Here is a 55,406-nt window from a genome sequence, read left to right as displayed (position 1 = left end):
TCCGCGTCCGGCCCGGGTCCGTCCGCGCCAGGAGCGCCCGGTACCGCGCGAGCGCCTCCTCGGACCGGCCCCGGCCGCGGTCCGCCTCCGCCAGGCCGAGCTCGGAGAGCATCTCGGCGTCCCGGACGTCGGTCGCGGACCGGGCGACCCTCCGGAAGACGCGCTCCGCGCCGTCCCAGTCCCCCGTCGTGAGCAGCGTCAGCCCGTGCACCTGCTCGAGGTTGTCCGCGAAGGCCGCGGTGACGGGGTTGTCCCCGAGCCCGGCCGTCTGCTCCACGAGCGCCTCGCGCGCGACGGCGACCCAGTGCAGGGCGTCGCGCGGGCTCAGGGCCTGGCTGTAGCCGCCGGCGAGCGAGACCGCCGCGAGCACGCGCGTCCAGGTGTCGCCGCTCGCCACGCCCAGGTCGTAGGACTCCCGCGCGAGGGAGATCGCCGCGGCGACGTCCCCGCCGTTGTCCGCGAGCGACCAGCCGGCCAGCAGGGCCAGGCGCCGGCTGGGGAGGTCGGAGGACGCGCGGGCCGCGGCGAGGATCTCCTCCAGCGCCCCGGCGTCCGCGTACCGCTCGACGACCTCCACGAGCATCCGCGTGACCGGCCGCAGCGACCCCGCGGCCGCCGCGCGCCGCAGCACCAGACGGGCCCGCGCGCCGGACCGGAGGTCCCCGAGCAGCAGCTCCGTCCCCGCCAGCAGCACGAGCGCGACGACCGCCGGCTCGACGTCGCCCTCGGGACGCCAGCCGTTGGTCGCCTCGAGCACGCCGCGCTGCACGTCCTCGAGCTCCGCGTGCGCGCCCTGCGTCAGCCACCGCAGGGCGACCACCGCGTACACCGCGAGCACCGCGTCGGGCCGTCGCGTCCCCCCGGCGAGCTCGGCGCGCAGCACCGCGACCAGGTTGTCGTTCTCCACGTCGCCGAGCGGCTCCATCAGCACGCGCTCCGGGCTCTCCGCAGCGGCGAGCACGGTGGCCGCCACGTCCCGGGCCCAGCCGAGCGCGGCGTCCCGCACCAGGTCGTCCTCCCCGGCGGCGTGCGCCTCCCGGCGGCCGAACTCCCGGACGGTCTCGAGCATCCGGTAGCGGACGGCGCCGGTCCGGTCCTCCTCGACCCGCAGCAGCGACTGCGTCACGAGCGCGTCGAGGTCGTCCAACAGCGCGTCCTCGGTCGCCTGCCCCGCGAGCACCGCGAGCGCCGCCGGCAGCCCGAACCCGTCGGGGAACACCGCCGCCCGCCGGCACAGCGCGCGCTGCCGCTCGGTCAGCAGGTCCCAGCTCCACGCGATCACCGCCCGCAGGGTCCGGTGCCGCTCCGGCGCGCCGGCCGCGCCCTGGACGAGCAGCGCGAACCGGTCCGACAGCCGGCGCTCGATCTCGGCGACCGTCAGCGACCGCGTCCGCGCCGCGGCCAGCTCGATGGCCAGGGGCAGGCCGTCCAGCCGCGCGCACAGCCGCTCCACCACGTCGCCCGGCAGCGCGGCACCCGGCCGGACCGCCGTCGCGCGCTCCGTGAACAGCCGTACCGCCGCACCGGGCGCGCCGTCGGCGTCCCGGACCGGCAGCGGCTCCAGCGGGTGCACGCGCTCGCCCTGCACCCCGAGCGGCGCACGGCTCGTGGTCAGCACCTGGACCGAGGGCAGCGCCCCCACGACCTCGGCCACCCACGACGAGACGCCGTCGAGCACGTGCTCGCAGTTGTCGAGCACCAGGAGCGTCGGCTGTTCCCCGAGCCGGTCCTGCACCCGCTCGGGCAGGCTGCGAAGCCGCGCGTCCGTCACCCCCCGGCGCGTGGCCGGCTCGGGGATGCGCAGGGCGACGGCCAGCGCCGGCAGGACGTCCGGGTCGTCGCGGACCGACGCCAGCTCGGCGACGTACACCGCGGGGTACCGGTCCGCCGCGCGGCGCGCGACCTCCTGCACGAGGCGCGTCTTGCCGAGCCCGCCGGTGCCCAGCACCGTGACCGCCCGCGCGGTGCCGAGCAGCTCCTCGACCGTCACCACGTCGGCGTCGCGGCCGATGAGCACGTCCGGGGCGGCGCGCAGACCCGGCACCGGGGCCCTGCGGCGATCCGCGCGGCGGGTCGCCGGCGGGCCGGACGCCGACAGCAGCTCGACGTGGAACGCCGCCACCTCGGGCGACGGGTCCGCGCCGAGGTCGTCGCGCAGCCGCTGCCGGTACGCGGCGAACGCGACGACCGCCTCGGTCGTCCGGCCCGCCGCGTTCAGGGCCCGCATCCGCAGCAGGTGCGCCCCGTCGTCGAGGGGCGCCAGCGTCACCAGGTGCTCGGCGGCGGGCACGGCCTCGTCGTCGCCGAGCTCCAGGAGGGCCGTCGCCCGCACCCGCGAGAGGTCGCGCCGCACCGCGTCCGAGCGGGCACGGAGGGCGTCCGCGAGGTCCTCCGACGACGCGCCGGTGCCCGGTTCGCCCGCCCACAGACCGAGCGCGACCCCGCCCTCCCGCGCCGCCGCCCCGTGGTCCCCGGCGACCAGCGCGTCGTGCGCGCGCACGGCGGAGTCGGCGGCCCGGAACAGGTCAACGGTGCTGCGGTCCAGGCCCAGGGCGTAGCCGGCGGGCGTCGACACGACGAGCCCCGGGTGCGCCGCGCGCAGCCGCGACACCAGGGTCTGCAGCGCGGCGCGCCCAGACGCCGGGGCACCGTCCGGCCACGTCTCGTCGATCGCGCGCGCCGCGCTCACCCCGCGGGGCTCCAGCACCAGCGCGAGCAGGAGGTTCGCGCCGAGCCCGGTCACGGGCGCGAGCCCTTGGCCGTCCGGCGTGCGCGCGCGGACCTGACCGAGGACGGCCAGCCGCAGCGGCTCGGGCGCAGGACCAGGCACCGCGGCAGTCTAGGTCGCGCAGGGGCCGGGGCGGGGGGACGTGCGCCCGGCGGTCACCGCCCCGCGCACCCCACGCACGTCCGGGCGGTCGGGAGCGCCTCGAGGCGGTCGGCCGGGATCGGCCGGCGGCACCGCGTGCAGGTGCCGTACGTGCCGCGCTCCAGCCGGTCGAGTGCGGCGTCGACGTCGGCGATCCGCTCGCGCATGTCGTGAGCGAGCGCGTCGAGGATGCGGCGCTCGTAGGCGATGGTCGAGCCCTCGGGGTCGTGCTCGTCGTCGGTGACGGACTCGCGCGCCGCGGAGACGACGGCCTCGCGCTCGGCGCCGGTGCCGGCGAGGCGGGCCAGGGCCTCGCGCCGGCGCTCGTGCAGCACCGCCGCGACCCGCTCCCTGTCGATCGTCTGCCCCATCGAGCCAGTATCCGCCGCGGGGACCCGCGCGTCATCCGGCCGTCACACGGCGGGGCTAGCCTGCCCGGGTGCCCGAGATCGCCGCCCACGCCCGCACCGTCCCGGCCTCCGGCATCCGCCGCATCACCGAGCTCGCGTGGTCCCTGCCGGGTGCCGTGGTGCTCAGCGTGGGTGAGCCGGACCTGCCGACCGCCCCGCACGTGCTGGACGCCGCGCGCGACGCGCTGGCCCGGGACGACACGCGGTACACGCCGAACGGCGGGATCGCCCCGCTGCGCGACGCCGTCGCCGCGTGGCTGGACCCGGAGCACGCGCTGCCGGTGCGCCGGGACAACGTCTGGATCACCGCGGGGGGCGCGCAGGCGCTGCACCTCGGCCTGAGCCTGACGGTCGGTGCGGGCGACGGCGTGCTCGTCCCCGACCCGGGGTACCCGCCGTTCACGATGGCGACGCACCTGCTGCAGGCGCAGGCCCAGCCGTACGCGCTCCGCCCGGAGGACGGGTTCCTGCCGGACCCGGCGGTCGTCGAGGCGGCGATCACCGACCGCACGCGCGTGCTGCTGCTGAACTCCCCGTCCAACCCGCTGGGCACGAGCCTGCCGGAGGACCTGGTCGCGGCGCTGCTGGACGTCGCCCGCCGGCACGACCTGTGGGTGCTGTCCGACGAGTGCTACGCCGCCTTCACCTACGACGTCCCGCACGTGCCGGCCGCGCGGTTCGACACCGACGGCCGCGTGCTGACGCTGCACACGTTCTCGAAGACCCACGCGATGACCGGGTTCCGCGTGGGCGTGCTGGTGGTGCCGGACCGGATGGCGCCGCTGATGCCGACGCTGCAGGAGTCGGTGGTGTCCTGCGTGAACACCCCCGCCCAGTACGCGGCGCTGGCGGCGCTCACCGGCCCGCAGGACGCGGTGGCGGCGGCCCGGCGGACGTACCGGGAGCACCGGGACCTCGCGACCGGCATCCTCGACGCGCGCGGCATCCCGTGGCTGCCCGCGACCGGGGGCATCTACCTGTGGGCGGACGTGTCGCACGCCTCCGGCGGGGACGTCGCGGCGTGGGTGGAGGACCTGGTCCGGACGGAGGGCGTCGCGCTGGCGCCCGGGTCCGCGTTCGGGCCGGCCGGCGAGGGCTGGGTGCGCATCTCCCTGACGGCGAGCGCCGCGGACCTGCGGGCCGGGTTGTCCCGGCTGCCGGCCAGGACGGCCGCCGCGGCCGGCTGACCGGCTCCCGCGCTGCTCAGTGCCGCGCGAGGGCCGCCTCGAACTCCGCCAGCACCGCGGGCGAGAACAGCACGAACCGCACGAGGTCGACGGGGTCGGTGTCCGCGTGCGCGGCCGCCCAGCCCCGCACGGCGTCCGTCGCGACCCGCGCCACCTCCCGCGCCGGCCAGCCGTAGACGCCGGCGCTCACCGCCGGGAAGGCGACGCTGCGGGCGCCGAGCTCCGCGGCGACGTCGAGCGACCGCGTGAAGCAGGACCGCAGCAGCGCGGGGTCGGTCTGCCCGGCGCGCGCGTCCGGCCCCACGGTGTGGATCACCCAGCGCGCGGGGAGCCGGCCCGCGGCGGTGGCGACGGCCTCCCCGGTGGGCAGGCCGTCCGGGAGCGTCGTGCGCCGCAGCTCCCGGCACGCGGCGAGCAGGTCCGGCCCCGCCGCGGCGTGCAGGGCGCCGTCGACGCCCCCGCCGCCCAGGAGCGAGGAGTTCGCGGCGTTCACGACGGCGTCGACCCGCTCGGTGGTGATGTCTGCGTGCACGGCCTCGATCTGCATGGGGCCATCGTCGCGCGGACGAGCCCGGGCCGCCCTACCGTGAGCAGCGACGACGACCCACCCGGGAGGACACCGTGACCGAGCCCATCCCCTCCGACGCGCCCGTGCACGACGGCCGCGAGGACGTCCCCGAGCTCGAGTACGACGAGACCGTGCCGCCGCGCCCGGAGGAGGAGGTCGCCGACGTCGCGCGCGCGGTCCCCGACCCGGCCGGCCACGGCGAGCCGGAGCTCGGCGGCGGGGACGAGGCGCGCCTGCACCCCTGAGCGCCGGCGGCCGGTGGTTCACCCCCACGGCACGCCGCGCCGCCGCAGCGCCGCGCGCGCCGGGGTGGGGCATGCTGTCGGCGTGCAGATCCGGCGGGTGCAGGAGGACGACTGGGAGGTCGTCCGGGACGTCCGCCTGCGTGCGCTCCGCGAGGATCCCGGCGTGTTCGGCTCGTCGCTCGCGCGCGAGGAGATGTTCGGCGAGCCGCACTGGCGGATGCGCGTCCGGGGCGCCGCGACGTGGGTCGTCGACGACGAGGGCACCCCCCGCGGGCTGGTCGGGATGATCCAGGAGCCGGGCTCCCCGACCTCCGACCGGCACGTCGTGCAGCTCTGGGTCGCCCCGGAGGTGCGCCGGCGCGGCCTCGGCTGGGCGCTCCTCGACGCCGTGAAGGCGGCGGCCCGCGCGGAGGGCGCCGCGACGGTGTCGCTGTGGGTCGTGGACGGCAACCACGCGGCGGGCGACCTCGTCGTCCGGGCCGGCTTCGAGCGGACCACCGAGCGGCACGCGCTGACCCGGGACCCGTCCCAGGTGGAGGAGCGGCTGGTCCTGCGGCTCGGCTGACCGCGCGGCAGGCACCCGCTCTCGCGGCTCAGGCCGGCTCGGGCGCCGACTCCAGCAGCAGCGTCACGGGCCCGTCGTTCACCAGCTCGACGGCCATGTCGGCCCCGAACACCCCGGTCGCCACGGTCAGCCCCCGGGCTCGCAGGTCGGCGACCACCGCGTCGACCAGCGGCTCGGCGACGGGGCCCGGCGCCGCGGCGTTCCACGTGGGGCGACGGCCCTTGCGCGTGTCGCCGTAGAGCGTGAACTGGCTGACCACGAGGACCGGCGCGCCGGCGTCGACGGCCGACCGCTCGTCGCGCAGGATGCGCAGCTCGGCGATCTTCCGGGCGAGGTGCTGGACCTGCGCCGGGCCGTCACCCGGCGTGACCCCGACGAGGACCACGAGGCCCTGGCCGTCGAACGACCCGACGACCTGGCCGTCCACCGTCACCGACGCGCGGGTGGCCCGCTGGACCACCGCCCTCATGCCGAGGGCCCGCCGGGTCCGAACGCCGGCACGACGGCACCGACCGGCTCGCCGTGCCCGAGCACCGGCGTCGTCCCCAGCGCGTCGAGCGCCGCGAGGTCCACGCCCGGGACGTCCGCCGCGCCGGCGACCCGCAGCGCCGCGGCGAGGACGGCGGGCCGCGGCCGGCCACCGCCGTCCGTGACCTTGAACGCCACGGCGGACCCGTCCCGGAGCGCGGCGGCGTAGACGCCGTCCGCGCCGTCCTTCGCGACCAGGCCGGGGACCGCGCGCATCGCCCGCGTGACGTCGCGCGCCGCGCCGCCCACGAGCTCCGGGTGGCCGGACATGGCCGCGGCGACCAGGGCCGGCGGCGTCCCCGGGTCCTCGACGGGCGCCGACGCGATCCGAGCGAACGCCCGGGCGAGCCCGATCAGCGTGGTCGAGAACAGGGGGGCGCCGCAGCCGTCGACGGTGGTGTGCCAGGCCTGCTGCCCGGTGAGCTCCTCGATCGCCGCGCGGCAGGCGACCTGCACCGGGTGCTCGGCGTCCAGGTAGCCGTCGGTGCCCCAGCCCGGCTCGTCGGCGTGCGCGACGCAGGTCGCCAGCATCGCCGCGTGCTTGCCGGAGCAGTTCTGGGCGACCGGCTCGGGGCCGTGGCCGTCCTGCCGCCACGCGAACGCGGCGTCCGGGTCGAGCGGCAGGTCCGGGGTGTTGTCGAGCGCCGACTCGTCCAGGCCCGCGGCCAGCAGCGTCTCCCGGACCACCCGCAGGTGCTCGGGCGTGCCGTCGTGGCTCGCGCAGGCGAGCGCCAGGTGCGGCCCGTCGAGCTCGACGCCGGCCCGCAGCATCCCCACGGCCTGGAGCGGCTTGAGCGACGACCGCGCGAGCACGGTGACCTCCGGGTCGCCGAGGGCCAGCCGCACGTCGCCCTCCGGGCCCAGGACCACGAGGTGGCCGAGGTGGACCGACTCCACGAGCTCGCCGCGGACCACGCGCGCCAGCGGCACGGCGGCGGACGCGACGTCACCGGACCGGGCGGCCGCTGCCGCGACGACGGCCGCCGCACCGGGCGTGCCGTGCAGGCGCTCGGCCAGGTCCGGGCCGCCGGGACGGATGCCGGGCACGCTCACCACCCGCCGCGGGACGGGCCCGTGCCGCGGCCGCGGCGGCGCGAGTGCGGGCCGATCGCGGGGCGCACGTCCACCAGGTAGACGATCGCCGCGACCGCGCTGAGCAGGTCGAGGAACATCGGCACCCCGCCGATCCCCAGCGGCGGCGGGACGGCGAGGAACGCCACGACCACCGCGATGACGAGGATGATCGTCCAGATCTGCTTGGTCTGCTTGCCCGCCGCCGAGAACGCGGTCGCGGGCCGGCGCAGGGCGTCGACGAGCGCCCACACACCCAGGCCGAGGATGACGAGGCTGAAGGCCAGCAGCAGGAGCTGCTGCGCGGAGGCGAAGATCACGCGCCGAGCCTACGGGGCGCCGGAGCTCAGATCTCGGGGAGCGCCTCGCGCGCCGTGCGGCCGTCGACGCCGCTGGCCTCCAGCAGGTCGACCACGAGCGACCGCAGCAGCAGCACGAGGCTCTGCGCCTGCCAGTCGTCGCGCGTGAGCGTGAACGGGTCGAGCTCCGCGGCGAGCGCCAGCAGCTCCTCCCGCGACCGCAGGGGCTCGGTGCCGCTGCCGAGGGCCCCCGCGAGGGCGTCCGCGGCGAGGGCCACGCGGTCGACGGCGTCCGCCACCGGCCCGAGGTCGTGGGGCTGCTCGGCCTCGACCGTGGCCAGCGACCGGCGGGCCAGCACCCGGGCGTTGCGGACGGCCCGGTCCACCCGGACGGCGGCCTGCCCGACCCACGCGAGCTCGGTGCGGTGCCGGCGCGCGCGGGGCGACACCCGGCCGAGGTCCCGCGCGGCCGAGGCAGCGTCCCGCCACTCGTCGAGCGCCGGCTGCGAGGCGCGCCCGCGGATCAGCGCGTCCTGGACGTCGTGCGACGAGCCCGACCGCAGTCCCCGCGCCAGCAGCCGCAGCATCCCGGCCAGCTCCTCCACGGCGGCCCGGCCCTGGGCGCGCGGGCGCCGGCGCGGGTCGCTGGGGGTCAGCGCGGCGACGGCGATCGCGACCAGGCCGCCGACGAGCGCGTCCGTCCAGCGCCCGACGGGCCCGCCCGAGGCGCTGACCGCGGGCAGCCCGACGATGACGATGGCCTGCACGCCCGCCTGGGTGGTGAGCATCGGGCCCCGGTCGAGGAACCGGGCGATCAGCGCGGAGACCCCCAGCACCAGGCCGACCTGCCACGGCCCCGTGCCGATGCCGTGCACGACGAGGTCGCCGAGCGCGACGCCCAGCGCCACGCCCACCGCGAGCTCGGCCACCCGGCGCAGGTCCCGGTCCGCGGTGAACCCGAGGGCGATCCAGGCGCTGACCGGGGCGAAGAACGGCGCGCTGTGCCCGAGCACGTAGTACCCGATGGCGTACGCGACCCCGGCCGCGATGACGGCCTGCAGGACCGGCACGAACGCGGTGCGCACCCGGGACCAGCCCTGGCGCGCGCGGGCGCCGACCTGCACGCGCACCGACGACGGCCCGCGCGTGGTCGGCGAGGTGGCCGCTCCCGTCACAGCATCGGGTGGCCGCCGAGGCCGCGCGTCAGCGGCCCGTGCGCGGCGGGGCGGTCGGCGGAGACGCCGTCCCCCGGGACCACGGTCTCCTGCCCGGCGGTGATCGCACCGCCGTCGCAGTCCACGACCACGTCGACGTCCACCGGCGCGGAGCGCTTGACCACCGCGAGCGCGACCGGCCCCAGCTCGTGGTGCCGGACGAGGCTCGTGACCCGGCCGATCTCGCGGCCCGGCTCCCCGGTCGTCAGCAGGTCGCCGAGGTCGCGCACCGCGGCGCCCGGCTCGGGCAGCAGGTGCCCGGAGCCGTCGAGGTGCAGCAGGACCAGGCGGCGCGGCGGCCGGCCCAGGTTGTGCACCCGGGCGACCGTCTCCTGGCCGCGGTAGCAGCCCTTGTTGAGGTGCACGGCCGTCCGCAGCCAGTCCAGCTCGTGCGGGATGGTCCGGTGGTCGACCTCGCGGCCGAACCGCGGGCGCCACGCCTCGACGCGGACGGCCTCGCTCGCCCAGGTGCCGACCAGGGGCCAGCCCGCGGCCTCGCGCGCCCGCACCGCGTCCACCAGGCCCGCGCGGGGCACCAGCACGAGCCGCCAGACGCGGTCCGCGCCGGGGTGCTCCTCGTCGGGCACGCCGTACCGGGTGCCGCCGGGCAGCGTCCGGGGCCACGGGTCGCGCCAGGTCACCGGCTCGTCGGCCGTGCCCTCGGCGCCGACCGGCTCGCCGATCGCGGCCCAGTCGTCCGTGACGTCCGCGACCTCGACGCGCAGCATGAACCGCATCCGGTCCAGCCACGCCGCGAGCGCCGGCGCGGTCTCCGTGATCAGCCAGGTCGCCTCGCCGTCGTCCACCACGGCCGCGGCGTGCTCGACGTGCCCCTGCGGGCTGAGCACCAGCGTCTCGGTGGACGTCCGCGGCGGCAGGTCCGTCAGCTGCTGCGACGTGATCGAGTGCAGCCACGACAGCCGGTCCGGGCCGGTGACGCGCACGACGCCGAGGTGCGACTGGTCGACGACGCCGCCGCCGCGGGTCAGCGCGCGCTGCTCCGCGGTGGGGTCGCCGTAGTGCCAGGCGACGCCGGCGTCCGGACCGGACGCCGCGACCGCGCCGTGCCGGGAGAGCAGGGGGCTGCGGTGCCGGGGCTCGACGGGGCCCGGGGCCTCGGGCTCCGTGCTCGGGGTGGCGGCCTCGGCGGTCACGTCACTCCGCCACGCGGCTGAGGCGCGCCGAGGCGTAGGACTGCAGCTCGTGGCCGAACGCGGCGAGGTCGTGCGCCCACATGAGCTCGCCCTGCACCAGGCCGTACAGGCGCTTGCCGGCCGTGACCTCCGCGCCGGTGGCCGTGCGGGCGATCAGGTCGCTGACGAGGTCGATGCGGCCGTTGCCCGTCGCCCCGACGTACACGGCGACGTGCCCGGAGGGGTCGGCGAGCAGCAGCTCGACGGGGTGCAGCTCCGAGCCGAGGCCCTCGGGCCGGTCCGGCGGCACGCGCCAGTAGCCCTGCTCGGTGGCCCACACGGCGCCGTCGTCGCCCGCGTCCGGCACCGGCTCCTGCGCCGGGGTGCCGTCCGCGTCGGCGAGCGCGGAGGCGTCGTCCGGCGCCTCGACGAGCCGGATGGTCGACGTGTAGGAGAGGTAGGGCCCGCCGTCGTGGTCGATCACCACGTCCTGCGTGAACGCCGTCTCCTCGATGCCCGGGTACCCGACGACGCCCTCGCCGTGCCACCGGCCGACGAGCCAGGCCAGCGGGTACATCTCGGGCGCGAGGCCCTCAGGGAGGGTGAACGCCATTCGATGCCCTTCTTCCTCAGCGCTGTCCCTTGAACAGCCGGTAGACCACGAAGAATGCGAACCAGCCGATCGTGATCGTCGCAGCGACGAGCAGACCGATGAACACGATCTCGAGTGCCTGCATGCACCGATCCTAACGACGGAAACCCCGTGCGCCTTCCCGGCCCGCCCGGACCGGCCCGGGCCCGGGGCCCGGCGCGGGCCCGGACGGTCACGGACTGCGCCCCGCGCACGGGACTGCGCCCGCTGCAGGGGGCGCAGTCCCGGCGGGCGGGCGCAGTCTCTGCGGGCGGCCGGCGGGACGCCGCCGTCAGGCGGCGGGGTCAGGCCGGGCGGTGGAGGCGAGCGCCCAGGAGGTACAGCTCGCAGCCGAGGCACAGGCCGAACACGGCGTTCAGCACCGCCGCGACCAGCGCGAGGGCCGCCGCGACCGGGACCGCCGCACCGACGCCGAGGAGCGCCAGCAGCACGCCCGCCCCGGTGATGACGAGCCCGACGAGCTGGGCGAACCGCGGCGGGCGCGGGTCCTCGAGCTCGGTCGGCGGGGCCAGGCGGGGCCGCACGAGCGCTCGGAACAGCAGGCCCTGCACCGTCCCCTGGGCGCCGCGGACCGCCCCGAGCGCGAACAGCGCGGCGACGACCGCGAGCGCCACCGTCCCCGCGGCGCCGGGCAGCAGCAGCACGACGACCAGCAGGACGGCGGTGACGGCGGCGCCGAACCGCGGCCCGCGCGGGTCGATGCCCGCCGGGGCGCCGGCGGGGCTGAGCGGGGCGGGGCCCGGCGGGGGTCGTGCGGGGCGGGGTGCTCATGGCGGTCTTCCACGGGACGCGGGCGGGTGGGGCGGGGACGGGCGATGGCGGGGGCCGGGCCCGGCGGGCGGGGGCCGGGCGAGGCCGGGCGACGGCGGGGCCGGCGGGCGGGGCCCGGGACGACGGCGGGTGCCGGACGAGGACGGCCGCCGGCGGCGGGGCGGTCAGCGCGCGGCGACCGCGCCGGGACACCGCTCCAGCGCGTCGAGCGCCTGCGCCCGGGTCGTCCCGCCCGACAGCCGGCCCCGGACGGTCCCCGCGGCGTCCAGCACGAGGACCGTCGGGGTGCGGAGCACGTCGAACCGCCGCACGAGGTCCATCCGCTGCTCGACGGGCAGCTCGACGTGCACGAGGTCCGGCCGCTCCCGCGCGAGGGCGCCGAGCGCCGCGGCGGTGCGCCGGCAGGGGGCGCAGACCTCGGCGGAGAGCTGCACGAGGGTGGCGGTGCGGCCGAGCGTCACGCCCACGTCCTGCGCGGTGAGCCGCTCGGCGTCGGCGACGGGGACGTACCGGCCGTCGCGGGCGCGCCAGGCGAGACCGGCGGCCACGGCGACCGCCAGCACGGCGAGGACGAGCAGCACGCGCAGCTCCATGTCCCCCACCCTGGTCGGTCCGGCGGGACGCGCGGGCCTCAGCCCACCAGCACGCGTCCGACGACGTAGACGAGGATGCCGGTCACGGCCACGGGCAGGACAGCCACCGCCCAGCCCGCGAGACGACGTTCCAGGACGGGCATCCGGTCGAACAGGACGTCGCCCGCCGCGACGAGGATGCCGACGGCCGCGCCGAGCAGCACGCCGGACACGACGCCGACGGCCGGCAGGGCGGCGCCCGCGACGAGCCCGCCGGCGACGGCGGCGCCGACGGTGGCACCCGCAGCCGCCCAGCTCCGCAGGGGCAGCGCGGTGACGGCGGACCCGACCGCGAGCGCCACGGCGCCCGTGACGACGACCGCGTCGCCGGCCGCCGTGCGCTCGGCGGCCAGCCAGCCGGCCGCGCAGACCGGCACCAGCGCACCGGAGACGGTGCCGGCGACGGACTCGACGAGGCGCTCGCGCCCGTCCCGCCGGGCGAGCTCCGCGACGAACGAGGCGAGGACCGCCCCGGCGAAGACCGCGGGCACGTCGCCGAGCAGCGGCTCCGCCGTGGTGACGTGCACGACCGCGACCGCCGCGATCCCGGCCAGCCCGACGACGGCGGCACTGTGCACCCGCGCGGGAAGCCCGGCGACCAGGGGCCAGCCGAGGGCGAAGACCAGGGAGAGGACGACGAGCAGCGCGGCCAGGACGACCCCGTCCCGGCCCGCGACGGACACGCCGCCCAGCACGCCGGCGACGGCGACGAGCGTCGCCAGGACCGCCGTGGTCACGGCTCTATTCGACGCAGGCACGGGCGCCATCCTCTCAGACCCGGGGGGCCGCCCCGCATCGTCGCCGACCCGTCCCGCGGCCGGCCGCGGTGGCGCGCGACTCCCCCCGTCACATCCACGCGGTACCGTGTCCCCCAATTCGGACGGGGAGGAGGGTCGCTGCGTGGCCGATCTGCTGCTGCTCACACCCGCGTCCGGCGGGTCGTCCCAGGTGCTGCCTGCGCTCGGGCTGCTGTCGCACCGCGTGCGCGTGCTCCCGGTCGAGCCGTCGGCCCTCGTCGACGCCCCGGACGCCGACATCGTGGTGCTCGACGCGCGCCGCGACCTGGTGACCGCGCGGACCACCTGCCGGCTGCTGCGCGCGACGGGGCTGACGGTCCCGCTGGTGCTCGTGCTCACCGAGGGCGGCCTGACGGTCGTCACCGCGGAGTGGGGCGCCGACGACATCGTGCTGGAGAACGCGACGCCGGCCGAGGTCGAGACCCGCTTCCGCCTCGTGATCGAGCGGGCGGCCTCCTCGCAGTACGACGACGCGCCGCAGGAGATCTCCTCCGGCGAGCTGATGATCGACGCCGGCGGGTACACCGCCCGCCTGCGGGGCCGTCCGCTCGACCTCACGTACAAGGAGTTCGAGCTCCTCAAGTACCTGGTTCAGCACCCGGGCCGCGTGTTCACCCGCGCCCAGCTGCTCCAGGAGGTCTGGGGCTACGACTACTACGGGGGCACCCGGACGGTCGACGTCCACGTCCGCCGCCTGCGCGCCAAGCTCGGCCCCGAGCACGAGCAGCTCATCGGCACCGTGCGGAACGTCGGCTACCGCTTCGACCCGCCGAAGGACCGGCGCTCCGGCGACGCCCCGGGCTCCGGCGCGTCGTCCCCGACCGAGGTCGCAGCCGACGTCTGAGGCGGTGCTCGCCTAAGATCGTCAGCGGTGTGCCGGGAAGTCTGGTCGGCGTCCTCGTCGTCGACCCCGGGAGCAGCCCCGTGACCAGCACCACCCCCACGCCCCCCGGCGCACCGCGCCGCCTGTTCGCCGCCCTGACCCCGGGCGGCGAGCGGAACCTCCTCGACACCCTCCGCGGCGAGCGCACCGGCGGGATCCTGCTGCTCATCGGCGCGGTCGTCGCGCTGGTCTGGGCCAACTCGCCCTGGGCGGCGTCCTACACCGCCGTGTCGGAGACGGTGATCGGCCCGGCGGCGCTGCACCTCGACCTCAGCGTCGCCGGCTGGGCGACCGACGGCCTGCTGGCCATCTTCTTCTTCGTCGTCGGCGTCGAGCTCAAGCGGGAGATCGTCACCGGCGAGCTCCGGGAGATCGGCACGGCCGTCGTCCCGGTGGTGGCGGCGGTCGGCGGCATGGCCGTGCCCGCGCTGCTGTACGTGCTGGTCAACGTCGTCGCCGCGGAGGGAGCGCCCGCGGGCTGGGCGGTCCCGACCGCGACGGACATCGCGTTCGCGGTGGCGGTCCTGTCCGTCGTCGGCCGCAGCCTGCCGTCGTCGCTGCGGGCGTTCCTGCTCACGCTCGCCGTGGTGGACGACCTGCTCGGCATCATCGTGATCGCGGTGTTCTACACCGACGGCCTGCACCTGGTCTGGCTCGGGGCGTCCCTGGTCGCCGTCGCGCTGTTCGCGGTCCTCGTGCGCGCGCCCCGGCCGGGGGTCGCGGGGCACGCGGCCCTGCTGGTGCTCGCCGCCGGCGCCTGGGCGCTGATGCACGCCTCCGGGGTGCACGCCACGATCGCCGGGGTGCTGCTCGGCCTCACGGCGCCGGCGGTCGCCCGCGCCGGCGAGCGCGAGAGCGTCGCCGAGCGGCTGGAGCACCGGTGGCGTCCCGTGTCCGCGGGCTTCGCGGTGCCGGTGTTCGCGCTGTTCGCGGCGGGTGTCGTGCTGTCCGGGGAGGCCATCGCCGCGGCGGTCGGGGACCCGGTGGCGCAGGGCGTCGCGCTCGGGCTCGTCGTCGGCAAGCCGCTCGGCATCCTCGCCGCGACCTGGCTGGTCGCCCGGTTCACGCGCGCGTCGCTCGCGCCGGACCTGCACTGGCGGGACGTCGCGGCCGTCGGGCTGCTCGCGGGCATCGGGTTCACGGTCTCGCTGCTGATCGGGGAGCTCGCGTTCGGCGCGGGCAGCCCGCACGACGAGCACCTCAAGGTCGCGATCCTCCTCGCGTCCACGACCGCAGCGGTCCTGGGCGGCGTCGCGCTCGCGCTGCGGGACAGGCAGCACCGGGAGCGGGCCCTGACGCGGTAGGTTCGCCTCGATGACCGTCGACTCCTCCGCCCTGCTGCTCGACGGCCCGTGGCGGCACCACTTCGTCCCGGCGAACGGTGCACGGTTCCACGTCGCCGTCGCCGGACCCGACGACCGGGACGCGCCCCTCGTGGTGCTGCTGCACGGCCTGCCCGAGCTGTGGTGGGCGTGGCGGCACCAGCTGCCCGCCATCGCGGAGGACGGCTACCGCGTGGTGGCGATGGACCTGCGCGGCACCGGCGGCTCCGACAAGCCGCCCATCGGCTACGACGTGCCGACCCTCACGCGCGACGTCGCCGGCGTCGTCCGCTCGCTGGGCTGCGACCGGGCGGTCGTCGTCGGGCACGGCGTCGGGGGCGGAGACGTCGCCTGGGCGATGCCCGCCTACCACCCGGACCTGACCCGCGGCATCGCGGTGCTGTCCTCCCCGCACCCGCTGCTGCGGCGCGCCGACCCGCGGTCCGGGCTGCGGTCCCGCGCCGCCCGCCGGATCGCCGCGATCCAGATGCCGTACCTGCCGGAGCGGTCGATGACCCACGGCGACCTGGTCGCGCGGCTGCTGCGCGAGTGGGGCGGCGCACGCTGGCCGGACCCCGCAGCGCTGGCCCTGTACCGCCGCGCCGCGCTCGTCCCGTTCGCCGCGCACTCCGCCCTGGAGCAGGTCCGGTGGCTGTACCGCTCCGGCCCGCGCGCCGACGGGCGCCGCTACGCGCAGGCGCTGAAGGCCGCGACCGCCGTGCCGACCCTGCAGGTGCACGGCGGGTCGGACGGCTGCTACTCCGTCGGGCGGGCGATGGCGGACGGCCCGGTCGGCCGGCAGCTCGGCAACCAGTACCGGTTCGAGATGCTGTCGGGCGCGGGGCACTACCTCCCCGAGGAGGAGCCGGTACGCGTCACGGCCCTGCTGCGCGACTGGCTGCGGGAGCTCGGCTAGCCCTCGTCGGCAGGGGCCGCCGGGGCGGCCGGCACGGGCGGGACGCCGACGCGCACCAGCGCCGACGGGCAGTCCCGCGTGATCGGGCAGGTCGCGCAGTCCGGCTTGCGGGCGTGGCAGGTGCGCCGCCCGTGGAAGATCAGCCGGTGGCTCAGCAGCGTCCACTCCGCCCGCGGGATCAGCGCCGCGATGTCCTGCTCGACCTTGACCGGGTCCTCCTCGGTCGTCCAGCCCAGGCGCCGCGCCAGCCGCCCGACGTGCGTGTCCACCGTGATCCCGGGGACGCCGAACGCGTCGCCGAGCACGACGTTCGCGGTCTTGCGCCCGACCCCGGGCAGCGTCACCAGGTCCTCCAGCCGCGGCGGCACCTCGCCGTCGAACCGCTCGACCAGCGCGCGCCCGAGGCCCTGCAGCGACCGCGCCTTCGCGCGGAAGAACCCGGTCGGCCGGATCAGGTCCTCCAGCTCCTCGGGGTCGGCCGCGGCGTAGGCGGCGGCGTCCGGGTACCGGGCGAACAGCGCGGGGGTCACCTGGTTCACCCGCACGTCGGTGGTCTGCGCCGACAGCACCGTGGCGACCAGCAGCTCCAGCGGCGTGCGGAAGTCCAGCTCGCACCGCGCGTCCGGCCAGCGCAGCGCCAGGGCCCGGTTCACCCGGCGCGCGCGCCGCACCAGCGCCGTCTCCGGGCGGGGCCGGCCGGGGGGCTGCCGCGAGGTCATCGGCCCAGCGTAGGTCGCCCGGGCGAACCGGCGTCCTCCCGGAGGGTGACGCGGACTGGATCACATGACCAACTGCTCAAGTCGGCGCCGTCCGGCGTCGAACGACTACCAGGAAGCGCCCGCAGCCCAGCGGGCCGACGAGAGAAGCGGCGGACCGCATGACCCTGGCCGGCCCGGCTGCCGAGATCGTCGACCTGCGCCGCCAGCGCGGTGCCCTGCGGCTCGAGCACCAGCACGTCGTCCGCTGGCGGCGCCTCGTCCGCAACCGCCTGGAGCTCGCCGTCGCCGCCGCGGCACCGCCGCTGGCCCCGGGCGCCTGCCCCGACGTGCGCGACGTGCTGGGCCCCTCCGCGGGCGACGTCCCGCCCGCCGCGGAGCTCGCGGCCGCCGTCCGCGGGGCCCTGCCGATCGCCGAGGTGCACGAGCTGCCGCGCCTGCGGGACCTCGACACGCGGCTCGCCCGGTACGAGATGCGGCTGGAGAACGCGCTGCGCGACCTCACCGACCGCTACATCGTGCAGCTCGCGCGCGACGTGACCGAAGGCGGGGTCGAGGCGCTCCGCGGTCCTGCCCGCGCGTGATGAGGCAGACTGAGGACGTCACATCCCGGTCAGAAGGTGAGGTTCCTCCCGTGGAGGACGACGTCGTGCTCACGGCGCCCCTGTTCGCGAACATGGACCCCGAGGCGTCACGGACGCTGCTCGCGTCGATGACGCCGCTGCACGTGGCCCGCGGCGAGGTGCTGTTCCACGAGGGCGAGCCGGGCGACCGCCTGTACGTGATCCGCTCCGGCAAGATCAAGCTCGGCCGCCGGTCCACCGACGGGCGCGAGAACCTGCTCGCGGTGCTCGGCCCCGGCGAGATGTTCGGCGAGCTCTCCTTGTTCGACCCCGGCCCGCGCACCGCGACGGCCACGGGCCTCGCCGACGCCGTGGTGCTGGAGCTCGGCCACCACGACCTCATCCCGTGGCTGGAGCAGAACCCCACCGTCGCCAAGCACCTGCTCGGCGCGCTCGGCCGCCGGCTGCGGCGGACGAACGACGCCCTGGCGGACCTGGTGTTCTCGGACGTCCCCGGGCGCGTCGCCAAGGCGCTGCTCGACCTGTCACACCGGTTCGGCCAGCAGACCGACGAGGGCGTCCGCGTCGCGCACGACCTCACGCAGGAGGAGCTCGCGCAGCTCGTCGGCGCGAGCCGCGAGACCGTGAACAAGGCGCTCGCCGACTTCGCCGCCCGCGGGTGGGTCCGCCGCGAGGGCCGCGCGATCGTGCTGCTCGACCTCGAGCGCCTGGAGCGACGCGCGCGCTGATGCGCACAGGGCGACACGCGCGCTGATCTGCGCGACACCACCACCGACGACGACGGCCCGCCCGCTCCCCGAGGGGACGCGGACGGGCCGTCGCGCTGCGCGGGTCCTGCTCAGGCGTCCGGCGTCAGCTCCACGACGATCTCGACCTCGACCGGCGAGTCGAGCGGCAGCACCGCCACGCCGACCGCCGAGCGCGCGTGCACGCCGGCCTCGCCGAACACCTCGTGGAGCAGCGTGCTCGCGCCGTTGATGACGCCCGGCTGGCCCGTGAAGCCCGGGTCGCTCGCGACGAAGCCGACGACCTTGACGACGCGCGCGACCCGGTCGAGGTCCCCGATCAGGGACGCCACCGCGGCGACGGCGTTCAGCGCCGCGGTGCGCGCGAGCTCCGTGGCGGTCTCCGCGGAGACCTGCCCGGGCCCGGTGCCGACCTTGCCCGTCGCGGGCAGCTCCCCCGCGACGAACGGCAGCTGGCCGGACGTGTAGACGTAGCTGCCGGTCCGGACGGCCGGCACGTACGCGGCGACGGGCGCGGCGACCTGCGGCAGCTCGATGCCCAGCCCGGCCAGGCGGTCGACGACGCGGCCGCTCACCGCTCGCCCGTCGGGCGCTTGAGGTAGGCGACGAGCCCGGTCTCGGACTGCAGCACCTGGACGAGCTCCCAGCCGTCCTGACCCCACTGGTCGAGGATCGCCTTGGTCGCGTGGACGATGAGGGGGACGGTCGCGTACTCCCACGTGGTGGTGGCCATGGCGCCACCCTAGCCGGGGGCGCTCAGGTCGCGACGGCCTGCTCGGCCTCGGCGCTCACGAGCTCGTCGCGCCAGGACTCGACCTCGGGGCGCCGGCGGCGCAGGGCACGCCGCTCGCGCTCCGTCATCCCGCCCCAGACGCCGAAGTCCGTGCGGGAGTCGAGCGCGTCCGCGAGGCACTCCAGCCGCACGACGCACGACTGGCACACCGAGCGGGCGTCCCGCTGGGCGGCTCCCTCGACGAACAGCGCGTCCGGCGCGATCGTGCCGGCGCCGCACGCTGCGCGCGCCGTCCAGTGCCCGTCCAGGCCTGTCATCGTCATGCCACCACCTCGTGTCCCCCTGATCACGGGACAGCGACGTGAACCGGCGGCGCGCGTGCGACGTCGGACCGTTCGGCAGTCCCCCTGCCCGGCGACCGTACCGGGTCGTTTCGTCCCGGGGCATCCTCCGTTCGGGTTGTCTCGGGCAACAGCACCGCGCGCCGGGGCATGTGCAGGTACCGTGCAGGTCCCTGCGGGCCCTGTGGACGACCGGCGGGCCCCGCGGGCGCTCCCGTACCCTGCTGGTCATGGCTCCCACCCCCTCGCCGCGCGGGCGGCAGGTCACCGTCGTGCAGGCGCTGGCGCTGCTGCTCGCCTTCGTGCTGACCGCCGGCGTCGGCGGTCTCCTCACCGCCGGCCTGGTCATGCCCACGGTCGCCGCCGCGAACACCGCGACGGACCTCAGCATCGAGGCGTTCGAGGACCTGCCGAGCCAGCTCGACCGCAAGTCGCTGTCGGAGAAGTCCACGCTGCTCGCCGCCGACGGCACCGTGCTCGCGACCTTCTTCGAGGAGAACCGCGAGGTCGTGCCGCTGGAGCAGGTGTCGGTCCCGATGCAGAACGCCGTCGTCGCGACGGAGGACAAGCGGTTCTACCAGCACGGCGGCATCGACCCCATGGGCATGCTGCGCGCCGCGGTGCAGAACTTCGCGGGCGACCAGCAGGGCGCGTCCACGCTGACGCAGCAGTACGTGAAGAACGTGCTGATCGAGACGGCGATGCGGGAGAACGACCTCGCCGGGGTCCAGGCGGCGCGCGAGGCGGAGGGGGCCGAGGGGTACGCCCGCAAGCTCCGCGAGGCGAAGCTGGCCATCGCGCTCGAGAAGGAGCTGACGAAGGACCAGATCCTCGAGAACTACCTGAACATCGCGCAGTTCGGCGTGGCGACGTACGGCGTGCAGTCCGCCGCGCAGCGCTACTTCAGCAAGCCGGCGGCCGAGCTCACCTACCTCGAGGCCGCGACCATCGCCGGCATCACGCAGAGCCCCACGGCGTTCGACCCGGTCAAGAACCCGGAGGACTCCCAGGGCCGCCGCGACATCGTGCTCGGCCTCATGCGCGCCCAGGGCTTCATCACGCAGGAGGAGTACGACGCGGGCATCGCCACCCCGCTGCCGGCCACCCTGCGCGTGAACGAGGCGCAGAGCGGCTGTATGGCGGCCGGTGCCGTCGTCGCCGGCTCCGGGTACTTCTGCGACTACGTGACCCGCGTCATCCGCAACGACCCGGCCTTCGGCGCGACGCCCGAGGAGCGCCAGGACCTGCTCTTCCGCGGCGGCCTGACCATCACCACGACGCTCGACCCGCGCCTGCAGACCGAGGCGGACGCCGAGGTCAAGGCCGGGGTCCCGGTCGACGACGGCTCCGGTGTGGGGTCCGCCATCTCCGTGGTCCAGCCCGGGACCGGCCAGATCAAGGCCATGGCGCAGAACCGCAACTTCAACAACAGCGCCGAGGCCACCGGCCGCGACAACGCGGTCAACTACAACACCTCGTACTCGTACGGCGGCTCGGGCGGCTTCGCGCCGGGCTCGACGTTCAAGCCGTTCACGCTGCTGGAGTGGCTCAAGCAGGGGCACAGCCTCAACGAGCGCGTCGACGGCACCGAGCGCACGCTCAACACGAACCAGTTCACGGCGTGCGGCGAGCGGTACCCGAGCCAGACCTGGAAGGTGGGGAACTCGGAGGGCGGTGGCGGCAGCATGACCATCATGGACGCCACCCGGCAGTCCGTGAACCTCGCGTACCTCTCCATGGCGATGCAGCTGGACCTCTGCGCGATCATGGACGGCGCCGCCGCCCTCGGCGTCGTGCAGTCCCCGAGCGGGGTCGAGGGCCAGCCGTTCGGCGCCAAGCCGTCCTCCGTCCTCGGCTCGGACTCCACGACGCCGCTGATGCTCGCCGGCGCGTACGCCGCGTTCGCCTCGGGCGGCGTGTACTGCAAGCCGATCGCCATCACGAACGTGAAGAACGCCAACGGCGAGGACCTCCCGATCCCCGACGCCGGCTGCGCGCAGGCGATCGACCCGAACGTCGCCAACGCGATGAACTACGCGCTGAGCAACGTCTGGAACGGCACCGCGAAGAGCGTCGGCGCACCCCAGGGCTACACCGCGTCAGGCAAGACCGGCACGACCAGCGAGAACGAGCAGACCTGGTTCGTCGGCTACACGCCGCGCCTGGTCTCCGCGGTGTGGGTCGGCTTCCCCGACTCCTTCACCCCGATGCAGCGCATCACGATCAACGGCCAGTACCACCGGAACGTCTTCGGCGCGACGATCGCCGGCGAGACGTGGAAGCGGTTCATGGACCAGGCGCTCGCCGACGGCCAGCCGAACCCCGGCTTCACCGAGCCGAACAACGACGCCAAGTTCGGCAAGGCGATCCCGGTCCCGTCCGTCGCCGGGCAGGACCAGGCGACCGCGACGCGCACGCTGCAGGGCGCCGGGTTCCAGGTCGTCGTGGGCGGCACCACGAACTCCGACGTCACGGCGGGGTCCGTCGTCAGCCAGAGCCCGTCGGGCGCGGCCCCGCCGGGCACGACGATCACGCTGACGCTCTCCAACGGCCAGCCGGCGCCTCCTGCCGGCCAGCCGGGCGGTGACACCGGCGGCGGACAGGGCGGCGGCAACAACGGCCAGGGGAACGGCCAGGGCCAGCCATGAGCCACCCGGTCGCCCGCGTCCTCGGCGCCACGGCGCTCGCCGGCGCGGGCGCCCTCGCGTGGGGCACCCTGGTCGAGTCCCGCTGGTACGCCCTGCGCGAGGTGACCGTCCCGGTGCTGCCGCACGGGCAGGACCCCCTGCGCGTCCTGCACCTGTCGGACCTGCACCTGACGCCCGGGCAGCACCGCAAGGTGGACTGGGTCCGCGACCTCGCGTCCCTGGAGCCCGACCTGGTCGTGGACACCGGCGACAACTGGGCCCACCTGGACGCGATGCCCGCGCTCCTGCACGCCCTCGAGCCGCACCTGTCGACGCCCGGCGCGTTCGTGTGGGGCTCGAACGACTTCGTCGCGCCGACCCCGAAGAACCCCGCCCGGTACCTGCTGCCGGACGCGCGCACGACCCCGCAGGCGCCGCCGGCGCCGCTGCCGTGGCGGGAGCTCGGCCGGCGGTTCACGTCCGCCGGCTGGGTCGACCTCACGAACGCCCGCGGCGAGGTGAAGGCCGGCGGCCGGCGCATCTCGCTGGTCGGCACCGACGACGCCCACCTCGACCGCGACCGGTTCCCGGCCGCCGGGGGTCCCGGCGACGTCCGGCCCGCGCCTGTCGTGGACGACGCCGGGGTGGCGCGCGTGGACCGCAGCGACGTCGACCTGCACCTCGGCGTCACGCACGCCCCGTACCGCCGGGTGCTGGACGCGATGCACGCCGACGACGTCGACCTGGTCCTCGCGGGGCACACGCACGGCGGGCAGCTCGCCGTCCCCGGCTACGGCGCGCTGGTGACGAACTGCGACCTGGACCGCGGCCGCGCGAAGGGGCTGCACGGCTGGCCCGGCGCGCGGCCCGACGCCCGCGGCGGTGCGGACTCGACCTGGCTGCACGTGTGCGCCGGGCTCGGCACGTCCCCGTACGCGCCCGTGCGGTTCGCGTGCCGCCCCGAGGCGACGCTGCTGACCCTCGTCGCGGCCTGACCCGCGCGACGCTGCTCACACTCGCCCCCGCGGCGGCGGTCCCGGTTACCGACCACCCGCCGACCTCGGCTATGCTGGGCGGGCTTCACCGGGGTGTGGCGCAGCTTGGTAGCGCGCCTCGTTCGGGACGAGGAGGTCGTGGGTTCGAATCCCGCCACCCCGACCGGTGATGTCAGGCAGGACATCGACGAAGGCCCGGACCACACGGTCCGGGCCTTCGTGGTTCCCGCGGGGGCAGCCGCACGCGCCTGCCGAGTGGAACGTCCGGCCCGACACGCCGTGGCGTGTCCGTGGGAACCGTCCACCCTGGGGAACCGAGCGGTGAGCGACCCTCAGCGGACCGGGTGCTGCTCGACAGCGTCGCCCGTGACGCCCCCGGCGGGCGCCTCCGCGGGGCGGCGGCGCGCGCCCAGCGCCTCGGTCGCGATCCGGAACCGGTCCCGGCCGGCCTGCTTCGCGCGGTACAGCGCGATGTCGGCGGCGGCCAGCGCGCTCCCCGGCGGCGTCTCCTCGGTGATCAGCGCGATGCCGGCGGAGAACGTGACGCCGGTGCCCTCCTCCGCCCACTCGGTGCGCAGCGCGCGGAGCATGTTCATCGCCTGCACCGGCTCGGTGCGCGGCAGGATCAGCACGAACTCCTCGCCCCCGTACCGGGCCGCGTAGTCGCGGCGGCGCAGGTGCTGGTCGAGGTGGTGGCCGAACCGCTCGAGCACCGCGTCGCCCGCGGCGTGGCCCTGCGTGTCGTTCACGCACTTGAAGTGGTCCAGGTCGGCGATGACCAGGCAGTCGCCGGGCAGCGCGGCGGTGAGCCGCTCGTCCAGGTCGCGCCGGTTGGCCAGCGAGGTGAGGGCGTCCGTCCGGGCGTCGGACCGCAGGCGCCGGGCGAGGTCCCGCTGGTACTCCGTGGCCAGGGCCAGGGACTGCGCGACGGCCCACCACGTGACGGCGTAGACGGAGAGCCGGACGAGCGCGCTGCTGTCCAGGACGCTCACCATCGAGACGTACGCCGCGAGGGCGAGCGGGAGCACGGCGACCGCGACGCGACCGGGGTGGAACAGCCCGAGGTAGACGAAGCACAGCGGGATGAGGCCGGCGAACGACCCGGCCACGCCCGACGTCGTCAGCCCGAGCCCGCCGAGGGCCACGAGCACCACCACGGGGAACGCGACGGTGGCCCGGGACCCGCGCGCCCACGGCACCAGCAGGCTGAGCCCCACGGCGACGAGCATCGCGGCGGACGTGCCGGCGAGCACCCGCAGCGCGTGCTCGTCGACCCCGAGCAGCAGGGCGCCGAGCACCACCACGGCCCCGCAGAACAGCAGGAGCAGCCGGCCGACCGCGGCGGCGTTCCCCCCGACCCGGAACCGGGCCGGGATGTGCTCCATCAGCCGCACGACGACCGGCGCCTCGTGGGCGCGGTCGCGCGCGCGGGGGTCGTCCGGCGGCGTGGGGGTCACCCCGCACCCATCGGCCCGGGACGGCCCTCCCTGGAGGAGATCGTTGAGATTTCCACCGAGCCTTCGCCGTTCCCTCGGGTCCGGCGGTCACGCGTCACCGCCAGCGGAAGATCCGCGCCGCCAGCGGGACGAGCGCCACGGTCCAGGCAGCCATCACGAGGAGCTCGCGCGTCGGGACGCCCGCCCCGACCCAGCCGTCGAGCATCGCCTGCGCACCGGCCCCGAGCGGGGTCCAGGCGGCGATCTCCTGCACCACGTCAGGCATGATCGGCAGCGGCAGCCAGACCCCCGCGAAGAACAGCGACACGAAGTAGGTGGTCATCCCGATGCCCGTCGCGGCGCCGGCCGTCGGCGCGCGGGCGGCGATGAGGGACCCGAGGCCGAACGTCGACGTCGCGGTGAGCAGGAACGCCAGCAGGACGACACCCGGGTCCTCCGGTGCGGTGACGTCGACCACGAGCATCCCGACGGCGACCGCGAGCACCGCCGCCACGAGCAGCGCCGCCACGTTGACCAGGATCTGCGCGACCAGCAGCCGGGACGGCGGCAGCGGGGTGGTGGACAGCCGGCGCAGCACGCCCTGCCCGCGGTAGGTGGCGATCGTGATCGGGTACGACGACAGGGCGACGGTGCCGACCGCCAGCGTGAGCACCACCGGGGTGTACCCCGTGATGCCGCTGATCTGCGACAGGAGGGGGTCGCTCTCGTCGAAGGGCGTCGACCCCCACGGCATCGTCAGGCCCAGGACCGCCAGCAGGACGGCCGGGAACAGGACGGCGAAGAAGGCGTTGGACGGGTCGCGCAGGGCGAGCCGCCCCTCGACGGCGGTGACCCGGGCGAGCACCCGGGGGCTGGTCGCGGACATGTCAGGCCTCCACGCGGGTCGTGGTCTGCGGAGCGGGGACGTCGGCGCCGGAGCCGGGCTCCGCGCCGGTGAGGCGGACGAACGCGTCCTCCAGGGTGCTGCGGGTGACCCGGAGGTCGTCCGGACGGACGCCGGCGGACGCGAGCGCGACCATGACGTCCTGCACGACGTTGCCGGTCCCGCGCACGTGCACCGTGCCGTCGGCGTGCTGCTCGACCGCCGTGACGGTGCCCAGCGCGCCGAGGTGGGCGACGCCGGCGGGGGCGGACGGCCGGAACACCAGCGTCTGCTCGGCACCGACGAGCGCGGCGACCTCGGCCGGTGTGCCCTCCGCGACCACGCGGCCCGCGTCGACCAGCACCACCCGGTCGCACAGGCGCTCGGCCTCCTCCATGAAGTGGGTGACCAGCACGACGGTGACGCCGCGCTGCCGCACCCGCTCGATCACGTCCCAGGTGTCCCGGCGGGCCTGCGGGTCGAGCCCGGTCGTCAGCTCGTCGAGGATCGCCAGCTCGGGGTTGCCGACCAGGGCAAGAGCGATCGACAGGCGCTGCTTCTGGCCGCCGGACAGCGCCGCGTACCGGGTGCCGGCCTTCTCGGCCAGGCCCAGGTCGCGGAGCAGCTCGTCGGGGTCGGCGGGGTCGTCGTAGAACGCGGCGTACTCCTCGACGGCCTCCCGGACGGTGATCCGGGCCGGCAGGGCGGACTCCTGCAGCTGCAGGCCGACGCGCTCGCGCAGCGCGGCGCGGTCGTGCGCGGACCCGTCCGGGTCGAGCCCCAGGACGCGGACCGTGCCGCCGTCGCGCTCGCGCAGGCCGCCGATCATCTCGACGGTGGTGGTCTTGCCGGCGCCGTTGCGCCCGAGGACGCCGACGATCTCGCCGCGCGCGACCGTCAGGCTGACGTCGGCGACGGCGACCGTGCGGCCGTAGCGCTTCTGCAGGTGCTCCGCGTGGATCACGGGTGCTTCCGAGGGCATGACGGACTCTCCTGTCTGGCGGTGCGGTGGCAGAGCAGGGCGGCGGTGCTGTGCAGGGAGGTGCGGTGCTGAGCGGTGCGGCGTCAGCCGCGGCGGGGCGCGATCGACCGGCGGGTCGCGATCAGCCAGAAGGCGGTGGCGAGGGCCAGCGTCAGGACGAGGGCGACGGTCAGGACCAGCGCGAGCGGGGTGCCCTCGCCGTCGCCGCCGAACAGGTGGGAGAACGGCACCCAGTCGTTCGAGTTGCCGACGAGGATCGTCATGAGGAGCGAGGGCCCGGCGGTGAGCGGCAGGGTGAGGGTCCCCCACCAGCCGCCCGCGGAGGCGTACACCGTGCCGACCAGCAGGCCGCTGACGTACGCGACGACGAACGTCGCCAGGTACGCGACGAGCAGGGTGCCGAACGACAGGTCGGGGTCGAACCAGCCCTGGTCCTGCAGCGACCACTCCCAGCCCATCGCGCCGTACCAGGCGCGCTCGGCCATCAGCCCACCGGCCATGAGCAGCGCGAACGCGGCGGCGAGGCAGAACGCCGCGACCAGGGCACCGCGCACGTAGGCGCGCCGGGTCATGCCGCTGGCGACGTGCACCGGCGGGTAGCTCGTGGCGACGCCGATCAGCACGGAGAACGGGAACCAGACGCCGCTCTGCCGGGCGAACCACAGGATCGACGTCCCGACCTCGCCGACGGCGCCGATGACGAACGGCAGCGCGACGACGACCACCAGGACGAGCGCCCAGTACCAGAGCGCGATCTGCCCGAACCAGGCGAGCAGCGACACCGCGGTGCGGAGGACCGGGCCCTGCCGGGCGGCGGAGCGTGCGGGGAACAGCGGGCGGGTGGTGGCGCTCATCGGGCCCTCCCGAGCTCGCGGGCCACGTCGGCGGCCCCGTCGGCGGTCAGGTGCACGAACAGGTCCTGCAGCGGCACGGGCCCGAGCTCCAGGCCGGCGGCCCGGGCGTCCGCGGCCTCCCCGGCCGCGAGCGTGGCGAGCACGGTCGCCTGCGCCGTGCCCCCGAGCTGCTGCCGGCCGAGGACGGTGCGGCCGACGACGAACCGCTCGACCTCGCGGGCGGGGCCGGTGACGGAGACCCCGGTGACCCGCAGGGCGTCCGCGTCCTGCGCGAGCAGGACCCGACCGCGGTCGAGCACGACCACGTGCTCGAGCAGCCGCTCGACCTCCCCGATCAGGTGGCTGGACAGCACGATCGTGCGCGGGTGCGCGACGTAGTCCTCGAGCAGCGCGTCGTAGAACGCGTACCGGGACGGCGCGTCGAGCCCGAGGTGCACCTCGTCGAGGATGGTCAGGTCCGCGCGGCTGGCGATCCCGAGGACGATGCCGAAGGCCGACTTCTGCCCCCGGGACAGCTTCTGCGGCTTGGCGGCCGGGTCGAGCTCGAACGTGTCCATCAGCCGCTCGGCGACCTCGCGCGAGAACTGCGGGCGGCAGTCCTCGGTGAACCGCAGGTTCGACCGGAGCGACTCCGTGTCGAGCACGTCGCCCGACTCGCGGACCAGCAGCACGCGCGGCAGCAGCGCCTCGTTCTCCCACGGCTCCTCGCCGCCGACCCGCACCGTGCCGGACGTCGGCCGGCGGAACGCCGCGAGCACCGACGCGAGGGTCGTCTTCCCCGAGCCGTTGCGGCCGAGCAGGCCGGTGATCGACCCGGCCGGGATGTCGACGTCGACGCCGCCCAGGGCCACCTTGCGCCCGTAGCGCACCGTGAGGTCGCGGACGTGCACGCCGAGGGCGGTCACGACGCGGCCCCGTCCGCCTCGGTGGCGTGCGAGCGACCGGCGCGCGAGCGGCCGGCACGCGCGTCGTGCTCCCGCAGCCGCGCGACGACGTCCTCCAGGGGGATCCCGAGGGCGCGCGCCTGGTCGGCCACCACGTCGACCGTGTCGGCGAAGAACGACTCCCGCCCCTCGGCCCGGAGCCGGTCCCGGGCGCCCGGTGCGACGAACATGCCGACGCCCCGCCGCTTGTACAGGATGCCGTCGTCGACCAGCTGCGCGAACGCCTTCGCCGCCGTGGCCGGGTTGATGCGGAAGGTGGTGGCGTACTGCGTGGTGCTCATCACCTGCTCCTCGGGCTGGAGGTCGCCCCGCAGGACGTCCTGGCGGATCTGGTCGGCGATCTGCACGTAGATGGGGTCCCGGCCGTCGAACACGGGTGGACCTCCTCTGCGCCTCTGTGGTTCGTTACTCCACTAATGAACCACAGAGCAGGGCGCGGGCACAACCCCCCGACCGTCCGGGAACCCCCGGACGCACGCGAACCCCGGACGCACGAGAGCCCGGGACCGCTCGGGTCCCGGGCTCGCGCGTGGTGCGGTGCGGTGCGTCAGGCGGTGGCGGCACCCAGGCGCGCGGCCAGCAGCTCGGCCACCTGGACGGCGTTCAGCGCCGCGCCCTTGCGCAGGTTGTCGTTCGAGATGAACAGCGCGAGCCCCCGGCCGTCCGGGGCGCCCGGGTCCTGCCGGATGCGCCCGACGAGCGACGGGTCCGCGCCCGCGGCCTGCTGCGGCGTGGGGACGTCCGCGAGCTGCACGCCGGGCGCGCCGGCCAGCAGCTCGTAGGCCCGCTGCGGGGTGATCGGCCGGTCGAACTCCGCGTTGATCGACAGCGAGTGGCCCGTGTAGACCGGCACCCGCACGCAGGTGCCCGAGACCAGCAGGTCCGGGATGCCGAGGATCTTGCGCGACTCGTTGCGGAGCTTCTGCTCCTCGTCCGTCTCCAGGCTGCCGTCGTCCACCAGGTTGCCGGCGAGCGGGATGACGTTGAACGCGATCGGCGCGACGTACTTCTGCGGCTCCGGGAACGTCACCGCGGTGCCGTCGTGCACCAGAGCGAGCGTGTCCTGCTGGACGGCGCCCCGGACCTGCTCGTCGAGCTCCTGCGCGCCCGCGAGCCCGCTGCCGGACACCGCCTGGTAGGTGGACACGACGAGCCGGCGGAGGCCGGCCTCCTCGTGCAGCACCCGCAGCACCGGCATCGCGGCCATCGTGGTGCAGTTCGGGTTCGCGACGATGCCCGAGCGGATCTCGTCCAGCGCGCCCGGGTTGACCTCGGACACGACGAGCGGGACGTCCGGGTCCATCCGCCACGCCGAGGAGTTGTCGATGACGGTGACGCCCGCCGCGGCGAACCGCGGCGCCTGGGCCTTCGACGTCGCCCCGCCTGCGGAGAACAGGGCGATGTCCAGCCCGGTCGGGTCGGCGGTGGCCGCGTCCTCGACCACGACGTCCTCGCCGCGGAACGGCAGCGTCGTGCCGGCGGACCGCGCGGAGGCGAAGTACCGGATCTCCGCGACCGGGAAGTCGCGCTCCTCCAGCAGGCGGCGCATGACCGTGCCGACCTGGCCGGTCGCGCCGACGACCCCGACCCGCAGGCCCGTGCGTGCCTGCTCGGTACCCGGTGCGCTCATCGTCCCGTCCCTCCGTAGACCACGGCCTGCTCCTCGCTGCTGTCCAGGTCGAACGCCGTGTGCACGGCACGCACCGCGTCGTCGAGCTGGTCGGCCCGCGTCACCACCGAGATGCGGATCTCCGACGTCGAGATCATCTCGATGTTGATCCCCGCGTCGGACAGCGCGGCGAACAGCTTCGCGGACACGCCCGGGTGCGACTTCATGCCCGCGCCGATCAGCGACAGCTTGCCGATCGTGTCGTCGAACTGGAGCGAGGAGAAGCCGATGTCGGGCTGGTGCTGTGTCAGCGCGGCGGTCGCGGCGGCGCCGTCCGTGGCCGGCAGCGTGAACGAGATGTCCGTGCGGCCGGTCGAGGCGACCGACACGTTCTGCACGATCATGTCGAGGTTGACGCCCGCGGCCGCCACCACCTGGAAGATGCGCGCGGCCTTGCCGGGCACGTCCGGGACGTCGACGATCGTGATCTTCGCCTCGCTGCGGTCGTGCGCGACGCCGGAGATGATCGGCTGCTCCATCACTGCTGCTCCTTGTGTGTCGTCACCGGCGGGGGCCGTCGGCCCGGGCGCGTCCGTCACCAGCGTGCCCGTGCGGGTCGAGAACGACGAGCGCACGTGCACCGGGACGCCGTAGCGGCGGGCGTACTCGACGCAGCGCAGCATGAGCACCTTCGCGCCGCTGGCCGCCATCTCGAGCATCTCGTCGTAGCTGATCCGGTCGATCTTGCGGGCGGAGGGCACGATGCGCGGGTCCGCCGTGAACACGCCGTCGACGTCCGTGTAGATCTCGCAGACGTCCGCGTGCAGGGCCGCCGCCAGCGCCACGGCGGTGGTGTCCGAGCCGCCGCGGCCGAGCGTCGTGACGTCGTTCGTGTTCTGGGTGACGCCCTGGAACCCGGCGACGATCGCCACCGCCCCCGCGTCGACGGCGGCCTGGATGCGGCTGGGGCTGACGTCGATGATCCGGGCGCGGCCGTGCACCTCGTCGGTGATCACGCCCGCCTGCTGCCCGGTGAACGACTGCGCCTCGACGCCGAGGTTGCTGATCGCCATCGCGAGCAGCGACATGGAGATGCGCTCGCCCGCGGTCAGCAGGATGTCCATCTCGCGCGACGGCGGCAGCGGCGTCACCTGCTGCGCGAGGTCGATGAGCTCGTCGGTCGTGTCCCCCATCGCGGAGACCACCACGACGACGTCGTCGCCCGCGCGCTTGGCCTCCGCGATCCGCTTCGCGACACGCTTGATGCTGTCGGCGTCAGCGACCGAGGAACCGCCGTACTTCTGCACGATGAGGGCCACGAGAGGGACTTTCCGGGTGCGGGGGCCGGTCGCGGGCGGGCGACCGGCTGGGTCGGGGCGAAGTCTAGGACGCGCCGCTCGCCCGCCCTCCCGCACGCCCGCATCGCGGGACCGGCGGCGCGGGACCGGCGCCGCGGGATCGGCAGCCGTGGGCTACAGCAGCTCGGCGCCCAGCCGCACGACGAGCACCGCGACCACGACCAGGAACACCACCCGGACGAAGGCGCTGCCCCGCGCCACCGCGGTCCGCGCGCCGAGGTACGCGCCGGCGATGTTCGCGACGCCCACCAGCAGGCCCAGCCGCCACAGCGGGGCGCCCTGCAGCGTGAACACGACCAGCGCGCCGAGGTTGGTGGCGGCGTTCACGATCTTCGCCTGCGCCGACGCCTCGAGGAACGCGTACCCGAGCACACCGACCAGCGCGATCACCAGGAACGACCCGGTGCCGGGCCCGAGCAGCCCGTCGTAGAAGCCGATGCCGGCGCCGAGCGCGAGCGCGACGAGCAGGTGCGTCCGGCCCTCCCACCGGAGCTGCGTCGCCCGGCCCACCTGCGGGCGCGCCACGGTGTAGACCGCCACGGCGACCAGCGCGACCAGGATCACCGGCACGAACACGTCCTCGGGCAGCAGCGACGCCAGCGCGGCACCGCCGGCCGCACCGAGCAGGGCGGCCACCGCCATGGGGCCCGCCGTCCCCAGGCCCGGTTGCACGCGGCGGTAGTAGGTCGCCGCGCTCACGGAGGTGCCGAGGATGCCCGCGAGCTTGTTCGTCGCCAGCGCCTGCACCGGGCTGATCCCGGGGACCAGCAGCAGCGCGGGGAGCTGGACCAGCCCGCCGCCCCCGACCACCGCGTCGACCCAGCCGGCGGCGAAGCCGGCCAGCATGAGCAGGGCCACCGTGCCGAGCGTGAGCTCCAGGCCGGAGACGGTCACGCGTCGGCGGGGCGCGGGGCGCCGGGCGCGGTGGAGGACGCAGCGGCGTGCGCAGTGCCGGTGCCCCGGTGCGCGGCGACGATCGCCGTGCCGGCGTGCTGCAGCGCGGCCGCGACCGCCCGGGCCCGCTCCTCGCCGCCGACGTACCCGGCGACCATCGCGCCGTCGCGCAGGATCACCAGCTCCTCCGCCGTGGCCTCCGGGTCCGGCACGCCGAGCTCGGCGAGCAGACCGGCCGCGGTGGCGACCATCCACCGGCGGTGCTCCGCGACGACCGCCCGGACCGGGTGGCCCGCATCCGCGTACTCCGCGGCGGCGTTGATGAAGGGGCAGCCCCGGAAGCCGGGGGCGCAGGACTCCCGGCCCAGCGCGTCCGCGTACGCGCGCAGGACGGCCGCCGGGTCGTCCGGGTGCTCGGCACGCGCGGCGTCCAACGCGGCACGCTCGGCGGCGGCGATCGCGGTCAGGTACGCCACGACCAGGACGTCCTTCGCCGGGAAGTGCCGGTAGAACGTCACCTTGCTGACCTTGGCCGCGGCGATCACGCGGTCGGCGCTCACCGCCCGGATCCCGTCGGCGTAGAACAGCCGGGAGGCCGCGGCGAGGATGCGGTCCGCGACGGCGGACGGGCGGGGGCCGGCGGCGGTGGTGGTCGTCATGGCGGTCCTCCTCCGGGCGGCGGTCGGCGTTCGGGCGAGCGGGCGGGCGGGGCGGTCCGGGCGGCCGGCGCGCGGGGGCTGGGGCCGTCCGGGGCGCCAGTCTGGCACGACACCGCGCGAGGTGGTCTACTAGCAGACGTACTAGTTCGTCTACCTCGGGAGCACCGCATGAGCGCCGTCTACACCGCCACCGCCACGTCCACCGGCGAGGGCCGCGCGGGAGGCCAGGTCACCAGCGACGACGGCGTCCTCGACCTCACGCTGGCCGTCCCGCCGGCCATGGGCGGCCCCGGCGGCGGGACCAACCCCGAGCAGCTGTTCGCCGCCGGCTGGGCCGCGTGCTTCCACTCCGCGCTCAAGGGCGTCGCCGCGGCGGGCAAGACCCCGATCCGGGACAGCGCCGTGGTCGCGGACATCGGCATCCTCCCGAACGGCACCGGCGGCTACACGCTGAGCGCCGCCCTGCACGTCGAGATCGGCGGCGTGGACCAGGCCACCGCGGAGAAGCTGGTGGAGCAGGCGCACCAGGTGTGCCCGTACTCCAACGCCACCCGGGGCAACATCGACGTCACGCTGGAGACCACGGTCGCCTGACCGATCCCCGCGCCGGTCACCGGTCGTCAGCGGCGACGCGCACGCGCCGCGTCGAGCGCGCACTCCCCGGGGTGCGCGCTCGACGCGTCGACGGCGCGGTCAGCGGCCGGGCGGCGACGGTCAGCGCTGGAGGGCGTCGTACTCCGCCTCGGCGGCCACGTCGTCGTCGACGTCGAGGCGCAGGTGGCCGAGGAGCGTCTGCAGGGTGCGTAGGACGCTCGACGCCCGCTCGCCCCACGTCGACAGGTACGAGAACTGCCACCACCACAGGGCCTCGAGCACGTGGCCGTGGTCGTAGTGCCGCAGCCCCTGGACCAGCGACTGCGTGATCGACACCAGGTCGCCGGACAGCGTGGCCCCGGCCACCTCGCCCCCCAGCACCGGGTCGACGACCTCGGCGTACTCGTCGACCCCGTCCAGCACCTCGGCCAGCGCGGCGCGCAGCGGGTCGACGTCGGGGTCCGGGCCGACGTCCGGCTCGTACCGCTCGCTGGGCACCACGTCGACGATCGCGCCGAGGCGCGCGCCGACGCCGAGCACGTCGGACACGGCGAGCAGGAGCAGCGGGATCGCGGCGTCCGGGTTGGTGCCCGCACCGACCTCGGTCACGGTCGTGAGGAACGCCCGGCACTCGCGCGCGACGGTCTCGGCGACGACACGCAGGTCGGCGGCCTCCGGGTCGAGCGCCAGGTCCTGGACCCCGGCCGCTCCGGTTGCCACGCGCACGTCGTCAGATCGGGTCACGTCCGCCATCGTGCTCCATCCGGCCGCCCCGTGCCCACCCCACGCGCGGCGGGTGCGCCACCGGCACCGGCGCGGTCTCGCGCCCGCGGCCCGCGCCGCAGGTCAGGCGCTGATGCGGCGCCGGCCCTCGAACGCGCGGCCGAGGGTGACCTCGTCGGCGTACTCGAGGTCCCCGCCCACCGGCAGGCCGGAGGCGAGGCGGCTGATCGTGATGCCCATCGGCACCAGCAGGCGCGCGAGGTAGGTGGCGGTGGCCTCGCCCTCGACGTTCGGGTCGGTCGCGAGGATCACCTCGGTGACCGTGGCGTCCGCGAGGCGGGTCATGAGGTCCTTGATCCGCAGGTCGTCGGGGCCGATGCCCGCGATCGGGTTGATGGCCCCGCCGAGCACGTGGTACCTGCCGCGGAACTCGCGGGTCCGCTCGATCGCGACGACGTCCTTCGGCTCCTCGACGACGCACAGCACCGCCGGCGAGCGCCGCGGGTCGCGGCAGATGCGGCAGAGGTCCTCCTCCGCCACGTTCCCGCACTGCACGCAGAACCGCACGCGCGCCTTGACCTCGGTCAACGCGTCCACGAGCCGCCGCACGTCCGTGGGGTCGGCCGCGAGGATGTGGAACGCGATCCGCTGCGCGCTCTTGGGACCGACGCCGGGCAGCCGCCCGAGCTCGTCGATCAGGTCCTGGACCGCGCCCTCATACACGCACCCACCCTACGGCCCGGCACCCACACGCACCGGGAGCCGCGCGTCAGAAGCCCTCGTCGACGAGCTCCTCGATCACGGTGGCGTTGAGCATCTGGGCGAGCAGCGGCACGCCGGACAGGCCGGTGGAGCCGATGTCGGGGTCGTCCATGGACGGCTCGTCGTCGGACCAGCGGCGCGTCGGTGCGGTCGCCGCCGCACCGGCGCCCCCGGCCGCGGCCGCCCGGGCGGCGGCGCGCACGCGGTCGGCACCGCTCGGGGGTGCGGGGGCCCAGTCGTCCGCCGGAGGCTCGGGGGCACCCGGGTCGTCGGGGTCGACGTCCCACGGCGGCGGCGCGGTGGCGGCGCCGTCGTCGGAGCCGGCGGGCGCCGCGTCCGGCGGGGTGCCGTGCTCCGGGCGGCCCGGCTGCGGTGCGTCGCCGGCCGCGCGGCCGACCGGCGACGCCGCGGCGCGGTCACCCGGAGCGGCGGGACCGGCAGCGGTGCGGTCGCCCGGGCCCGGCACTGCGGCCTCGCGCTCCGCCGGCGCGCCGTCGGACGACGGCTGCGGCGGTGAGGGGCGGCGGTCCGGGACGTCGGCGCCGGTCGTTCGCGCGCCGGGGTCCGTGGCGGACCGGGCCGCCGCGTCGGGGTCCGCGGTGGACCGGGCCGCCGCGTCGGGGTCGTCGTCGGCAGGGACGTCGGGCCGGGCGCCGCCGCCGGGCCGGGCACCGTGCGAGGTGCGCTGGGCGTCGGCCGTCGAGCTCGGCACGGGCGCCGGGCGTGCGGCGGGCGCGTCCCACGACGCCGCCGCCTCGGCCGCGGACGGGGCGCCGCCGCCCCGCGCGGGACCACCGGCGGGGGCTCCGGAGCCCGGGGTCGCGGGAGCGCCGCTGCCCTGCTGGCCGGACGGCCCCGCGCCGGCGAGCACCGGCTCCACCTTCACGGTGAACCCGAGCGTCTCGCTGACGGCCTGCTGCACGAGGTCGGCGTGCGAGCCGGCGCGGAACGCGGACGCGAGACCCGGCGCCGCGAAGCCGAGCTTGAGCGTGGTCGCGTCGAGCTCCACCACCTGGGCGTTCTGGCTGATGAGGACCCACGTGGTCTTCTTCAGCCGGCTGAGCGTGTCGAGCACCTCGGGCCAGCGGCGCCGCAGCACCTCGGTGTCGCCGCCACCCGGGGTGCCGCCGGGGCGCTCGACCCGCGCGACCGGCTCGGCGGTGGGGACGTCGTGCCGCACGGGAGCGGCAGACCGGTCCGCGGGGTGCTCGGCCGCTGTCGGGCGCTCGGCAGCCACCGGCCGCTCGGCAGCCACGGGGCGCTCGAGGACGGGAGCCGGCCAGGCGTCGGCGGGCTCCGCCCGGTCCGGCGCGGGCCTTCCGTCGGCCGGTGCGGGCGTGGCGTCGGCGGCGGCCTCGTCCGGCGTCGCCACCTCGTCGAGCGGCGTCGGCTCGTCGAGCGGCATCGGCTCGTCGTCGCGCGCCGGCTCCTCCGCGACGTCCGGCACGTCGTCGACCGCCGGCACGACGGCCGCGGCCGGTGCGGACGCGCTCGCCGGGACCGGCAGCGGTGCCCGCGCCGGTCCCGGCGGCGGAGTCGTCCAGGCCCGGCAGCAGCAGCCGGGCCATCAGGAGCTCGAGGTGCAGGCGCGGCGACGTCGCGCCGGTCATCTCGGACAGGGCGGCGTTCACCAGGTCGGCCGACCGGGACAGCTCCGCGGCGCCGAGGTGGGCGGCCTGGGCCTGCATCCGGGTCATCTGGTCGCCCGGGACGTCGCGCAGCACCGCCGCCGCGGCGTCCCCGGAGGCCGCGAGCACGATGAGGTCGCGGAGCCGCTCCAGGAGGTCCTCGACGAACCGGCGCGGCTCGTGCCCGGTGGAGATGACGCGCTCGACGACCCGGAACGCGCTGGCCCCGTCGCGGGCCGCGACCGCCTCGACCAGGTCGTCCAGCAGGGAGGAGTGCGTGTACCCGAGCAGGGCGACGGCGTCCTCGTAGACGAGGCCCTGCGGCCCGGAGCCGGCGATCAGCTGGTCGAGCACGGACAGGGAGTCGCGCACGGACCCGCCACCGGCCCGGACGACGAGCGGCAGGACGCCGGAGCCGACCTGCACGCCCTCGGCGTCGCAGAGGGTGCCGAGGTAGTCGACCATCACGTCCGGCGGCACGAGCCGGAAGGGGTAGTGGTGGGTCCGGGACCGGATGGTGCCGATGACCTTGTCCGGCTCGGTGGTCGCGAAGATGAACTTCACGTGCTCCGGCGGCTCCTCGACGATCTTGAGGAGGGCGTTGAAGCCCTGCGGCGAGACCATGTGCGCCTCGTCCAGGATGAACACCTTGTACCGGTCGCGCGCCGGCGCGAACGTCGCGCGCTCGCGCAGGTCGCGGGCGTCGTCCACGCCGCCGTGGCTCGCCGCGTCGATCTCCACCACGTCGAGGCTGCCCGGCCCGCCGCGGGCGAGCTCCACGCAGGACGCGCACGTGCCGCAGGGGGTGTCGGTCGGTCCCTGCGTGCAGTTGAGGCAGCGGGCGAGGATGCGCGCGGACGTCGTCTTCCCGCAGCCGCGGGGGCCGGAGAACAGGTACGCGTGGTTGGTCTGCCCGGACCGCAGCGCCTGCCGGAGCGGCGCGGTGACGTGGTCCTGACCCACGACCTCGGCGAAGGTCTCGGGCCGGTAGCGGCGGTACAGGGCTGTCGTCACCCCAGAACTCTAGAGGGGCGGCCTGACAGTCCGGGACCCCGGCAGCGGGCCCCTGGGGACGAGCACCGCCGTGTCGGACGCCACCCGGGGGCGCGCGCGAGGCGGCTGACCTGCGACGCGACACGGCGTCTCGCATGACGGGCATCGGATTCCATTAGGCGAGACGCGGCTGCTAGGTTCCGTGCATCGTCGGACGACCGGTCCGGCGGCCCCTGCACGAGGAGACGGCACGACGTGAGCCAGCACGCCGGCACCCCCGACCGCCCGCGCCCCGTGCGCCGCGCGGCCGACGCCCGCGCGCTCACCTGTCGCTGTCCCGCCTGACCCCGCGCACCGCGGCCGGCACCGCGCCTCCGGCGCCTCGCCCCGCCCGCTGGACCACCCCGGTCCCGCACCTCCCGCGCGGGCTCCCGCAGGCCCGCACCCGCTGCCCCCGGCCCTCCGCCCCCGACCGCGCCCGCCGCGTCCTCGCGCGGCACGACCCCCCACGGAAGGCACAGACCATGAAGCGCAGACTCTCCGCCTCGATCGCCGCGATCGCCGCCGCCGCGACACTCGCCGCGTGCAGCTCGGGCGGTGGCGAGGCCGCGGCCGGTGCCACCGAGACGGCCGACTCCGACAACCGCGTGACCGTCCGCGTCGGCGTGGCCGACATCGCGCAGGAGTACTGGACCACGTTCACGGACCTGGCGGCCGAGGAGGGCATCGACGTCGAGCTCGTGAACTTCACGGACTACACGCAGCCGAACCCGATCCTCAGCTCGGGCGACCTGGAGCTCAACCAGTTCCAGCACCTGCTGTACCTGGCGAACTACAACGTGAACTCCGACGACGACCTGCAGCCGATCGGCTCGACGGCGATCTACCAGCTCGGCCTCTACACGACCAAGGGGTACGCCGCGCCGGAGGACATCCCGGAGGGTGCGGAGATCGCGATCCCGAACGACGTCGTGAACCAGGCGCGCGCCCTGCTCGTCCTGCAGTCGGCCGGGCTCATCGCGCTGGCCGACGGCGGCAACGCCTTCTCGACCCCCGCCGAGATCGACGAGGCGGCGTCCCGCGTGAAGGTCGTCCCCGTCGACGCCAACCAGACCCCGGTGCAGCTGCAGAGCCTCGACGCCGCGATCATCAACAACAACTTCGCGACGGACGCGGGCATCGACCCGACGACCGCGATCTACTCCGACCTGGAGGACACCGAGACCGCGCGGCCGTACCTGAACCTCTGGGTGGCCCGCGCGGAGGACGCCGACAACCCGGTCTACGAGCAGCTCGTCGAGATCTACCACTCCGCCGAGGTCACCGACCAGCTGGTGGAGGAGAACGGCGGCACCGCCGTCGTCGAGGACGTGCCGGCCGAGGAGCTGCAGCGCGACCTCGCGGACCTCGAGGACCTGGTCCGCGAGTCGGCCTGACGCGCCCCGCGCACCGCAGGGCGGACGGCGCCGGTCCCCTCCCCGGGGGCCGGCGCCGTCCGCTGCGGTGGCAGCACCGGAGCGGCGGTGGGACCGTGTCCGCGGGTCCGGCAGACGGCCCGTGAGACCCGCGGACGAGGCGATCGGGAGCGGTGCTAGGGTCGCCCGCGTCCGCCCCCACCCTGGGACAGGAGTCGAGCACGTGAGCACCCACGCCGCTTCCGAGCACCGCGCGCAGCGCGTCATCGCCGGGGCGTCCTGCGGGCTCATGTGCTGTCGTCAGCGAATGTGCTGACGCTGCACCCCAGCAGCCCGGCCCTCCGCGGCGGACGCCCGCCCCGACCCCGACGCTCCCCGCGAGCGTGACCGGTCGGCACGGGCTCCTCACCAGGTCCTGACGCCCGACGGCCCCGCCGTCCGGCCCGGGGGACGCCGCCGGACGGTCACCGGCACAGCGCCGCGCGCCACGTCCCGTCACGCCCCGCACGACGGTCCCGCCCGGACCGCACGGGCTCGCACCGCCCGAGCCCCCACCTGGAAGGCAGCACCACCATGAAGCGCAGACTGACCGCCGCCCTCGCCGCCCTCACGCTGGGCGCGCTGGCCGCGTGCTCCGGCAGCAGCGAGCCGACGGCCGCCCCGACCACCGCGGACCCGGACAACCCGGTCACGGTGCGCGTCGGGGTCACCGACATCAGCAAGGAGTACTGGACGACGTTCTCCGACCTCGCCGCGGACGAGGGCATCGAGATCGAGCTGGTGAACTTCACCGACTACCAGCAGCCGAACCCCGTGCTCAGCGAGGGCGACCTGGAGCTCAACCAGTTCCAGCACCTGCTGTTCCTCGCGAACTACAACGTGAGCGCGAACGAGGACCTGCAGGCGATCGGCAGCACGGTGATCTACCAGCTGGGCCTGTACACGACCAAGGGCTACGAGTCGCCGGAGGACATCCCGGACGGCGGCGAGATCGCGATCCCGAACGACCCGACGAACCAGGCGCGCGCGCTGCTCGTGCTGCAGTCCGCCGGGCTCATCTCGCTGAAGGACGGCGGCAGCGCCCTGTCCTCGCCGGCGGAGATCGACCAGGCCGCGTCGCGCGTGACGGTCGTCCCGGTCGACGCGAACCAGACCGCGATCCAGCTGCAGGACCTGGACGGCGCGGTCGTGAACAACAACTTCGCGGCCGACGCGGGCATCGACCCGACGACGGCGATCTACTCCGACCTCGAGGACACCGAGACGGCGCGCCCGTACGTGAACATCTGGGCCGCCCGGGCCGAGGACGCGGACAACCCGGTGTACGCGAAGCTCATCGAGATCTACCACCGTGACGAGGTCATCGGGCAGCTGCTCGAGGAGAACCAGGGCACGGCCGTCGAGCAGGAGCTCTCCCCGGAGGAGCTCGAGGAGAGCCTGACCGAGCTCGAGGACCAGGTCCGCGAGGCAGCCTGACCCCGACGCGCCGGGCGGCCCACGGTCGCCCGGCGCGCGTCCCCGCCGGTGCCACCCTGGTCCCGGCCCCGCCACCCGCGCCCCGCGGGCGACCCGACCCCCACCCAGGACGGTGACCCGATGACCGCCATGGTCTCCCTGCGCGACGTCTCGAAGGTGTTCGAGGGCTCATCCGGCCCCGTGCGCGCCGTCGACGGCGTCACGCTCGACATCGAGCGCGGCGACGTGTTCGGCGTGATCGGCTACTCCGGAGCCGGCAAGAGCACGCTCGTCCGCCTGATCAACGCGCTCGAGGCCCCGACGTCCGGCCAGGTGGTCGTGGACGGGACGGACCTCACCGGCCTCAACGAGCGTGGCCTGCGCCCCGCCCGCGCCGGGATCGGGTTCATCTTCCAGCAGTTCAACCTGCTGCAGTCGCGCACCGTCGCGGCGAACGTGGCGTACCCGCTGAAGGTCGCGCGGTGGCCGAAGGCGAAGCGGCAGGCCCGCGTCGCGGAGCTGCTGGAGTTCGTCGGCCTGTCCGACAAGGCCAAGCAGTACCCCGACCAGCTGTCCGGCGGCCAGAAGCAGCGCGTCGGCATCGCGCGGGCCCTGGCCACGTCGCCGCAGCTCCTGCTGGCGGACGAGGCGACGAGCGCGCTGGACCCCGAGACGACCAAGGACGTGCTGGACCTGCTGCGCCGGATCAACCGGGAGCTCGGCATCACGATCGTCGTCATCACGCACGAGATGTCCGTCGTGTCCTACCTGTGCAACAAGGTCGCGGTCATGGAGCACGGCAAGGTCGTCGAGTCCGGCGACGTCTACCGCGTGTTCGCCGAGCCCGAGCAGCCGATCACCCGCCGGTTCATCGGCGCCGCCCTGCACGACCGCCCGCGCCCGGACGTGGTCGCGCGGCTGCGGGAGCGGCACCCCGGGCGCATCGTCACCATCGCCGTGCGGGAGAGCAAGGCCACCGAGGGCGTCGTCATCACCGAGCGGCTCCGCACGTACGGCATCGACGGGCACGTGGTGTTCGGCGGCATCACGGAGGTCAACTCCCGCCCCCTCGGCTCGCTCACGTTCGCGCTGGTCGGGCCGGACGCCGCGATCGACGCGTTCGTCGCCGACCTGCGCGCGCACACCGAGGTGATCGAGCACGCGCCCGACGGCGACCATGCCGGTCCCGCGACGAAGGGAGCCACGGCGTGAACAGCAACGGCGTCAGCCTGTGGCCCGAGCTCTGGACCGCGCTCGGCGAGACCCTGCAGATGGCGATCGCCGCGCTGGCGATCGGCGGGCTCGCGGGCCTGCTGCTCGGCATCGCCCTCTACGTGACCCGCAAGGGGAACATCCTGGCCAACCGGCCGGTGTTCTTCGTGCTGAACGTGCTGGTCAACATCATCCGGCCCATCCCGTTCATCATCTTCATCACCGCCGCCCGTCCGCTGACCATCGCCCTGACCGGCGCGTCCTACGGCGTCGAGGCGGCGATCCCCGCGCTGGCGATCATGGCGACGTTCGCCACCTCGCGGATCGTCGAGCAGAACCTCGTGGGCCTCGACCCGGGCGTGGTCGAGGCCGCGCGGGCCATGGGCGCCGGGCCGCTGCGGATCATCGCGACGGTGATCGTGCCCGAGACGCTCGGCCCGCTCATCCTCGGCTTCACGTTCCTGTTCGTCGGCATCGTCGACATGACCGCGGTCGCGGGTGCGATCGGCGCCGGCGGTCTCGGAGACTTCGCGATCGTCTACGGCTACCAGCGGTTCAACGACGTGGTGACGTGGACGGCGGTCGCGGTGATCGTGGTCATGGTGCAGCTCGCCCAGTTCCTCGGGAACTTCCTGGCGCGCAAGGTCCTGCGCCGCTGACGCGCTCCGCGCGCCCGGCACCCGACGAGGTCGAGGGGTCCGTCCGCGGTCGAGGGGTTCGCCCCCCGCCCCGCGCGAACCCCTCGACCTCGCGGCGTCCCTAGAGCTTCTTGCCCGGGTTGAGGATGCCGCGGGGGTCGAAGACGCGCTTGATCTCCCGCTGGATCGACAGGACCGGCTCGCCGAGCTCGCCCGCGAGCGCCCCGCGCTTCTCCGTGCCGATGCCGTGCTCGCCCGTGACGGTCCCGCCCAGCTCGACCGCGAGGCCGAGGATGCGGCGGTGCGCCTCCGCGGCCGCGTCGACCTGGGCGGAGTCGGCCGGGTCGAACGCGATCACCGGGTGCAGGTTGCCGTCGCCGACGTGGCCGCCGGTGCCGATCGGCAGGCCGGTCTGCGCCGAGATGTCCGCGAGCCGCTCCAGCAGCTCGGGCAGCCGCGTGCGCGGGACGGCGACGTCCTCGTTGATGCTGCCGCCGCGCACCGCCCGCATGGCCTGGTTGAACGCGCGGCGGGCCCGCATGAGCACGTGCAGCCGCTCCGGGTCGTGCGCGACGTCGACGGTCAGCGCCCCGTGCGCGCGGGTGAGCTCCTCGTAGGCCGCGACGTCCTCGCGACCGCCGACCTCCTCGTCCGTGATGACCAGCAGCATCGCGCGCGCGCCGACGGGCAGGCCGGCCTCGGGGTCGTGGGCCGCCAGCGCGGCGAGCACCACGTCGTCCAGGAGCTCGAGCGTCGACGGCCGGTGCGGGCTCGCGATGATGGCGTTCGCCGCCTCGAGCGCGTCCGCGACGGAGCCGAACGTCGCGGACACGCCGCGGTCCGGGCCGGGTGCGGGGAGCAGCCCGAGCGTCGCCTCCGTGACGACGGCCAGCGTGCCCTCCGACCCGACGACGAGGCCGGTCAGGTCCAGCCCGGCGACGGCCTTCACGGTCGGCGGCGACGTCCGGACGACGGTGCCGTCCGCGAGCACCACCTCGAGCGCCCGCACGAAGTCGCGCGCGACCCCGTACTTCACGCAGCGCATGCCGCCGGCGTTGGTCGCGATGTTCCCGCCGATGGTGCTCTGCGCGTACGACGCCGGGTCCGGCGGGTAGAACAGCCCGCGCGCGGCGACGGCGTCGACCAGGTCTCGGGTGACCACCCCCGGCTGGACGACGGCGACCTGGTCCACCGGGTCGATGCGCCGGATCGCGGTCATCCGGGCGGTCGACAGCAGGATCGCGCCGGGCACGGCGTTGGCCCCGCCGGCCAGCCCGCTCAGGGCGCCCTGCGGGACGACCGGCACGCGGTGCGCGTGCGCCGCACGCAGGACGGCCGACACCTCGGCGGTGGTCGACGGCTCCACCAGCGCGAGCGGGCGGCCCGTCGGCGGCGTCGCGGAGCCGTCCTGCGCCCGGCCGGCCAGCACCGCCGGGTCCGTCACCACGGCGTCGCCGGGCAGGGCCGCGCGCAGGTCGGCGAGCACGGCGGCCAGGGCGTCGGCGGCCAGGGCGTCGGCGGCCGGGGCGCCGGAGCCCGGGGCGTCCGCCGCAGGCTCGTCCGGGGTGCCGGGGGCCGGGTCGACCGGCCGCGTCGTCGCGCTCACGGCAGCCGCACGTGGTCGGGGGTGAGGTCGGCGAGCGACCGGACGCCGAGCAGCCGCAGCGTGCGGGCGATCTCCGTGGTGAGGATCTGCCCGACGCGGTCGACGCCCCGCTCCCCGCCGGCCATCAGGCCGTACAGGTACGCGCGGCCGAGCATGACCGCCCGCGCGCCGAGCGCCACCGCGGCGACGATGTCGGCGCCGTTGCTGAAGCCCGTGTCGACGTACACCTCGGCCCGGTCGCCGACGGCCTCGACCGTCCCCGGCACGAGCGTCAGGGGGACCGGCGCGCGGTCCAGCTGCCGGCCGCCGTGGTTCGACAGCACGACCGCGTCGGCGCCCGCACCGACCACCCGCTCCGCGTCGGCGACCGTCTGCACGCCCTTGACCACGAGCGGCCCGTCCCAGTGCTCGCGCACCCACGCCAGGTCGGCGAGCTCCACGGTCGGGTCGAACATGTGCCCGGCGAGCTCCTCGATGGTGCCCTGCCAGGAGTCGAGCGTCGCGAACCGCAGCGGCTCGGTGGTGAGGAAGTTCAGCCACCAGCTGGGATGCAGCGCGCCGTCGAGCACCGTCCGCGCCGACAGGGCGGGCGGGATGCTGAACCCGTTCCGGTTGTCCCGCAGCCGCGCGCCGCCCACCGGGACGTCCACCGTGATGACCAGCGCCTGGTAGCCGGCCTCCCGGGCGCGGGACATCAGCTCGATCGACGCGCCGCGGTCCTTCCAGACGTACAGCCCGAACCAGTTCGTCCCGCCGGGCGCGGCCTCCGCCAGGCCCTCGATGGACGTCGTGCCCATCGTCGACAGGGTGTACGGCACGCCGGTGCGCGCCGCGGAGCGGGCCACCGCCGCCTCGCCCTCGTGCTGCATGAGCCGCGTGAACCCGGTCGGCGCGTAGACGAACGGGGCCGCGGCCTCGCGCCCGAGCAGGGTCGTCGTCATGTCGACCGTGCCGACGTCCCGCAGCACCGACGGCTGGAACTCCACGTCCCGCAGGACGCGGCGGGCGCGGCGCAGGGAGACCTCCGCCTCGGCCGCGCCGTCGACGTAGTCGAACACCGACCGCGGGGTCCGGGCCCGGGCGATCGTCCGCAGGTCCCGCACCGTGTACGCGCGGGACAGGCGCCGGGCCACCGGGTCCAGCTCGAGCGGACGCATCCGCAGCAGGGGCTTGAGCTCGGACCAGGTCTGCAGCCGCCGCTGCACGCGCGCCGTCACCGTGACGTCTCCTTCGTCGGGGTCGCGAGCCGGTCACGGCCCGCCCCGGCACCGTAGACCCGGGCCACGCGGGGCCGGCGGTGCGTCTCACCTCGTGCGCGCGGGTGTCAGCCCTCGCCCTTGCCGCCGTGCCCGGGGCCCTTCTCGTGGGCGCGCGGGTTGGCGTTGCCGGACGGGCCCTTGTGGGGCTCCGCGGCGTCGTCGGCCGCCTCCTGCGCGGCCTCGGCGGCGTCCTGCGCGGCCTCCTGCGCCGCCTCGGCCGCGGCCGGGTCGGTCGCGGGCAGCTCGGCGGGCGGCTGCTCGGTGACGACGACGGGGACCGCCGCGGGGTCGGTCGTCGCCGGGTCGGTCGCCGCGGGGTCGGTCGCGGTGGCCTCGTCCTCGACCGCGACCACGGGCGTCGTCCCCGCGTCCGGCGACACCGTCGGCGTCGGCGTCTCCGGCCCGGGATCCGCCTGGGTCCGGTCCCCGAGCGCCTGCGCCCCGAGCAGCACGGCCGTCACGCCGACGAGGGCGGCGGCCACACCGGCGCCGCGCACACCCCGGCGCCGCCCGGGGGTCGGCGCCGGGTGCCGGTGGAGCACCCGCCGGGTCGTCGGGGCGTCCGACGCCGCGGCGGAGGCGCCGTCACCGCCGACGCGCGGGACGGAGGCGGGCGGGACCGAGGCGGGAGGGATCGAGGCCGGCAGCACCGAGGCCGGCAGCACGACGTCGGGCACCAGGCCGTCGTCGCCCTGGGCGGCGAGAGCAGCGCCGACCAGCTCCTCGGCGCGCTCAGAGCCCGTCGGCACCGGCTCGGAGCCGGGGCGCGCGGCCACCACCGTGCCGAGCGGCACGGTCGCGGCGCCGACTCCCCCCGCCACCGGCCCGAGGCCGATCGCGCCGGGACGCAGCAGGCCGCGCAGCTCCTCCGCCGCCGCGGTCGCCGTGAGCCGGTCCAGCGGGTCGAGCGCCGTCATCGCGCCGATCAGCTCCGCCCACCGCGCCCCGAACCTCTCGGGCACGGGGACGGGCGAGTGCAGCCGCGCCACCGCGGAGGTGAGCGGGTCGCCGGGGAACGCGCGCTCGCCCGTCAGGCACTCGACCAGCACCAGGCCGAGCGCGTACACGTCGGACTCCGCGGTCAGGCGGCCGCCGGTGGCCTGCTCCGGGCTGAGGTAGGACGGCGTGCCGAGCAGCTCGCCGGTCATCGTCAGCGACTCGTCGGACGGCGCGCGGGCGATGCCGAAGTCGGTGAGCTTGGTCCACGGGGCGGTCCCGGCCGCCAGGTCCTCCCCGGGCAGCAGGATGTTGCCGGGCTTCACGTCCCGGTGCACAACGCCCTCGTCGTGGATGTACGCCAGCGCCTCGGCGACGTGCACCCCGAGGACGGCCACCTGCTCCACGGGCATCGGGCCCTCGGCGATCCGCGCGGCCAGGGAGGGCCCCCGGACCAGCTCCATCACGAGGAAGTCCTGCAGCTCGCCGTCGGGCAGCTCGGTGGTCCCGGCGTCGAGCATCATCACGAGGCCGGGGTGGCTGAGCCGGGCGAGCAGCCGCATCTCGGCGCGGTGCCGGGCGTCCGCGGCGTAGCCGGTCGCCGACGGGTGGAACACCTTCACGGCGACGTCGCGGTCGAGCACACCGTCCCGCGCGCGGTAGACCTCGGCCATGCCGCCCCGGCCGAGCAGCTCCGCCAGCACGTACCGCCCGCCGAGCGCGAGCCCGGGCGCCAGCGGCTGGCTCCGGGGGCGCGGCCCGCCGCCGGAGGGTGTGCCGAGCGCGGGCGCGGTCGCCACCTCGGGCTGCTCGCTCACGCTGAACCTCCTGGACGACGAGGTTCCAGGATCACCGGGGACGGCCCGATGCGCGCGCCGAGCGGCGCCGGGTCACCCGTACGGGTACCCGTCGGCGCGCCGGTCCCCGGCCCCGGGGCGGCGGCGCGCCGTGCCGCTCAGTCCGGCCTGACCTGCGTCTCCGCCAGGACCGACCGCAGCAGCGGCCGGCTCGTCTCCGTCGCGGCGAGCACGAGCGCGCAGCCGGCTGTGAGGCAGCCCACGAGCAGCAGGATCCCGCGCGGGTCCGTCACGCCGGCCAGCCCGAGCAGCGGCGCGAACATCAGCACCGCCACGGCCGCCGACCCGACGCCGACCAGCAGCATCGGCACGAGCACCTCGCGGCGCCGCACGGAGTCCAGCAGCTCGACCGGCGTGCCCGCGAGGACCTGCAGGGCGTACTCCCGGCGCCGGTCCAGCACCGACGCCGCCTGCGTGATGCCCGCCGACGCCGCGGCGACGAGGAACGTGATCGCCAGCGTCAGGAGCGCACCGCGCATGAGGTCGCCCGACATCGTCTGGGCCCGCGCCACGTCCGCCGCGCTCGCGTCGTGCGCCGCACCGCCCGACGCCAGCACCGGCACCACCGCGAGCGCGCCCGCGACGAACCCGGCGAGCCCGAGCCCGCCGACCACCCGCCACGTCGCCCGCGGGTCGTCCACGAGCCGCCGCGCGGCGAGCAGCTGCGCGGGCGTCCGGGCGCGCCGCACCCGCAGGCGCCCCACGAGGCCCAGCGTCCACGGCCCGATGAGGTTCAGCGCCCCGAAGCCGAGCGCGAGGGAGCCGATCCCGAACGTGACCGCGGCCGCGCCGAGCTGCCCGAGGACGAGCGTCACGACCATGAACAGCCCCATCGCGGCGAACGCCAGCACCGCGCGCACCGCCCGCATCGCCGGGGGCGTCTGCCGCCGGGCCACCCCGAGCGGCGACACGACCACCCGCCGCAGCGACACCACCCCGCTGACCACGGCGAGCACCGGCACCACGACGCACGCGGCGAGCAGCACGGGCCAGCCGACCCACAGCTCCGCGGCGGAGAACGTCGAGCCCTCGAACGGGATCCGCGTCCACACCGGCAGCAGCGCGACGTAGCCCACCATGCCGACGACCGCACCGAGCAGGCCCTGCCACGCCGTCTCGACCACCGTCAGCGCGACCACCTCGCGCGGCGTCACGCCGAGCAGCCGCAGCGTCGACAGCCGGGCGTCCCGGCGCGCCACGCCCAGCCGCGCGGCCGACCCACCCAGCGTCACCAGGGGCACCACCAGCAGCACCACCGCGGTCCACGCGAGGATCACGTAGAACTCGGCGTTCTCCCGCTGGTACGGCCCCACCGGGTGCGCGGCCCGGTCCATGAACCCGAGCAGCCCGCCGACGACCGACAGCGTCAGGGCCGTCATCACCGCGAACGCCGCCACCGCGAGGGCCGTCGTCAGCGCGCTGTCCCGGCCGCCGGCACGACGGAGCCGGGGCGCCAGGGCGAGGACGGCGCTCACCGGGCACCGCCGGCGGGGTGGCCGGGTGCGGGGGCCGCGCCCTGCCGGCGCACGTCCGCCACGACCCGGCCGTCGCGGACCTCGACCCGCCGGTCGCACCACGCCGCCACGTCGGCGTCGTGCGTCACCACGACCAGCGAGGCCCCGGCCAGGCGGGTCGTCTCGGTGAGGATCCGCATCACCTCGTGCCCGGTCGCCTGGTCGAGCGCGCCGGTCGGCTCGTCCGCGAACACCACCTCGGGCCCGGTGATCAGGGCCCGCGCGACGGCGACGCGCTGCGCCTGGCCGCCCGACAGCTCGCCGGGCCGGCGGCCCTCCATGCCCGCGAGGCCCAGCGAGGCCAGCCACCGGCCCGCCAGCTCGGTCGCCTCCTTGCGGGACGTGCCGTTCAGCATCGGGGCGAGGGCGACGTTCTCGATGGCCGGCAGCTCGGAGAGCAGCTGCCCGAACTGGAACACGAAGCCGTACTGCCGGCGCCGGACCAGCGACCGCTGCCGTTCGTCCAAGCCCTGCAGGGGGCGCCCCGACAGCGCGACCGTCCCGGTGTCGGGCACGAGGATCCCGGCGAGGCAGTGCAGCAGCGTCGACTTCCCCGAGCCGGACGGGCCCATCACCGCGACCGACTCCGCCGGCGCGACGTCCAGGTCCACCCCCGCGAGCGCCGTCGTCGCGCCGAACCGCTTGACCAGGCCGCGGGCCGACAGGCGCGCACCGGGGTCGGCGGGCGCGGGCGGCGCAGGGGCCGGGGGGCGCGGGCGTGGTCGGGGCGGGCGGTGCGCCCCAGGGCTGCGGCGGGGTCGGGTGGCTCATGCCTCCAGCCTCGCGGCCGAGGCGGCGCGGCCGCGTCGGCCCCCGGTCGCGTCCGCCGCCACCGGTTCCTGCGACCCCGGGGGGACCTCGCCCGGCGGGTCCACCCGCGGTGGGACGCCCCGTCATCCACGTCGGCGACGGCAGGCGCGCGGCCCCGGGCATGCAAGGACCCCCCGCACACCCGCCAGAGCTCACCTGCCCTTGCTGCCTTCCGGCCCTGGGGGGGTTCAGCGAGATGACGCCGCACGAGGGGTCTGCCGCCAAGCCTAACGCAGCCGCGCACCCTGCCTCTGCAGGGTGGTCAGGCGTCGTCGAGCCGCCGCAGGTACCGCTCGGGCGCGTCGAGGAACCCGCGCCAGGACACGACGAGGTCCGTCTCGTCCCACGGCGTCTCCCGCAGCCCCCACGGCCCGACCTCGAGCACCCGCGCGCCCGGCAGCGACGCGAGCAGCGGCGAGTGCGTCGACAGCACCACCTGCGCGCCCGCCGCGACGAGCTGCTTCAGATGCGCGAGCAGCGCGAGCGACCCGGTGAACGACAGCGCCGACTCCGGCTCGTCCAGCACGAACAGCCCCCGGCCGCGCATCCGCGACGTGATGAGGCTGAGGAACGACTCCCCGTGCGACATCTCGTGGAACAGGGGGTCGCCGCCGCCCGGGTTCGCCTCCAGGTACGTGTAGAACCCGTGCATCGTCTCGGCGCGCAGGAAGAACCCCCGCTTCGACGCGCCCGCGCCGCGCTCCAGCTGCAGGTGCCGCCAGAGCGTCGACTCCGACTCCCGGGTCGTGTTCCGCGCGCCGGTCGACCCGCCCTCGGCCCCCATGCCGAACGCGACCGCCAGCCCCTCGACCAGCGTGGACTTGCCCGCGCCGTTCTCCCCGACGAGCACCGTCGCGGCCCCGAGGTCCCACCCGTCCCGCAGCACCTGCGCCACGGCCGGGACGGTCCGGACCCAGGCGTCGTCGGGCACAGGCTCGCGGTCGTGGGTGCGCACGCGGCGCACGGGCAGCGTCGAGAACGTCACCGGGACACCCCACCACACGGGGCTGACAGTGGCCGACAGGCCCGGTTACCGAGCAGCCCCCGGGCTCGGGTACCCTCTACGGGCCGGGAGGATTCGCCTAGTGGCCTATGGCGCACGCTTGGAAAGCGTGTTGGGTTAACGCCCTCGGGGGTTCGAATCCCCCATCCTCCGCCGGTACGAGGGGCCCGTCACCGCGTTCGCGCCGGTGCCGGGCCCTTCGTCGTTCCGGCGCGACGCCGCCGGGCGGCGGGTGGCGTCACTCCACCTCGTCGCCCCCGGCGTCCTCCGTCCCCTCGTACAGCCCGATCTCGTTGCCCTCGGTGTCCAGGAACGACGCCCACCAGCTCGTCGGGCTGATCTCCGTCTTCGGCACCACGGGCCGGCCGCCGAGCTCCGTGACCTGCCGCAGCACGTCGTCGATGGAGTCCACCTCGACGTAGCTGCGCGGCTGCTGGAAGCTCTCGTCCCGCGGCGCGAGGCCGCCGCCGCTGAACTGGTTCGGAGCCCGCCACATCGGGTAGCCCTCGAACCCGGGCATCTCCTCGATCTGCCAGCCGAACACGCCGCCGTAGAACTCCTTGGCGCGGTCCATGTCGTCGACCGGGATGTCGATGTGCGTGATGTCGCCGTGCGCCATGGCTGCTCCTCAGGTCACCGGGCTGTCGCCGGACTCGGTCATGCCCTCGTAGATGCCGATCTCGTTGCCGTCGGGGTCGACGAACGCCGCGGACCAGCTGGTCGGGCTGATCTCCGTCTTCGGTGCCGTCACCCGGCCGCCGTGCTCCGTGACCCGGCGCAGGACGTCGTCGATCGAGTCGACCTCGACGTACGCGCGGGGCGCCGTCTGCGCGTCGCTGCGCTGCACGAGCCCGCCGCCGCTGACCTGGTTCGGGGCGCGCCACATGGGGTAGCCCTCGAACCCGGGGAACTCCTGGATCCCCCAGCCGAACAGCCCGTTGTAGAACGCCGTCGCGCGGTCCGTGTCGTCGACCGGGATCTCGACGTGCGTGATGTCGCCGTGCGCCATGGCCTGCTCCGTCCGACCGGCGGCCCCGCGCCGCTGCGGGGTCGGCTCCCGCCAGCGTAGGCGCGCGGTGCGGCCGGCGAACAGACCCTGCGCGGGGCCCGTCAGGTCAGCGCTTCGGGCGCGCGGCCGTGACGGTCCGGAGCTTGCGCGCCGCGACGGCCAGCTGCACGTCGCGGTACTGGGCCGCGCGGTGCATCTGCCCGCGCAGGTCGCTGCCCGACGGGCGGTGGCGCAGGTCGCAGGGCACCTCGACGGCGACGAACCCCTTGCGCAGCAGGTCGATGGTCATGCCGGTCTCGACGCCCCAACCGCGGGCCAGCGGCGTGGCCGCCTCGAACGCCTCGCGGGTGAGGCACCGCATCCCGGACAGCGGCTGCGTGGGCGTCCAGCCGGTCATCGACTGGATGGCCCGGCGGGCGGCGCCGACGACGATCCCACGGCCGCCCGCGCCGGGCTGCGGCGGCAGCAGGGCGATCGCGACGTCGGCGGTCCCCTCGAGCACCGGCGGGACCAGGGGGGCGGTGTTCACGGCCGTGTCGCCCAGGTCGCCGTCGATGAACAGCAGCAGCCGCGGCAGCCGGTCCGGGGCGTCCCGCATGGCGACCACGGCCGCACCGGTCTCCATCGCGGCGGCCTTGCCGCGGTTGTGGGAGTGCCGGACGACGACGGCGCCGGCCTCGCGGGCGACGTGCTGGGTGTTGTCCTCGGAGCCGTCGTCGACCACGAGCACCAGGTCGACGTGCGGGATGGCGCGCGCGGAGCGGACGGTGGCGGCGATCCGCCGGGACTCGTCCTTCGCGGGGATGACGACGGCGACGCGCTGCCGGGACCGTCCGGTGCGGGCCGTGGTCGTGGCCGTCTCCAGCGGGGCCGGCTGCTGCGGCTGGTGCCGGCGGGGCTTGCGCGGGGCGGCGGGGGCCGGCTCGGCGGGGGCCTCGGTGGCGGGCGCCGCCGCGTCGGGCACGTCGGGCGCCTCGGCCACCGTGTCGTGGGCAGAGCGGTCGGTGACCGATCGCTCCTCGGTCCTGTCCTCCGCCTCGCCCGTCACCCGGCACAGCCTACTGATGGGCGGCGGGCGTCGCGCCCTCCGGCGGTGGGACACGCGGAGGCTGCACACGACGGTCACACGGGCGGCGCGGCGCCCCCACCAGCGGGTCCGCGGAGCCTCCGTACGGCGGGTGGTGCGCAGGGCCCTGCCGCCGACCGTGCCGCCGGGACGCAGCAGGGGGTCCGAGAGCGCACCCCGGGACCCCCTGCTGCGACCGGGGTCAGCGGAGCGTGACCTGCCGGGCGACGATGCCGGCACGGGCGCGGCGCGCGTTCGCGTCGAGCGGCTCGGTGTCCGCGAGCGCGGCCTCGAACGTCGGGACGAACGCGGCGACGGCGTCCTCGATGTCCTCGGCCTCGCTGCCGCGCGCCAGCTCCCACACGGGCACGACCAGGCCGTTCGAGCGGAAGTAGCCGATGAACTTCGCGCCGTCGAAGCCGGACTCGCGGCGGCCGTGCAGGCGCGCGAGGCCGTCGATGACCTGCTGCTCGTCGTGCGGCTGCGCCCAGCGCAGGTACTCGCGCGCGCCCATCCGCACCCAGTACGCGGCCTCGGCGGCGGCGAGCTTCTTGGTGTCGACGACCCCCGCGTCGGCCTCCTCGACGGCGGCCTTGAGCTCCGGGGTCATCTCGGTGTCGGCGGCGATCCAGTAGGCGAAGCTGTCCTGGACCGTGACCTCGAAGGGCACCGACAGGTCGAGCACGTCCTGCAGGCGCGGGCCGGGGCCGGGCAGGCCGGACTGCTGCACGGCGGTGCCGGGCTCGGAGTCCAGGGCCTCGAGGAGCGCGGCGGCGAGGTCGCGGCTCGCGTCGCCGGAGCTGCCGACCACCTGCAGGGCGAGCAGCAGCACGCCGTCGGCGCGGTTCAGGGCCGCCCAGCCCTCGGGCAGCACGGTCGTGACGGTGATGTCGCGGGCGCCGTGCTCCTTCGTGGTGCGGGCGGTCGCGGTCGCGGCGGGCACCAGCTCGCGCAGGGCGACCCAGTCGGGCTCACCGGGGAGGCCCTCGAAGGGGCGCAGCACGAAGTCGACGGAAGAAGGCATGTCGGCCAGCCTACCGATCCCCGCCGCGGGCGGCCGCGCCGCGCCAGGCGTCGTCCACAGACCCCGCCGTGGACGCCGCTTCGGTGGCAGGATCGTCGGCATGGACCCGCGCGCCGGAACCCCCGCCCAGCCCTCCGACCTGGTCGACGTCGAGGCGATGCTCGCCGCCTACGTCGACCGCCGCCCCGACCTCGACGACCCCGCGCAGCGCGTGGTGTTCGGCACCAGCGGCCACCGCGGCTCGAGCCTCGACGGCGCCTTCAACGAGGCGCACATCGTCGCGATCACCGCTGCCATCGTGGAGTACCGCCGGGCGCAGGGCACCGACGGCCCCCTGTTCATCGGGCGGGACACCCACGGGCTGTCGCTGCCGGCGTGGCAGACCGCACTGGAGGTGCTGGCCGCCGCCGGCGTCGAGGTGCGCGTGGACGCCCGCGACTCCTGGACCCCGACGCCCGCGGTCTCGCACGCGATCCTGCTGCACAACGGTGCCGCGACGTCCGAGGGCGTGCGCGCGTCCGGGCCCGGCCTCGCCGACGGCATCGTCGTGACGCCGTCCCACAACCCGCCCCGCGACGGCGGCTTCAAGTACAACCCGCCGCACGGCGGCCCCGCCGGGTCGGAGGCGACCTCGTGGATCGCGAACCGCGCGAACGAGCTGCTGAAGGACGGCGTCGACCGGGTCCCGCGCGTGAGCGTGGACGCCGCGCTGGCCGCCGACACGACCCGCAAGCACGACTTCCTCGGCGCCTACGTCGACGACCTGGCGCACGTGCTGGACCTCGACGCGATCCGCTCGGCGGGCGTCCGGATCGGCGCCGACCCGCTGGGCGGCGCCTCGGTCGAGTACTGGGGCGCCATCGCCGAGCGGTACGCGCTGGACCTGACGGTCGTGAACCCGCGCGTCGACCCGCAGTGGTCGTTCATGACGCTCGACTGGGACGGCAAGATCCGGATGGACTGCTCCTCGCCGTCGGCCATGGCCTCGCTGGTGAACGCGATGGGCGGCGACGCGCCGTTCGACATCGCCACCGGCAACGACGCGGACTCCGACCGGCACGGCATCGTCACGCCGGACGCCGGCCTGATGAACCCGAACCACTACCTCGCCGTCGCGATCCAGTACCTGTACTCCGGGGCGCGGCCGGGCTGGCCGGCGGACGCCGCGATCGGCAAGACCCTCGTGTCGTCCTCGCTCATCGACCGGGTCGCGGGCCGCCTCGGCCGGCGCCTGCTGGAGGTGCCGGTCGGCTTCAAGTGGTTCGTGCCCGGCCTGCTCGACGGCTCCGTCGGCTTCGGCGGCGAGGAGTCGGCGGGCGCGTCGTTCCTGCGCACCGACGGCAGCGTCTGGACCACGGACAAGGACGGGATCATCCTGGCGCTGCTCGCCTCCGAGATCCTCGCCACCACCGGCAAGTCGCCCTCGCAGCATCACGCCGACCTGGTCTCGGAGTTCGGCGAGTCCTGGTACGCCCGGGTCGACGCCCCCGCGACGCTGGAGCAGAAGGCCACCCTCGGCAAGCTCTCCCCCGAGCAGGTCACCGCGACGACGCTCGCGGGCGAGGACATCACCGCCAAGCTGACGTCCGCGCCCGGGAACGACGCGGCGATCGGCGGACTGAAGGTCACCACCGAGAACGCCTGGTTCGCCGCGCGGCCGTCCGGCACGGAGAACGTCTACAAGATCTACGCGGAGTCGTTCGTCAGCGCCGAGCACCTGACGCAGGTGCAGGACGCGGCGAAGGAGGTCGTCTCCGACGCCCTCGGCTGAGCGCGAGGACCAGGGCCAGCGGCGCGAGCGACTCGGCGCCGGCGACCAGCCGCTCGGTGAGACCGACGCGGTCGCCGGCGCCCGTCAGCTCGACGACGAACCACGCCAGCAGCCCGAGCAGGACGGCGCACGCGGTCCCGGCGACCACGGGGCGCAGAGCCGCCGGTCCGTCGCGCCGAGCCGTGGCCGCGGGCCACAGGGCCAGCGCGCCGAACGCGATGCCCGCGGCCACGGCGTGCGCGGCCGGGAGGCGGTCGGCCGGCAGCAGCCCGACGGCCGCCGTCCCCGCACCGCCGACCGCGAGCAGGACCCGGCCGGGCACCGGCACGCCCGGGAGCCCCGACGCCGTCGCCACGTGCGCCGCACCGGTCACGAGCAGCCCGGAGGTCATCACGCCCGGGTGGTCCACGGCCCGGGTCGCGAGCTCGCTGATCGTCGCGCGCACCGGGTCGAACCCGCCCTGCGCGGCGGCCGCCGCGGTCCAGCCCCCGATCATCGCCACGGGTGCGACCGACGCGGAGAGCAGCGCCCAGCCCCGCGGGCGCACGACGGGCCGGGTCGGTGGCACGTCGCTGGGCGGGGGCACCGCCGCACCGTAGCCCCGCGGCGGTGCGCCCGCCCGGGCGGGCGGGGTGGCTCGGCGGGCGGGGTGGCTCGGCGGGCGGGGGGCCCGGCGGGGGCGCCTCGCGCCCCCCGCCCCCGCCGGGG

General features: G+C 75.9%; 57 protein-coding genes, 2 tRNA genes and 1 other RNA gene (1 of these 60 running past the window's edge). 18 read left to right on the top strand and 42 right to left on the bottom strand.

Features of this window, described 5'->3' with window-relative positions:
* Both QNH85_RS14620 and QNH85_RS14615 read right to left on the bottom strand, forming a co-directional pair.
* Positions 1 to 2,830 carry the 5' portion of an ATP-binding protein gene (locus QNH85_RS14620; protein ID WP_282947551.1) on the bottom strand. Its footprint begins 434 nt before the window's first position, so 2,830 of the gene's 3,264 nt are visible here — the first part of the coding sequence; it begins with the start codon at positions 2,828 to 2,830; its stop codon lies beyond the left edge, outside the window.
* A gap of 53 nt (positions 2,831 to 2,883) precedes the next feature.
* On the bottom strand, positions 2,884 to 3,240 hold the full coding sequence (locus QNH85_RS14615) for a TraR/DksA family transcriptional regulator (RefSeq protein ID WP_282947549.1): 357 nt from the start codon (positions 3,238 to 3,240) through the stop codon (positions 2,884 to 2,886).
* Positions 3,241 to 3,308: 68 nt separating this feature from the next.
* Here QNH85_RS14615 and QNH85_RS14610 point away from each other — a divergent pair, with 68 nt between their 5' ends.
* Complete coding sequence (locus tag QNH85_RS14610) at positions 3,309 to 4,466, top strand: pyridoxal phosphate-dependent aminotransferase (protein WP_282947547.1); 1,158 nt, start codon at positions 3,309 to 3,311, stop codon at positions 4,464 to 4,466.
* A 16-nt stretch (positions 4,467 to 4,482) separates the two neighbouring features.
* Here the strand turns inward: QNH85_RS14610 and QNH85_RS14605 are convergent, their stop codons facing one another.
* On the bottom strand, positions 4,483 to 5,013 hold the full coding sequence (locus QNH85_RS14605) for an O-acetyl-ADP-ribose deacetylase (protein ID WP_282947545.1): 531 nt from the start codon (positions 5,011 to 5,013) through the stop codon (positions 4,483 to 4,485).
* Between the two features lie 74 nt (positions 5,014 to 5,087).
* Between QNH85_RS14605 and QNH85_RS14600 the strand changes: the two genes are divergently transcribed.
* On the top strand, positions 5,088 to 5,279 hold the full coding sequence (locus tag QNH85_RS14600) for a hypothetical protein (protein WP_282947544.1): 192 nt from the start codon (positions 5,088 to 5,090) through the stop codon (positions 5,277 to 5,279).
* An 82-nt stretch (positions 5,280 to 5,361) separates the two neighbouring features.
* Positions 5,362 to 5,844: a GNAT family N-acetyltransferase gene (locus tag QNH85_RS14595; protein ID WP_282947542.1), complete on the top strand. Its 483-nt coding sequence runs from the start codon at positions 5,362 to 5,364 to the stop codon at positions 5,842 to 5,844.
* A gap of 28 nt (positions 5,845 to 5,872) precedes the next feature.
* On the opposite strand, the gene dtd is transcribed toward QNH85_RS14595, so the two are convergent.
* The 9 genes from dtd to QNH85_RS14550 all read right to left on the bottom strand — a co-directional run bounded on the left by dtd (position 5,873) and on the right by QNH85_RS14550 (position 12,881).
* Positions 5,873 to 6,313 carry a D-aminoacyl-tRNA deacylase gene (gene dtd, locus QNH85_RS14590; RefSeq protein WP_282947541.1) on the bottom strand — a complete coding sequence of 147 codons (441 nt, stop codon included), beginning with the start codon at positions 6,311 to 6,313 and terminating at the stop codon, positions 5,873 to 5,875.
* Positions 6,310 to 7,377 carry an asparaginase gene (locus QNH85_RS14585; protein ID WP_428830420.1) on the bottom strand — a complete coding sequence of 356 codons (1,068 nt, stop codon included), beginning with the start codon at positions 7,375 to 7,377 and terminating at the stop codon, positions 6,310 to 6,312. Before QNH85_RS14585 ends, dtd begins: the two co-directional genes overlap by 4 nt.
* Positions 7,378 to 7,421: 44 nt before the next feature.
* Positions 7,422 to 7,763: a DUF2516 family protein gene (locus QNH85_RS14580; protein ID WP_282947540.1), complete on the bottom strand. Its 342-nt coding sequence runs from the start codon at positions 7,761 to 7,763 to the stop codon at positions 7,422 to 7,424.
* A 26-nt stretch (positions 7,764 to 7,789) separates the two neighbouring features.
* Positions 7,790 to 8,917: an FUSC family protein gene (locus QNH85_RS14575; RefSeq protein ID WP_282947538.1), complete on the bottom strand. Its 1,128-nt coding sequence runs from the start codon at positions 8,915 to 8,917 to the stop codon at positions 7,790 to 7,792.
* Positions 8,914 to 10,110 (bottom strand): CAF17-like 4Fe-4S cluster assembly/insertion protein YgfZ, encoded by a 1,197-nt coding sequence (ygfZ, locus tag QNH85_RS14570; RefSeq protein ID WP_428830417.1) that lies wholly within the window; start codon positions 10,108 to 10,110, stop codon positions 8,914 to 8,916. The genes QNH85_RS14575 and ygfZ overlap by 4 nt, the downstream gene beginning before the upstream one ends.
* A 1-nt stretch (position 10,111) precedes the next feature.
* Positions 10,112 to 10,702 (bottom strand): heme-binding beta-barrel domain-containing protein, encoded by a 591-nt coding sequence (locus QNH85_RS14565; RefSeq protein WP_282947536.1) that lies wholly within the window; start codon positions 10,700 to 10,702, stop codon positions 10,112 to 10,114.
* Between the two features lie 323 nt (positions 10,703 to 11,025).
* Entirely contained in the window at positions 11,026 to 11,442 is a 417-nt protein-coding gene (locus QNH85_RS14560) for a DUF4395 domain-containing protein (RefSeq protein WP_282947621.1), read from the bottom strand.
* Positions 11,443 to 11,676: 234 nt separating this feature from the next.
* Positions 11,677 to 12,105 carry a TlpA family protein disulfide reductase gene (locus QNH85_RS14555; RefSeq protein WP_282947534.1) on the bottom strand — a complete coding sequence of 143 codons (429 nt, stop codon included), beginning with the start codon at positions 12,103 to 12,105 and terminating at the stop codon, positions 11,677 to 11,679.
* A gap of 38 nt (positions 12,106 to 12,143) precedes the next feature.
* Positions 12,144 to 12,881, bottom strand: coding sequence for a hypothetical protein (locus tag QNH85_RS14550; RefSeq protein ID WP_249669422.1), 738 nt, complete (start codon positions 12,879 to 12,881; stop codon positions 12,144 to 12,146).
* A gap of 163 nt (positions 12,882 to 13,044) precedes the next feature.
* Between QNH85_RS14550 and QNH85_RS14545 the strand changes: the two genes are divergently transcribed.
* The 3 genes from QNH85_RS14545 to QNH85_RS14535 all read left to right on the top strand — a co-directional run bounded on the left by QNH85_RS14545 (position 13,045) and on the right by QNH85_RS14535 (position 16,062).
* Positions 13,045 to 13,785 carry a winged helix-turn-helix transcriptional regulator gene (locus QNH85_RS14545; protein WP_282947532.1) on the top strand — a complete coding sequence of 247 codons (741 nt, stop codon included), beginning with the start codon at positions 13,045 to 13,047 and terminating at the stop codon, positions 13,783 to 13,785.
* Positions 13,786 to 13,865: 80 nt separating this feature from the next.
* Positions 13,866 to 15,128, top strand: coding sequence for a Na+/H+ antiporter NhaA (gene nhaA, locus QNH85_RS14540; protein WP_282947530.1), 1,263 nt, complete (start codon positions 13,866 to 13,868; stop codon positions 15,126 to 15,128).
* 10 nt (positions 15,129 to 15,138) lie between these two features.
* Positions 15,139 to 16,062, top strand: a complete 924-nt coding sequence (locus tag QNH85_RS14535; RefSeq protein WP_282947528.1) for an alpha/beta fold hydrolase — start codon at positions 15,139 to 15,141, stop codon at positions 16,060 to 16,062.
* On the opposite strand, the gene nth is transcribed toward QNH85_RS14535, so the two are convergent.
* The gene (nth, locus tag QNH85_RS14530; protein WP_282947526.1) at positions 16,059 to 16,781 is read right to left on the bottom strand and encodes an endonuclease III; all 723 of its coding nucleotides are present in this window, start codon (positions 16,779 to 16,781) and stop codon (positions 16,059 to 16,061) included. The genes QNH85_RS14535 and nth overlap by 4 nt on opposite strands.
* Before the next feature lie 158 nt (positions 16,782 to 16,939).
* Between nth and QNH85_RS14525 the strand changes: the two genes are divergently transcribed.
* Positions 16,940 to 17,362, top strand: coding sequence for a hypothetical protein (locus QNH85_RS14525; protein ID WP_282947524.1), 423 nt, complete (start codon positions 16,940 to 16,942; stop codon positions 17,360 to 17,362).
* Positions 17,363 to 17,412: 50 nt separating this feature from the next.
* Positions 17,413 to 18,090, top strand: coding sequence for a Crp/Fnr family transcriptional regulator (locus tag QNH85_RS14520; RefSeq protein WP_249669424.1), 678 nt, complete (start codon positions 17,413 to 17,415; stop codon positions 18,088 to 18,090).
* A gap of 110 nt (positions 18,091 to 18,200) precedes the next feature.
* On the opposite strand, the gene QNH85_RS14515 is transcribed toward QNH85_RS14520, so the two are convergent.
* Genes QNH85_RS14515 through QNH85_RS14505 form a run of 3 tightly spaced genes read right to left on the bottom strand, consistent with a single transcriptional unit; the run spans position 18,201 to position 19,158 of the window.
* A complete protein-coding gene (locus QNH85_RS14515; protein ID WP_282947520.1) occupies positions 18,201 to 18,683 on the bottom strand; it encodes a RidA family protein in 483 nt (160 codons plus the stop codon).
* Positions 18,680 to 18,841 (bottom strand): Sp36 family protein, encoded by a 162-nt coding sequence (gene sp36, locus QNH85_RS14510; protein WP_203669286.1) that lies wholly within the window; start codon positions 18,839 to 18,841, stop codon positions 18,680 to 18,682. The genes QNH85_RS14515 and sp36 overlap by 4 nt, the downstream gene beginning before the upstream one ends.
* A gap of 23 nt (positions 18,842 to 18,864) precedes the next feature.
* A complete protein-coding gene (locus QNH85_RS14505; RefSeq protein WP_282947620.1) occupies positions 18,865 to 19,158 on the bottom strand; it encodes a WhiB family transcriptional regulator in 294 nt (97 codons plus the stop codon).
* A 254-nt stretch (positions 19,159 to 19,412) separates the two neighbouring features.
* Between QNH85_RS14505 and QNH85_RS14500 the strand changes: the two genes are divergently transcribed.
* From QNH85_RS14500 to QNH85_RS14490, 3 genes are all read left to right on the top strand, one after another.
* Positions 19,413 to 21,830 (top strand): penicillin-binding protein, encoded by a 2,418-nt coding sequence (locus QNH85_RS14500; RefSeq protein WP_282947517.1) that lies wholly within the window; start codon positions 19,413 to 19,415, stop codon positions 21,828 to 21,830.
* Positions 21,827 to 22,804, top strand: a complete 978-nt coding sequence (locus QNH85_RS14495) for a metallophosphoesterase (protein WP_282947515.1) — start codon at positions 21,827 to 21,829, stop codon at positions 22,802 to 22,804. The genes QNH85_RS14500 and QNH85_RS14495 overlap by 4 nt, the downstream gene beginning before the upstream one ends.
* An 89-nt stretch (positions 22,805 to 22,893) precedes the next feature.
* Positions 22,894 to 22,967 (top strand) — tRNA-Pro (locus QNH85_RS14490).
* A gap of 169 nt (positions 22,968 to 23,136) precedes the next feature.
* Here the strand turns inward: QNH85_RS14490 and QNH85_RS14485 are convergent.
* The 10 genes from QNH85_RS14485 to QNH85_RS14440 all read right to left on the bottom strand — a co-directional run bounded on the left by QNH85_RS14485 (position 23,137) and on the right by QNH85_RS14440 (position 32,423).
* Positions 23,137 to 24,261, bottom strand: a complete 1,125-nt coding sequence (locus QNH85_RS14485; RefSeq protein ID WP_282947514.1) for a GGDEF domain-containing protein — start codon at positions 24,259 to 24,261, stop codon at positions 23,137 to 23,139.
* A gap of 94 nt (positions 24,262 to 24,355) precedes the next feature.
* On the bottom strand, positions 24,356 to 25,126 hold the full coding sequence (locus QNH85_RS14480; RefSeq protein ID WP_282947512.1) for an ABC transporter permease: 771 nt from the start codon (positions 25,124 to 25,126) through the stop codon (positions 24,356 to 24,358).
* A gap of 1 nt (position 25,127) precedes the next feature.
* Positions 25,128 to 26,105 (bottom strand): ABC transporter ATP-binding protein, encoded by a 978-nt coding sequence (locus QNH85_RS14475; RefSeq protein ID WP_282947511.1) that lies wholly within the window; start codon positions 26,103 to 26,105, stop codon positions 25,128 to 25,130.
* Positions 26,106 to 26,188: 83 nt separating this feature from the next.
* Positions 26,189 to 26,959 carry a hypothetical protein gene (locus QNH85_RS14470; RefSeq protein ID WP_282947509.1) on the bottom strand — a complete coding sequence of 257 codons (771 nt, stop codon included), beginning with the start codon at positions 26,957 to 26,959 and terminating at the stop codon, positions 26,189 to 26,191.
* Entirely contained in the window at positions 26,956 to 27,864 is a 909-nt protein-coding gene (locus QNH85_RS14465; RefSeq protein ID WP_282947507.1) for an ABC transporter ATP-binding protein, read from the bottom strand. The genes QNH85_RS14470 and QNH85_RS14465 overlap by 4 nt, the downstream gene beginning before the upstream one ends.
* Positions 27,861 to 28,277 (bottom strand): GntR family transcriptional regulator, encoded by a 417-nt coding sequence (locus tag QNH85_RS14460; protein WP_282947505.1) that lies wholly within the window; start codon positions 28,275 to 28,277, stop codon positions 27,861 to 27,863. Before QNH85_RS14460 ends, QNH85_RS14465 begins: the two co-directional genes overlap by 4 nt.
* 173 nt (positions 28,278 to 28,450) lie before the next feature.
* Complete coding sequence (locus tag QNH85_RS14455) at positions 28,451 to 29,533, bottom strand: aspartate-semialdehyde dehydrogenase (protein ID WP_282947503.1); 1,083 nt, start codon at positions 29,531 to 29,533, stop codon at positions 28,451 to 28,453.
* Positions 29,530 to 30,831 (bottom strand): aspartate kinase, encoded by a 1,302-nt coding sequence (locus tag QNH85_RS14450; RefSeq protein ID WP_282947502.1) that lies wholly within the window; start codon positions 30,829 to 30,831, stop codon positions 29,530 to 29,532. The genes QNH85_RS14455 and QNH85_RS14450 overlap by 4 nt, the downstream gene beginning before the upstream one ends.
* Positions 30,832 to 30,984: 153 nt before the next feature.
* Entirely contained in the window at positions 30,985 to 31,716 is a 732-nt protein-coding gene (locus QNH85_RS14445; RefSeq protein ID WP_213283679.1) for a TSUP family transporter, read from the bottom strand.
* A gap of 44 nt (positions 31,717 to 31,760) precedes the next feature.
* Positions 31,761 to 32,423, bottom strand: coding sequence for a TetR/AcrR family transcriptional regulator (locus tag QNH85_RS14440; RefSeq protein ID WP_282947501.1), 663 nt, complete (start codon positions 32,421 to 32,423; stop codon positions 31,761 to 31,763).
* A 168-nt stretch (positions 32,424 to 32,591) separates the two neighbouring features.
* Between QNH85_RS14440 and QNH85_RS14435 the strand changes: the two genes are divergently transcribed.
* Positions 32,592 to 33,017 (top strand): organic hydroperoxide resistance protein, encoded by a 426-nt coding sequence (locus QNH85_RS14435; RefSeq protein ID WP_213283672.1) that lies wholly within the window; start codon positions 32,592 to 32,594, stop codon positions 33,015 to 33,017.
* Between the two features lie 120 nt (positions 33,018 to 33,137).
* On the opposite strand, the gene QNH85_RS14430 is transcribed toward QNH85_RS14435, so the two are convergent.
* The 4 genes from QNH85_RS14430 to QNH85_RS14415 all read right to left on the bottom strand — a co-directional run bounded on the left by QNH85_RS14430 (position 33,138) and on the right by QNH85_RS14415 (position 37,093).
* The gene (locus tag QNH85_RS14430) at positions 33,138 to 33,770 is read right to left on the bottom strand and encodes a DUF5063 domain-containing protein (protein ID WP_428830416.1); all 633 of its coding nucleotides are present in this window, start codon (positions 33,768 to 33,770) and stop codon (positions 33,138 to 33,140) included.
* A gap of 93 nt (positions 33,771 to 33,863) precedes the next feature.
* Positions 33,864 to 34,463 (bottom strand): recombination mediator RecR, encoded by a 600-nt coding sequence (gene recR, locus QNH85_RS14425; protein ID WP_213283674.1) that lies wholly within the window; start codon positions 34,461 to 34,463, stop codon positions 33,864 to 33,866.
* 46 nt (positions 34,464 to 34,509) lie between these two features.
* On the bottom strand, positions 34,510 to 34,968 hold the full coding sequence (locus tag QNH85_RS14420; RefSeq protein WP_282947498.1) for a hypothetical protein: 459 nt from the start codon (positions 34,966 to 34,968) through the stop codon (positions 34,510 to 34,512).
* Positions 34,919 to 37,093 carry a DNA polymerase III subunit gamma and tau gene (locus tag QNH85_RS14415; RefSeq protein WP_282947618.1) on the bottom strand — a complete coding sequence of 725 codons (2,175 nt, stop codon included), beginning with the start codon at positions 37,091 to 37,093 and terminating at the stop codon, positions 34,919 to 34,921. Before QNH85_RS14415 ends, QNH85_RS14420 begins: the two co-directional genes overlap by 50 nt.
* Positions 37,094 to 37,647: 554 nt before the next feature.
* Between QNH85_RS14415 and QNH85_RS14410 the strand changes: the two genes are divergently transcribed.
* From QNH85_RS14410 to QNH85_RS14395, 4 genes are all read left to right on the top strand, one after another.
* Positions 37,648 to 38,559, top strand: a complete 912-nt coding sequence (locus QNH85_RS14410; protein WP_282947496.1) for a MetQ/NlpA family ABC transporter substrate-binding protein — start codon at positions 37,648 to 37,650, stop codon at positions 38,557 to 38,559.
* Positions 38,560 to 39,111: 552 nt separating this feature from the next.
* The gene (locus QNH85_RS14405) at positions 39,112 to 40,014 is read left to right on the top strand and encodes a MetQ/NlpA family ABC transporter substrate-binding protein (protein ID WP_282947494.1); all 903 of its coding nucleotides are present in this window, start codon (positions 39,112 to 39,114) and stop codon (positions 40,012 to 40,014) included.
* A gap of 120 nt (positions 40,015 to 40,134) precedes the next feature.
* Complete coding sequence (locus QNH85_RS14400; RefSeq protein ID WP_282947492.1) at positions 40,135 to 41,205, top strand: methionine ABC transporter ATP-binding protein; 1,071 nt, start codon at positions 40,135 to 40,137, stop codon at positions 41,203 to 41,205.
* Between the two features lie 59 nt (positions 41,206 to 41,264).
* Entirely contained in the window at positions 41,265 to 41,864 is a 600-nt protein-coding gene (locus tag QNH85_RS14395) for a methionine ABC transporter permease (protein WP_428830419.1), read from the top strand.
* Positions 41,865 to 41,964: 100 nt separating this feature from the next.
* Here the strand turns inward: QNH85_RS14395 and QNH85_RS14390 are convergent, their stop codons facing one another.
* The 7 genes from QNH85_RS14390 to QNH85_RS14360 form a co-directional block, all read right to left on the bottom strand.
* Entirely contained in the window at positions 41,965 to 43,449 is a 1,485-nt protein-coding gene (locus tag QNH85_RS14390; RefSeq protein WP_282947489.1) for an FAD-binding oxidoreductase, read from the bottom strand.
* The gene (locus QNH85_RS14385) at positions 43,446 to 44,666 is read right to left on the bottom strand and encodes an alpha-hydroxy acid oxidase (protein ID WP_282947488.1); all 1,221 of its coding nucleotides are present in this window, start codon (positions 44,664 to 44,666) and stop codon (positions 43,446 to 43,448) included. The genes QNH85_RS14390 and QNH85_RS14385 overlap by 4 nt, the downstream gene beginning before the upstream one ends.
* A gap of 107 nt (positions 44,667 to 44,773) precedes the next feature.
* Positions 44,774 to 46,462, bottom strand: a complete 1,689-nt coding sequence (locus tag QNH85_RS14380; RefSeq protein WP_282947487.1) for a serine/threonine-protein kinase — start codon at positions 46,460 to 46,462, stop codon at positions 44,774 to 44,776.
* Between the two features lie 137 nt (positions 46,463 to 46,599).
* Positions 46,600 to 47,976: an FtsX-like permease family protein gene (locus QNH85_RS14375; RefSeq protein ID WP_282947486.1), complete on the bottom strand. Its 1,377-nt coding sequence runs from the start codon at positions 47,974 to 47,976 to the stop codon at positions 46,600 to 46,602.
* Positions 47,973 to 48,626: an ABC transporter ATP-binding protein gene (locus QNH85_RS14370; RefSeq protein WP_428830415.1), complete on the bottom strand. Its 654-nt coding sequence runs from the start codon at positions 48,624 to 48,626 to the stop codon at positions 47,973 to 47,975. Before QNH85_RS14370 ends, QNH85_RS14375 begins: the two co-directional genes overlap by 4 nt.
* Before the next feature lie 321 nt (positions 48,627 to 48,947).
* Positions 48,948 to 49,044: signal recognition particle sRNA small type (ffs, locus tag QNH85_RS14365), an RNA gene on the bottom strand.
* 43 nt (positions 49,045 to 49,087) lie between these two features.
* Positions 49,088 to 49,810, bottom strand: coding sequence for an AAA family ATPase (locus tag QNH85_RS14360; protein ID WP_428830414.1), 723 nt, complete (start codon positions 49,808 to 49,810; stop codon positions 49,088 to 49,090).
* 86 nt (positions 49,811 to 49,896) lie between these two features.
* On the opposite strand from QNH85_RS14360, the gene QNH85_RS14355 reads away from it, so the two are divergent.
* Positions 49,897 to 49,981: transfer RNA gene (locus QNH85_RS14355), tRNA-Ser, on the top strand.
* Positions 49,982 to 50,066: 85 nt separating this feature from the next.
* On the opposite strand, the gene QNH85_RS14350 is transcribed toward QNH85_RS14355, so the two are convergent.
* The 4 genes from QNH85_RS14350 to QNH85_RS14335 all read right to left on the bottom strand — a co-directional run bounded on the left by QNH85_RS14350 (position 50,067) and on the right by QNH85_RS14335 (position 52,927).
* On the bottom strand, positions 50,067 to 50,447 hold the full coding sequence (locus QNH85_RS14350; RefSeq protein ID WP_282947485.1) for a VOC family protein: 381 nt from the start codon (positions 50,445 to 50,447) through the stop codon (positions 50,067 to 50,069).
* A gap of 9 nt (positions 50,448 to 50,456) precedes the next feature.
* Entirely contained in the window at positions 50,457 to 50,837 is a 381-nt protein-coding gene (locus tag QNH85_RS14345) for a VOC family protein (RefSeq protein WP_282947484.1), read from the bottom strand.
* A 106-nt stretch (positions 50,838 to 50,943) separates the two neighbouring features.
* On the bottom strand, positions 50,944 to 51,702 hold the full coding sequence (locus QNH85_RS14340) for a glycosyltransferase family 2 protein (protein WP_282947613.1): 759 nt from the start codon (positions 51,700 to 51,702) through the stop codon (positions 50,944 to 50,946).
* Between the two features lie 403 nt (positions 51,703 to 52,105).
* Positions 52,106 to 52,927 carry a DUF5926 family protein gene (locus QNH85_RS14335; protein ID WP_282947482.1) on the bottom strand — a complete coding sequence of 274 codons (822 nt, stop codon included), beginning with the start codon at positions 52,925 to 52,927 and terminating at the stop codon, positions 52,106 to 52,108.
* A 100-nt stretch (positions 52,928 to 53,027) separates the two neighbouring features.
* Here QNH85_RS14335 and pgm point away from each other — a divergent pair, with 100 nt between their 5' ends.
* Positions 53,028 to 54,698 (top strand): phosphoglucomutase (alpha-D-glucose-1,6-bisphosphate-dependent), encoded by a 1,671-nt coding sequence (gene pgm, locus QNH85_RS14330; protein ID WP_282947480.1) that lies wholly within the window; start codon positions 53,028 to 53,030, stop codon positions 54,696 to 54,698.
* Here the strand turns inward: pgm and QNH85_RS14325 are convergent.
* The gene (locus QNH85_RS14325; RefSeq protein ID WP_282947478.1) at positions 54,631 to 55,284 is read right to left on the bottom strand and encodes a DUF998 domain-containing protein; all 654 of its coding nucleotides are present in this window, start codon (positions 55,282 to 55,284) and stop codon (positions 54,631 to 54,633) included. The genes pgm and QNH85_RS14325 overlap by 68 nt on opposite strands.
* Between the last annotated feature and the right edge of the window lie 122 nt (positions 55,285 to 55,406).

This window comes from Cellulomonas endometrii (assembly GCF_949769265.1).
GTDB classification, from domain to species: domain Bacteria; phylum Actinomycetota; class Actinomycetes; order Actinomycetales; family Cellulomonadaceae; genus Cellulomonas; species Cellulomonas endometrii.
The sequence above is the reverse complement of the archived record's forward strand: the minus strand, read 5'-3'. Positions and strand labels throughout refer to the sequence as shown.

Excerpts from the sequence above, each read along its gene's own strand:
- QNH85_RS14480 (WP_282947512.1), bottom strand. The coding sequence starts at position 25,126 with ATGTCCGCGACCAGCCCCCGGGTGCTCGCCCGGGTCACCGCCGTCGAG.
- dtd (WP_282947541.1), bottom strand. The coding sequence starts at position 6,313 with ATGAGGGCGGTGGTCCAGCGGGCCACCCGCGCGTCGGTGACGGTGGAC.
- QNH85_RS14535 (WP_282947528.1), top strand. The coding sequence starts at position 15,139 with ATGACCGTCGACTCCTCCGCCCTGCTGCTCGACGGCCCGTGGCGGCAC.
- QNH85_RS14605 (WP_282947545.1), bottom strand. The coding sequence starts at position 5,013 with ATGCAGATCGAGGCCGTGCACGCAGACATCACCACCGAGCGGGTCGAC.
- QNH85_RS14495 (WP_282947515.1), top strand. The coding sequence starts at position 21,827 with ATGAGCCACCCGGTCGCCCGCGTCCTCGGCGCCACGGCGCTCGCCGGC.
- QNH85_RS14430 (WP_428830416.1), bottom strand. The coding sequence starts at position 33,770 with ATGGCGGACGTGACCCGATCTGACGACGTGCGCGTGGCAACCGGAGCG.
- QNH85_RS14445 (WP_213283679.1), bottom strand. The coding sequence starts at position 31,716 with ATGCTGGCCGGCTTCGCCGCCGGCTGGGTCGACGCGGTGGTCGGGGGC.
- QNH85_RS14525 (WP_282947524.1), top strand. The coding sequence starts at position 16,940 with ATGACCCTGGCCGGCCCGGCTGCCGAGATCGTCGACCTGCGCCGCCAG.
- QNH85_RS14435 (WP_213283672.1), top strand. The coding sequence starts at position 32,592 with ATGAGCGCCGTCTACACCGCCACCGCCACGTCCACCGGCGAGGGCCGC.
- QNH85_RS14400 (WP_282947492.1), top strand. The coding sequence starts at position 40,135 with ATGACCGCCATGGTCTCCCTGCGCGACGTCTCGAAGGTGTTCGAGGGC.
- QNH85_RS14470 (WP_282947509.1), bottom strand. The coding sequence starts at position 26,959 with ATGAGCGCCACCACCCGCCCGCTGTTCCCCGCACGCTCCGCCGCCCGG.
- QNH85_RS14455 (WP_282947503.1), bottom strand. The coding sequence starts at position 29,533 with ATGAGCGCACCGGGTACCGAGCAGGCACGCACGGGCCTGCGGGTCGGG.
- QNH85_RS14615 (WP_282947549.1), bottom strand. The coding sequence starts at position 3,240 with ATGGGGCAGACGATCGACAGGGAGCGGGTCGCGGCGGTGCTGCACGAG.
- QNH85_RS14405 (WP_282947494.1), top strand. The coding sequence starts at position 39,112 with ATGAAGCGCAGACTGACCGCCGCCCTCGCCGCCCTCACGCTGGGCGCG.
- QNH85_RS14345 (WP_282947484.1), bottom strand. The coding sequence starts at position 50,837 with ATGGCGCACGGCGACATCACGCACGTCGAGATCCCGGTCGACGACACG.
- QNH85_RS14335 (WP_282947482.1), bottom strand. The coding sequence starts at position 52,927 with ATGCCTTCTTCCGTCGACTTCGTGCTGCGCCCCTTCGAGGGCCTCCCC.
- QNH85_RS14555 (WP_282947534.1), bottom strand. The coding sequence starts at position 12,105 with ATGGAGCTGCGCGTGCTGCTCGTCCTCGCCGTGCTGGCGGTCGCCGTG.
- sp36 (WP_203669286.1), bottom strand. The coding sequence starts at position 18,841 with ATGGCCACCACCACGTGGGAGTACGCGACCGTCCCCCTCATCGTCCAC.
- QNH85_RS14395 (WP_428830419.1), top strand. The coding sequence starts at position 41,265 with ATGGCGATCGCCGCGCTGGCGATCGGCGGGCTCGCGGGCCTGCTGCTC.
- pgm (WP_282947480.1), top strand. The coding sequence starts at position 53,028 with ATGGACCCGCGCGCCGGAACCCCCGCCCAGCCCTCCGACCTGGTCGAC.
- QNH85_RS14440 (WP_282947501.1), bottom strand. The coding sequence starts at position 32,423 with ATGACGACCACCACCGCCGCCGGCCCCCGCCCGTCCGCCGTCGCGGAC.
- QNH85_RS14500 (WP_282947517.1), top strand. The coding sequence starts at position 19,413 with ATGGCTCCCACCCCCTCGCCGCGCGGGCGGCAGGTCACCGTCGTGCAG.
- QNH85_RS14350 (WP_282947485.1), bottom strand. The coding sequence starts at position 50,447 with ATGGCGCACGGCGACATCACGCACATCGACATCCCGGTCGACGACATG.
- QNH85_RS14410 (WP_282947496.1), top strand. The coding sequence starts at position 37,648 with ATGAAGCGCAGACTCTCCGCCTCGATCGCCGCGATCGCCGCCGCCGCG.
- nth (WP_282947526.1), bottom strand. The coding sequence starts at position 16,781 with ATGACCTCGCGGCAGCCCCCCGGCCGGCCCCGCCCGGAGACGGCGCTG.
- QNH85_RS14505 (WP_282947620.1), bottom strand. The coding sequence starts at position 19,158 with ATGACAGGCCTGGACGGGCACTGGACGGCGCGCGCAGCGTGCGGCGCC.
- QNH85_RS14475 (WP_282947511.1), bottom strand. The coding sequence starts at position 26,105 with ATGCCCTCGGAAGCACCCGTGATCCACGCGGAGCACCTGCAGAAGCGC.
- QNH85_RS14565 (WP_282947536.1), bottom strand. The coding sequence starts at position 10,702 with ATGGCGTTCACCCTCCCTGAGGGCCTCGCGCCCGAGATGTACCCGCTG.